We start from the raw sequence: 54,419 nt of genomic DNA, 5'->3' as shown, positions 1-54,419 counted from the left end.
AATGCATCCAAGAACATCTCAGGACGTATCTAAAATGCCCTGAAAGCCCCGCCAGCCGGGGCTTTTTTGTTTCAGGTCGTCTCGCATCGTCTTTTGACACCTAAGGTTTTTTTTGGGGGCTAAAGCAGGGAAATTCCCCGCCTAAGCCAGAAAGTCCCCCAAAATGGCCTGACAGATACAGCATGCAAGAACGCCAAATACCCTGAGGGCGAGGCCCGAGAGCGCCTACCCGGACTCTGGCGGTTTGTACCTTGTGGTGCCCACCGGTGGCAAGTATGGTGTTCTATTGAAGAACAGCAAGGCACGGGGCGGGACCAGGCAGCTGATCTGTGCGTCCTGTTTCCTTAAAGGTGAAAGGGTGGTGGTTGCATGAATAAATTTGATAGCCTCTTGGCTGATTCGGCGATTGGGAGTTCTTTCTATGTCAGCCCCCATATATTAGGAATGGATGGTGAAGGCTTTCATAAGCTTGTTGAGACTTGGATTGCAGCTGGCGGAGGAGATGGTTTTACTGTTTCCGACGCTGGCAAAGAAAGTGCGAGCGGTGGCCATCAATATGTCATCGTCAAGATCACCCGAACCAAATGAGCTTGGAAAGAAGTGGCACGGACACATCACGAATGTCGCTAAATACGTCGACGATCAACGCGCAAAAGCTATAAAGGCCTTGAGGGATTCAGCCGTTGGTACCGGGGCCAAGTGAAGCCAGCTTTGCTTGTATTGGGTCTTCCGTTGCCGCCACCTGCAGCACCCACTTTGCCCACTCAGCTAATGCTGAAGCAGGACTGTGCCCAGCGAGTCGGAGGATTTCGGCAACATATTCTCGAATCTCCTGAGCATGCTGCCACTTAGCGGCTTCAGCCAGAAGCCGCTCACCTTCTTTTGCCCTATCGTGACGCCGCTCAAACTGTGAAAGCGCAATCGCGTGTTCGCTAGCCTAATTTGGCCTCCCCCGACCTGGAGAACCTGAAAGCACATGTGTTGGCCTTTGTCTGCGCCTTCAGCTTTGCCAAACATCTCGTGGCGTTGAGATGGAAAACGCCCTACCAGATCAATGTTGATCCGTGTCGAAGTAAGAGCCTAGTAACTTCACTTTTGCTCCCTGCCGCTGAAGTTCAGCGAGCACATTCGCCACCTTCTCCTCCAAACGACTACCAACGATATCTATATAGAAGTTGTAGTCCCAAGCCCCCGACTTGACAGGCCGCGACTCAAACCTGGACATCGAGACACCATGTCGAGCGAAAGGCTCAACCACACGGAAAAGAGCGCCCACCTCATTCGGCACCGACACAATAATTGATGTCTTACCCCCGACCCCGAGAGCTTCTGATGCGTTGTCTTTGCGACTTAAAACAAAAAAACGGGTGCGATTACTCGGATCGTCCTGAACGGCATGAAAGGCAGCCAATAGTCCGTATTCCTCAGCCGATCTCAGACCGCCAATCGCAGCAGAGGTTGGGTCCTGGGCAGCAAGCCTTGCTCCTTCCGCATTACTTGACACCGCTTCTCGTATCAAGTGTGGCGCATTCGTGGACAACCATCCATGACACTGCGCAAGTGCCTGTGCGTGTGCGCGAACATGAGTAACACCATGGAGCTGTCCAGATTGCGTTAAAAGATCATGTCGCAGTAACAGCGACAATTCGCCGCATATTTGAAGCTCTGTTTTATACAAAAGATCAAGGGTCCTTGGAACGGCTCCCTCCGTGCTGTTCTCAACAGCTACGACACTGTGGCTAGCCAATCCCGATTCGCACGCTTCGAATATGGCATCCAGCGAAGGTAGCAGCAGGCGTTTGTTACTCGATCCGAAATACAGGATCGCAGCATCTTCACTATAGGTGCCTACAGGCCCCAGGCAAGCGATCAAATTTGCTGCGGCAATTCGCATTTGCCCATGGTAGATGTCCGTTCCCAATGAAACGGCTCTGAGCCGGCCAACGGGTGCGAGCTTGTTGATATCGGATACGTTAATGTTCATGGGGATGGCAGGGGATTCAGCACAGGCTTTCCTGGGTGAATGAATCTCTTAAAAGAGTGGTTTGCGCAGCCAGAATTCCAGCGTCAACGCCTACCGCGGTGAAAGTGGTTCCAAGTTCAATGCATTTCTTGGCCAGGGCTTTGTCGCCCGTCAGAATGCCGGCGGGTTTACCGTGCTTCCTGATGGTGGCAATGGCGGTTTCGATGACTGAAACCACATCAGGGTGTCCGGGCTGTCCCAAAAGTCCCATGCTGGCCGCGAGATCGCCCGGCCCGATGAATACCCCGTCAACACCCTTGACACTGGCGATTGATTCCAGTTGGCTGATGGCTTCGAGTGTTTCGACCTGAACCAGCAAGCACAGTTGCTCGCGGCACTCGGCCGCGTAGTTCCTGACGCGCCCAAATCGGGTAGCCCGGGTCAAAGCCGACACACCCCGGATGCCGCCGGATGGGTATTCAATACTGCGCACGCCCGCTTCAGCTTCTTCAGCGTTCTGGATATAGGGCAGCAGCAAGGTCTGCGCACCAATGTCCAGGTACCGCTTTATCAGTACCGGATCATTCCATGCAGGCCGGACAACGGCAGACACCGGATAAGGTGCGACCGCTTGCAGCTGTGCCAGCACGCCGACAACATCGCTTGGCGAATGCTCCGTATCGATCAGCAGCCAGTCGAACCCGGAGCCTGCAAGCAACTCAATGGCGTAGGGACTGGACAATGTGCACCAAAGCCCGAGCTGTTGCTTACCCTGAAGCAGGGCTTGTTTGAAGTGATTTATTGGCAGTTGCATGACGCGCGACTGCTCAGGAAAATGAGAGGCCGATGGAGCCCAGGGGGCCGAAGTCTGCATGGATGGTGTCACCAGCCTCAACCGCGGTTGGCCGGGTAAATGATCCGGCCAAAAGGATGTGCCCCGCCTCCAGCGTGATGCCGTGTACTGCGAGTTTGTTGGCAAGCCACACAATCCCCATTGCGGGGTGACCCATGACTGCCGCCGAAACGCCGGACTCCTCAATGACACCATTCTTGGACAGCGTGGCGCCTATCCAGCGAAGGTCCACATCCATGGGCCGGACGACCCGGCCACCCGTCACCATGGCAGCTGCCGCGGCATTATCTGCGATGGTGTCGCAAATTTCGCGTGGAACTTCGGTGCGGTAATCAATGATTTCCAGTGCCGGCGTGACATATGCCGTTGCATCGAGAACGTCATAAACGGTGAGGTTCTTGCCGCTGAGCGGTTTGCCCAAAACGAAGGCCAACTCGACCTCCAGCCTCGGCATATGGAATCGTGAAGCGGGAATCTTTGCGCCGTCCGGATAAAGCATGTCATCGAGCAACACACCGTAGTCGGGCTCCGTCATCTTGGATGCCCTCTGCATGGCCTTGGACGTCAGTCCAATTTTGTGGCCGACAACGCGCGCGCCCGCTTTCACACGGGCCGCTGTCCAAAGTTGCTGAATGGCATATGAATCTTCAATCTCCATCTCCGGCCAGGTCTTGCTGACCTGCTGGATGGGCTGACGGTCTTTTTCGGCTTGCAGTAACGCATTTGCGGCGTCCTGACGTTGTTTGGCATTGATCATTGTCTGGCTTTATATGCGTGCGACGAGGCGTCACGACGCCCCGGAGAAAAAAGAGAATTTCAAACTTCCGTTGCAAAGGCGAATTGAAACCACACGCCCTTGCCCGCTTGGTGGCTGCATCGCTCGCTGCTCGAGCAGGACGTCGTCAACATCGTGGCCGACTCTGCCGGCATTGAAGTGAACCGGCACGCCAGGCGCGCCAACACCCACCGGCTCGACGGGGACAAGCTGCTCCCGATGCTGCGGTCGGTGCTGCACGAGCCATCGGCCGGGGATGAAGACGCGCGGCGCGCACAGCCTCAGCTGCCGGGATCGGTGTTCAGAGGGATCGGTCCTTAATGCCGGCCTTGGCGTAAAGCTCGTTCACGTGTTTTTTGACGCTTTCCGGCGTCGTGTCGTCGACTGGCATGTGCGCCCAGCCCACCTTCTCGCGGGCGTACTGGCCTATCTCTTCGTCTTGGGCGCTAGTCGCACCGCTGATGCCGTAGGCGCCAACCATGTCGTTGCCCTTGAACACCGGCGTACAGCCGCCCGAGGCGACTACCTGACCGTTGGTGAAGGCCGATGCGTTTGCCAACATCTGCGGATTGCGCTCCTTGAACCATTGTTGAATGACCAAGCCGTCGCTAAAACGCGGGCTCATCGAGCGGAAAGCCGCAGCGGTGAACGCCTTGGCACGGGCAATATCCGGGGTGATGAAGCCTGCATCGTCCATGCGCTCCAACGCGATCAGGTGCCCCTCGGGCCCAACGATGGCGACGGAAATAGGCACACCCATATCGACAGCTTTCTCGGTTACCGCCGCAATGAATTCGCGGCACTCGGTGGCGTGTAGTTTGGACATTTCTGTATTCCTTTTGAAAAAAAAGCTTGTCTTACTCGGGCTTGATGTCTGCCTGTTTAATGAACTTCGACCACCGCGCCACCTCGTTCTGCAGGAAGCGGGACAGCTCTTCATCGCTGGTTTTGAGCGTGTCGATTGCCTGCGCCTTGTAGATCGCCTGGACCTCGCTTGAATCGAGCGCCGCGTGGGCCGTGGCGCGCAGCTTGCTGATGACACTGGATGGTGTCTGGGCCGGGGCCACCAGTCCCATCCACACAGAGGTGTTAAAACCCTTCAGCCCCAGTTCGTCGAGCGTGTAGAGTTCTGGCGCGCTTGACGTCCTGGTAAGGGTGGTGACGGCCAGCGCTACCAACTTGTTCGCCCGGACGTGCGGCAGCACGGTCGAAGCCGGTGAGAACATGAGCTGCACCTGGCCGCCAAGCAGGTCTGTCACCGCAGGCGTGCTCCCCCTATACGGGACGTGGACCATCTTGACGTTGGCCATGAGCGCGAACTGTTCACCCGACAGATGAGGGGAGGTTCCGACGCCGGATGATGCATAGGTCAGGGAGCCGGGCTTGGCCTTTGCGAGCGCAATGAGCTCGGCAACGCTCGTGACCTTCAGCGAGGGATGAACCACCAGGACATTGGGAACGTTCCCGATCAGCGTGATCGGCTTGAACTCTTTCAATGGGTCAACCGCATTGGCGCCCGGGAACGCGCCGTTGATGATGTTGGCGATCGTGATCGCGAAGAGGGTGTAGCCATCGGGCTTGGCCGTGGCCACTGCCTTGGCGGCGATGTTGCTGCCCCCGCCAGACTTGTTGTCCACGATGAAGGGCTGGCCCAGGCGCCTGGACATCTGCTCTACCAAGGTGCGCACCGCCGCGTCAGTTGCTGTACCTGGAGGAAAACCCACCAGCACCTTCACGGGCGCGCTCGGATAGGCAGACTGCGCTGCGGCCCATGGCGGCAAGGTGCCGACAGCAAGCGCCGGCACGGAGGCGAGAAGTTCACGGCGTTTCATGTCTCTGGTCTTTCTGTTATAGGTACAGATCGGGTCTTTACCGCCCTGCACTGGTAGTGATTAGAAGATCAAAAGGGCTATATTTCAAACGAGACTTTCTAATCAAATGATAGGCTCCGCTCATGAATGTCACTCTTCGCCAGATCCAAGCCTTCGTCCTGGTCGCCCGGCTTGGCAGCTTCACCCGGGCCGCGCAGGCGATGCACCTCACGCAATCGGCTCTCAGCTTGCTTGTGCGCGAATTCGAAGGAGCTATCGAGAGCCGGCTGTTCGACCGGACTACCCGAGCCGTCACCCTGACGGTGGTGGGAAGCGACCTCTTCCCTCGGGCGGAGCGTATCCTCGCTGACCTTGACTCGGCGATTTCAGGTGTGGACAAGCTCATGGCGAGGGAGCGCGGGCGCGTGGTGGTGGCTGCTCCACTGCTTCTGTCCAGCACCTATCTTCCGCCGCTGCTTGCGGCCTTCTTTGCGAAGTACCCGGGCATTGAGGTCGTTCTCCAGGACACGCTGCCCAGCCAGGTTCTGCCGCTGGTGCGTGGCGGTGCGGCCGACGTTGGTATCGGCACATTCGCGTCGGATGAAGTCGACGTCAGGCGTACCTTGCTCTTCTCGGAAGCCATGGTGGCCGCATTCCCCGCTGGGCATGCGTTCAGCCGCCTGCAGCAGTTGACCTGGGCGGACGTCGCGCAGGAGCCGGTGCTCGCATTGAGCCGTGGCAGCGTGTTCCGCGATCTCACCGAAGCCGGCTTCGCGGCTGCCGGGCTGATACTGAAGCCCGCGAGGGAGGCTAACTATGCGGGCTCCCTCATCGGAATGGTCGACGCAGGGCTCGGCGTCGCCATCCTCCCCGGCTACGCAGTGAAGCTGACAGACCCGGCGCGGATCGGCTGGCACCGTGTGGAGAACCCGCTGATCGACCGGGAGGTTTCACTCGTGCAACGAGCAGGCGTTTCGCTCTCCCCGGCGGCACAAGGTTTCGTCGACTTCATGGTGGCGCCGCAGGCATCACAGCATCCGAAATCCAGAAGGCGGCGCCCGGCAGCGTCTTGATCAGATCTTGGTCTTCGCGCATGCACGTCGCCGAAAAATGACCAAAGAAAAAGCACTCTCCGGAGTGCTTTTTTTATTTCTTCCTCTGCCAAATTCAAATGCGCCGGTCAGCTCTTCATTTTCCAGAACGATACCTATCTTGAATCTTGCATGCACTAACTATGCATTAGACAACATGCATTGAGGTTTCTAACATCGCGCAGTCAGTCCACTACTTTGCTTTGCATCTGAGGCCAAAAATGAAACGCCACATCCTTTGCCTACTCTCTGTCTTGTGCGCTTGCATCACCACAGTCGCTCGTCCAGCCGAGAACACGCAAGTCGTCAAGGTAGCACTCGTGTCGCGGACTCTTTTCAATATGCCGGCGTGGGTCGCAGAGCGAAAAGGGCTTTTGAAGATTGATGGCTATGAATTTACTCTGCAGCTCACCCCGAACGCAGAGGACTTGAACTCAAAGCTTCGTTCTGGTGATTACCAGCTTTCAATTTCCCCGCCGGAATCTGTCATTGTTGACTCGTCGAAGGCGCAAAGCAGTGTGCGTATCGTGGGGGGCAACGCTGGAAAGCTGCCTCACTTCATCATCGCAAAGCCGCAGATCCGAACGATGGCCCAGCTTCAGGGCGCTCACTTCGGCGTCTACTCCAATGAAGAAGGAACTACCTACCTCTTGGCGGACATCGCCAGGGCGGCTGGCGTACCGGAAAGTTCGTTCAAAGTAACGGCTGTAGGTGGCGCGCCTGCGCGGTGGGACTTGCTGAAAGCCGGGAAGATCGATGCGGCGCTTCAGCCGTTTCCGCTGAGCTATCAAGCTGAGGCGGCCGGATTCACCAACCTTGGACCGTTGCTTCAGATTGTGCCGGATTGGCAGTTCACCACAGTCAACGCGAATTACCCCTGGGCAAAACAGAATCAGCGGGCAGTGTCGGCATTCTTGCGCGCGATGCGCGATGCCCAGGCCTACATGGTTAGCCATCCCGACGAGGCAGCTCAGATTGCAGCTCAAGAGTTGCGTACAGATTTGGCACTCGCAAAAAGGGCGCTCGCAGAAACCGAGAAGTACCAGATTCTCGACGTCAGCTTGTCAGTTCCTGGGCTAACCCGAGTGTTCCAGGCGCTGAAGGATGCGCGGCAGATCGAGGCGACTCGCAAATTCGATATGCGCGAGTTCGTCGACACGTCTTTCCTTGAGGCGACGCGGCCGTAGTTTTCGAAGTCTTTACCCGTCAGCCTTGCCCGCAGCAGCTATGGGCGGATTCATAAACATAAATAGGAGCCAACATTGAAAAACAATTTTCTATTGACGGGAGTCTTGGCGTGGCTTGTCGCCCTGGTCAGCTTTAGTGCGAACGCCGGCGATACGATCAAGCTCATCGCTTCGGCTACGGCCGGTGGCCCCCAGGATCGGATTGCCCGGACCGTGCTGCCGGGCCTTAGCGCAGCTCTTGGGAAGCCGGTCATTGTGGATTATCGCGGTGGTGCAGGTGGAACCATTGCATCCAACTTTGTTGCCAAGGCGCCGGCAGATGGCGAGACATTGCTAATTACGACGTTCAGCTACGTACTCACGGCAGGTTCGATGTCAAATCTCCCTTATGACCCCCGAAAAGATCTTGAGCCGATTTATTACTTTGGGGAGGCCCAGACCATGCTTGCAGCGCGTCCCTCGCTTCGAGTGAACAATTTGCGAGAGCTCGCAGCGAAAGCCAAGGACGGAAAACTCAGCTATGGTTCAAATGGTGTGGCCGGCACAATGCACCTCGGCGCGGAAATATTCACGCGTGCTGCGCAGGTTTCCATGACCAACATTCCATACCGGGGCGCGGCTCCAGCCCTTATGGACCTGCTCGCTGGAAATGTTGATATTGTCAATGCTGACGTCACACTACTTCAGCCCTATGTGAAGGATGGTCGCCTCCAGGGACTCGCCATCTTCGACACAAAACGCTCTCCGCTGCTGCCAAACGTACCTACCTCAGCTGAGCAAGGCATGCCAGATTTGCAAATGACGACGTGGGTTGGCGTCATGGCTCCCAAAGGCCTTGCTCCTGAGGTGAAGCAAAGGCTCGTGAAGGCCTTTGACGAGGTTGTCAAACAAGCTGATGTTTCAAAGCAATTGGCCAACATCGGCTATGTCAGTCCACGGGATGACGTTGGATTCAAGGCGAAGTTGGATCGTGATTTCGACTTCTGGATTCCCTGGCTGAAAAAATCAGGAATACGGGCAGAGTGAGTGCGTGTACTTCGCTGATGCTTGTGCTGAAACTTTGAGGTAAAAAATGAAACTTGCATACGTCGCAAAACATGGTCGACGCTTCGTTGTCGTGCGGAAGGGAAACCAGTACGTAGATCTGTCGTTGACTGCCATGGGCTGGAATGGTGGATTGACGGAACTTCTGGCGCTTGGCGAGAAGGGCCTGACGGCGGCGAAACATGCCGTTGACGCGGCGCCAGAGGCTGCGTTCGTGGATCCTGAGTCCGTCACGTACCTGCGCCTGAATGAACCAACCTGCATCACCTGTGTAGGCAGCAACTATGCGGAACACATCCGGGAGAGGGGGCGGCCGTTTCCAAAAGAGCCCAGTTGCTTCATCAAGACGTTGTCTGCGTTCTCCGCCCACCAGCAGGCGTTGGAGCGCCCGGCGAACTCAGTTGAGTTGGACTACGAGGTTGAGCTCGCGGTAGTTATCGGTCGCGAAGGCCGATATGTGTCCATCGAAGACGCGTTGAATTATGTCGCGGGATACACGATCATGAACGAAGGATCGGTGCGCGACTTCCAGGGTCGTTACAACAACGTATCGCTCGGTAAAAACTTTCCGAAAAGCGGTGCGTTAGGCCCTGAGCTGGTTACGGCAGACGAACTGCCGGCTGGTGCGGAGGGCCTGCGCATTGGTACGCGCGTCAACGGTGTGACTGTGCAGGACTCAACGACCACTGACCTGGTTTTTGACGTACCCATGCTGATTTCTCTTGTGTCTCACACGGTGGGGCTCCAACCAGGCGACATTATTGCGACGGGTACTCCATCGGGGGTCGGTGCTGCACGAGTACCACCCTTGTGGCTGAAAGCTGGTGACCAGATCGAAATGTATATTGAAGGTGTCGGAACGCTTTCGAATTATGTCGTTGATGCGCCCGAGCCTGTTATCGGCCATCAATATGATCGGGCTGTTTATGCGCCAAAAGTTGCGGAGTGACAACTTATGACGCAAACCCAGCCGGCTCTTTCGACTGAAGTTTCAACTGAGACTGGTCACAACTTGACGGTCATCAGCACCTTGTCTGTCAGGGAAGCGCTTATCGAACTCGTCCCAAAGTTCGAAGAAGACACTGGATACACGGTCGAGATTAGCTATGGAGGAGGATCCGTCCTCTCCAGGCAGCTGTTCAGTGGTACCGAAGCGGATCTGTTCATTGGTCCTGAAGAGTTCTCTGAGCAACTGGCATCAAGAGGCGTATTGATGCAGAGCGGTCGAACAAACTTTGCTCGCTCCAGCAGCGGCATGGGTGTTTCGGTTGATTCTCCCAAGCCTGACATCAGTTCTGGCGAAAAATTTGTCAGGTTATTGCGGGCGGCCCGGTCGGTTTGCTACAGCGCCGGGGTGAGTGGGATTCATTTCGAGAAAGCCCTGGGGCGATACGGCATTGCAGACGCAGTTGCCGCCAAGCGCGTAACGCCTGGTACCGGTGAACTTGTGGGAGATGTTGTTGCGCGCGGAGCGGCCGAAGTGGGAATTCAACAGCTCAGTGAATTGTTGCCTGTTCGCGGCATCCACGTGCTTGGTCTTCCTCCAGAGTTTCAGCACGCCCTGATGTACGGGGGCACTGAGTTTTCAAAGACAAAACAATCAGGCCTTGCACAGGCCTTTCTCCGATTCCTTTGCTCCGACGCTGCGCTCGCCGTACTGCGGACCAGGGGTTTGGAGCCAGTTTGAGTTTGCGTTTGCGTTTGCGTTTGAGTAGTCAATAGGATTAGACATGCCTTTTACAACGATCAATGGAATCAAAGTCAACTACCTGATTAAAGGCAATGGGCCACCCTTGCTCCTCTTCGCGCCTGGCGGTTTCAACTCCGTCATAGGGAAGTGGACTGCGCAGGAAGGTCGAAATGCCTGGAAGGAAATGGACGGACTGGAAACTCTTGCCAGGTATTTCACTCTCATCGCCTACGACCGACGCGAAGCGGGGCTGTCCGGTGGGCGTGTTGAGCCCCTTACTTGGGATCTGTATGTTGAAGAGGCGAAGGGGTTACTCGATTTCGCCGGTGTCAAGTCGGCATATGTGATGGGTGGCTGTATGGGCGCATCACTTGTCGGTGCGTTCGCGGCGCAATATCCGGGTGTTTGCAAGGGATTGCTCCTGCATTGGCCTGTCGGCGGCTACCGATGGATGAAGCGTGGCCATGCGTTGATGAACAGGCACATCGACTTTGTGCTTTCTGAAGGTCTTTCGGCGGTGCCAAAACGCGCAGCGGAGCAGGGAAATTTCTGGGCTGATCCCGAGAGCGGCCCATGGGCTGCCCCTCTTTCCAGAGATTCTGATTTTTCGGCGTCATTTATCCGGCAGGACGTTGACCACTATGTCGAAATCATCGAACGCACCAGGGACGCACTTTTCCCCGATTGCATGCCTTCAGGTGCGACTGCGGATCAGCTGACGGGCATCAATGTTCCTGCGCTGGTCATGTCGGGAAAGGATCATGACCACACCGCGTCATCGGCATGGACGATCCACGAGCTCATGCCGAATTCGGAGTTGTGGGATGTGTTACCCCCGAATCAGACCGGATCAAACACTCTGGATCAGATTTTGCGTTTCACGCAAGGACTTGAGGAGACCTCGGGAGCAGCCTGAGATCGTTTGAATAGCCGAATTAAACCCACTGAAAGGAGACCCATGAAACTACTAAAAATTGCGATCACGGCCCTGGCCGCTGTCTCTGCACTGTCTGCCCATTCACAAACCCTGATAGGTACGCGAACGCTGTCACTGAATGCAGCTCAGGAGCTGGCAACTGCAGCACTCGAGTACTGTCGCAAAGATGGTTTTCGGGTGACTGTTACCGTTCTTGACGGTGCCGGCAGAACTGCGGTGGTTTTGCACGATGACGGAGCTGCCCTGCATACCATTGAACACAGCTTGCGCAAGGCCCATACTGCGTTTGTTTCTCGACAGCCGTCTGGCGAGTATGGAAAGCGTGTTCTAACGAATCCCGCCGGCGCCAGTATTCTTCAACTCGAGAACATGACGTTGGCAGAAGGTGGGATGCCTGTTCTGGCGGGTCGCGACCTGGTCGGTGCTGTTGGCATTTCTGGCGCGCCAGGCGGGGACAAGGATGCTGCCTGTGGACAAGCCGGGATCGAGAAGATCGGGCGCGCGTTGGCAGGTACCTGAGCGGTCTCGCTGCAGCGACTCTTGGACTGCTCCCTGTACGATAGGCAAACCTGACCTATCTCGCTTAGTACCCTCTTACCAGGTCCACAACATTCTGCAATCTTGTGCCATCCGCATATCGGCGTAAGTTGTCGAGGAAGCGTCGAGAGACCCGATCGGCCATACGGTTTTGAGAGCGCCCCGAAAGGTGCATGGACACGTGGGCATTCTTGAGTGTCCAAAGTTCATGCGTTGGGGGTAGAGGCTCGGGCGTGGTCACGTCCAGGAATGCTCCGCCCAAGACACCTTCCCGCAAGGCGATAACAAGAGCCTCCTGATCGATGACATTTCCTCGGGCGACGTTGATGAGCACCGCTGTTGGTTTCATGGAGGCCAACTCGTCCGCACTGATCATTTTTAAAGTTTCGGGCGTTGAGGGAACCGCGAGGATGACCCAGTCGAACTCACCAAGGCGCTTGCGCCATTCGTCAGGGCCAAGCGTATCCGACTCCCCACCACCCGACCTGCGGACCACTGAAACGTCGACGTCTAGTGCCGAGAGCTTTCGCGCGACCAATTGGCCAATCGCGCCATAGCCGATAACCAATGCACGGGTGCCTGCAAGCTCGATCACGCCAGGTGCCTTCGTGAGCCATTCGTGACGTTCTTGAGCGTGTACCACGTCGCGGTACCCCTTTGCGATGGTGAGCATCCCCATGACCACGTACTCGGAGATCGTGATTGCATTGAGTCCGGCGCCATTCGTTACGATGACATTTCTGGTCTGAAGCGTCTGTACTGGAAGCTGGTCCAAACCGACGTACTGGGTGTTAAACCAACGCAGTGAAGTTGCAGCCTGGATAAGCTCCGACATGTCGGCTCTGCTTGGCAAATCCAGCCACCCGATTTCAGAATCCCGGCAAGCTAAAAACCCTTCATCGCGCGACGAAAACCAATTTGGCTCCAACCAGTCCGGTAAGTTGCCCTCAAGTTCCTTCCGAAATTGGGTTGGAAGCACCGCTTTGACTTTTTTCATTCTGGTTTGATGTTGTTTGACTTCACAATGGCATGCCAGCGCTTTTCATCTGCCTCAATCATGCGCGTGGCTTCTTCCGGGGAGCCGCCAATGAGCTGGATGTCTGACTTGGCCAGTAAGGCTCGAATGTCCTCCTGGCGAGCAATCTCTGACAGGAATCGACTCAGCTGCTCGATGACTGGTTGGGGCGTCTTTGCTCCCGCAGCAAAAATCAGCCACACGTTCGCCTCGAAGTCCGAAACACCTGCTTCCGCCATCGTAGGCAGTTCAGGTGCTACCAGCGACCGGCGCGATCCGGTGTATGCAAGTCCTCTGACACGTCCCTGCTGAATAAAGGGGAGGATCACAGATGGCGTGAAGAACACCATTTGAATCTGACCGCTCAGAACATCAGCAATTGCCGCACTACCGCCTTTGTATGGAACATGCACCGAGCTGATTCCGCTCCGGACGTTAAAAAGTTCACCCGCCATGTGCGGTACGGTTCCGATGCCTGGGGATGAAAAGTTCAGACCAGAGGAGCTTTGCCTTGAGTACCGGATAAGCCCGGCGACGTCGCTGGCAGGAACAGAGGGATGGACCGCAAGAATGAGGCCAGTAGTGGCAAACGCTGAGACGGGCTGCAGATCTCGCGTGATTCGATACGACAACTTGGGCTGAATGACTGGATTGATGACCAGCGCTGGATCTGCCAGTACTAGCGTGTAGCCGTCCGCCGGCGCCTGTTTGACCAGATCCATGGCGACGGCGCCGGCCGCGCCAGGCCGGTTGTCAACGACGACAGCTTGTCGCGTTTTATCGGCTAATCTGGAACTGACCGCGCGTGCGACGATGTCGACGATGCCGCCTGGCGCATACGGAACGATGATCCGGATGGGTTTGTTCGGGAATGACTGTGCTGATGATGCAGCGGAAAATGCAATGGCTCCCACAGCACAGAGACATGCGAGAACAGTGGAACGGGTCGTATCCATCGCCCGTTAGCCCCTGTAGGATGGGTCGAGGGCGTCGGCGGCTCGCAAATAGGCTGCCCACTCCTCTTTCTCAACCTTTCGCTGAATGTGTTCATACTGCTGCGCTGTGTGCTCGCAGACTTCGTGGGACGGTATGTTGATTTCACTGCCGCCTTGCTGGAGCATCATTTGAATTTCGCACGATTCAACCAGATAGCGCATTAGCGTCAACGACTCCGATGCGGTTTCCCCTGCAGTAAGAAGACCGTGATTTCTCATGATCAGTGTCTTGTTTCGCGGTCCCAAATCTCTTGAGACACGAGTTGCTTCATCAATATCATTGGCAATACCCTCGAAGTCGTGATACGAAACCCGGTTGTAAAAGACCATCGACCGCTGGTAGAAGGGAAGCAACACCTGTTTTTGTGCAGACATCGCGACCCCCGCATTGGTATGCACGTGCAGCGTGTAATTGATATCCGGCCGGGAGTTAAGTACGGCGGTGTGAATTGTGAAGCCGGCAGCGTTCACATCGGATGACTCGTCCATCGGTGATCCGTCAAGGCGCAACTTCAAAAGATTCGATGCCCGGACTTCTGTGAACAGTAGTGAATGGGGCTTGACGAGAAAGCATTCTTCACCAGGTACGCGTGCCGCGATGTGATTGAAGATATGACTGTCCCAGCCATACTTTACGGCGAGCCGGTAGAGGGCCGCGAGATTGACGCGCGTGGCAGCTTCGCTTGTGCTGATGGCCTTGCTGGTGGGCGCTTGCTGCAGGGTTTCCATTGACTTCGGTGCTCCATTGGTGTTTGGAGCGGCCAGTCTAGGATTTTGTCTTTAGTCCGTCCAATGCATATTGGGGAGGATCACAATTCAATTTTGGTATTGATTCTTCGATGGCCATCGAAGCGGGAATCTCAGCGAGGTTGCCCCAGGTTTGAAGGTGTTAGTTTTTCCACTTTGACAGGATTGGTGCGCTCCACGTCCAGGAAATTCTTCAAGATAGAAGACTCGTCGCCACGGCGCCACGCAAGAAAGAATTCGCTGCTCGCGCGGGTTCCTGTGAGTTTTCGGTACGCCACGTTCAGGATGTGCAGTCTGTGCATCGATTGGGGGACGATGGAGACTCCCGCGCCGGAGGCGACCAGGCCAATGACGGTGGACATGGGATGCGCCTCGAGGGCGATTCGTGGCGTGAACCCGGCAACCTCACACATGCGCATGAGGTGCTCGTAGATGGCGGGCGCCTCATGTCGGTTGAATGACACGAAGTTCTCATTCTCGAGTTCTCGCAGATTTACGGTTGGTTTGGCAGACAGCGGATGGTAAGCAGGCAGCGCTGCAATAAAGGGCTCTTTGAACAGACTCAGTGTTCTCAGGTGAGGGTTGCTGATGGACTGGCGAATAAACCCAACATCAAGGTCGCCTGACAGCAGCATATCTACCTGCTTGGCAACGGTCAGCTGTAGCAACGTGACATCGACCCCCGGGTAAAGCTGGCGAAACCGCCCGACCAGCGCCGGGACGGAGGTGTAAATCGTTGAGCCAACAAATCCAATTTTCAGGGTGCCGGTTTCACCTCGCGCGGCACGCCTGGCAGTCTCCGGTGCAGCAGCAGCTAGCCGAAGAATTCGCCTGGCTTCTGGCAGCAGGCCGAGACCACCTGCCGTAAGCGTCACGGCCTGAGGCGAGCGATCCAATAGCCGCACGTTCAGTTCAGATTCGAGACGTGCAATCTGACGGCTCAGCGGCGGCTGAGAGATGTGCATCCGAAGGGCGGCGCGGCTGAAGTTGAGTTCCTCGGCGACGGCCACAAAGCACGCGAGTTGACGTAGATCCATATCAATACCAATTTTGAATCATGGTGCGTCCAATTATGCATTGGACGGTCGGGTGCGGCATACCTATTATCGAGGCCTGCATCATCAAACGCAGCCACACACGACCATCAAAACGTGATCTCAACATGATGGAAACCCTATGACTACAAAAAAACTCACCGGAAAAATTTCTGCCGACCGAATCCGCCTGATGGAGGTTCCGAGACCTGAAGCCGACCTGATTGAGGGCTTCCGTTCTCTGGGTGACGCCAGCGGCATCCTCTCCGACATCATGGATGAACTCGGCATCACTGGCGTTGCTTCGGCTACCAGATTCGCTCCGACCATCAAAGGCGCCCGAATGGTTGGCCCCGCCTTGACCGTCCGAAACATCGCGTTGCGTCAGCACCCCTATGAAGCGGCTCGTGCGAAAGTCAACAAAATGGCCGAGTTCGAGGCGCATAACCTGGCCCTGCCGGGCGATGTCGTGGTGATCGATGGCGTCGCGGGTGTTTCCAACATGGGGGGCATCTCCGCGCAGACCGGCAAGCGCCAAGGGGAAGTCGGCGCAATCGTCAGCGGTGGCGTCCGTGACGTTGCGCACTCCAGAAGCGTCGACTACCCGGTCTGGGCTACTGAAGTGACCCCGGTGACCGGCAAATGGCGTATCGAGACCGTGGAAATCAACGGTGATATCAACATCGACGGCATCCGCGTCTCTCCAGGTGACATCGTTCTGGCGGACGAAACAGGTGTGTGCTTCGTTCCACGGGAAAGAGCGCGGGAAGTTCTCGAGCTGGCCCGCAAAAAGCATGCTGCCGAAGAGCGCAAATGCCGCCTTATCGATGAAGGCATGCCCGTGGCTGACCTGCCCAGTAACGCTTGAAAGCTACAGCCATGAGAATCGCTGTACTCGACGATTATGCGGATACCGTTCGCAAACTTGACGCATTCCAGCTGTTGAATGGTCACGAAGTAACTGTCTACACGGATTACGTCGGTGATGTAGAAACGCTGGCGCAATGCCTGCAGGACATTGAAGCCCTTGTACTGCTAAGGGAGAGAACAGTCGTTGGGGAAGAACTGCTCCAGCGCCTCCCCAAGCTCAAGATCATCAGCCAAAACGGGCATGTTCCGCACATCGATCTGAAAGCCTGCACTCGCCATGGCGTGCTGGTGAGTGCGACGCTGACAGACAAACCGTCTTACGCGGCTGCGGAGCTGACCTGGGGCTTGATGATCGCGGCGATGCGTCATATACCCTTTGAGGTAGAGGCCCTCAAGAAAGGTCAATGGCAATCGACTATTGGCCTGGGCCTCAGGGGGCGAACGCTCGGCATCCTTGGATACGGACGTATTGGCAAGGTCCTTGCGCGATACGCGGTGGCTTTTGAGATGAAGGTCCTGGTCTGGGGTCGGGGCGGCAGCCTCCAGTCAGCGAAAGATGACGGCCTGCAAGTGGCATCCAGCCGAACCGATTTCTTCCAGCGCGCTGACGTTCTCTCGTTGCATGTCCGGCTCAATGCCGAAACAAGGGGGAGCGTCACAGCAGAAGACCTCGCGCAGATGAAGCCCACCGCGCTGCTTGTGAACACCAGTCGCGCTGAGCTCATTGCCCCGGGCGTCCTGGCTACCGCGCTCAAGAGTGGACGTCCAGGTATGGCCGCTATCGATGTCTTCGAGAAGGAGCCCGTGTTTGGCGCGAACGACCCTCTTTTGACGCTTCCGAATGCAATATGTACGCCGCACATTGGTTACGTCGAGAAGGATAACCACGAGTTCGCCTACGGAAACGCATTCCGACAAATATTGGCGTATATCGAGGGGGTTCCTATTGCTGTGCACAACCCCGAGGTCGAACGCGCCGCGTCGGTCTAATCCCATTAATCCCACTCGCATTAAAGACATGAAAATTTCGAAATTTCTTGCGATCGCCACGATGGTCGTCTTCGGTGTGATTGCTGGTCAAGCAAGTGCTCAGGGGGCCTTTCCCAACAAGGTCATCAAGATCGTTGTCCCGTTTACTCCCGGTGGTAGCCCTGACCTGCTTGCGCGAACGGTCGGGCAAAAGCTGCAGGAGATGTGGGGTCAACCGGTCGTTGTTGAGAACCTCGCCGGTGCGGGTGGAGCCATCGGCGCGCAGGCGGTTGCGCATGCCCCAGCCGATGGATACACCTGGCTGGTCGCTCCCAACAGCGTTCTCGTCTTTTCGCCGCTGCTGCAGAAGCTATCGTATGACCCTGTGAAAAGCTTCACTCCCCTGGGTCTTGCCATCTCAGTGCAAAACCTGCTTGTCGTTCACCAATCGCTCCAAGTCAAGAACGTTCAAGAGCTGGTTGCCATGGCCAAGGCGCAACCGGGTCGTCTGACCTATGCATCAGCGGGCATGGGGTCGCCACAGAACTTCTCCACGGAGTTGTTGAAGAGCATGGCGGGTCTGGACATTGTCCATGTGCCCTACAAAGGCGCGCAGGCAGCACTACCTGACGTTCTCGGTGGACTCGTACCCATATTCATTGGTCAAGCCAATTCACTGCTCCCGCACATTGAGTCTGGAAAGCTACGCCTTCTGGCGGGAACTGGTATCAAGCGGTATGCGGCGCTGCCTAACGTGCCAACTGTCGCAGAAACCATACCTGGGTTTTCGGTCGACATCTGGTCAGGCTTCGTGATGCCGGCCAACACACCCAAGCCAATTGTGGATAAGGCAAACGCCGCAATCCGGCGAATCTTGGCTATGCCTGACGTGCAAGCCATATTCGCCAAGCAGGGCGTTGAAGTGAACTCGAGTTCTCCGGAGCAAATGGCGAGTGTGCTTCGCGCCGACCTTGCTCGCTGGGGAAAAGTCGTCAAAGATGCAAATATCAAGGCAGAGTGAACTTCTGTCCGGAATAAAGAAAAGGTAATCCATGGAACTGAATCTTCGCGACAAAATAGTCGTCATCACTGGTGGAAGCAAAGGCATAGGACTCGCGTGCGCGCGTGCCTTCGGCCTTGAAGGCGCACGTGTCGCTATTGTTTCGCGCAGTGAAGAAAACCTGGCGGCAGCTGTCGCCACGCTGGCTAAAAATGGCGTCCAGGTGCGCCCAGTTGTCGCCGACCTCGCAGACCCTCAAAGTGCGCTCGCTGCCGTGGCGGAAATTGAAACAATCCTCGGTCCCGTTGACGTGCTGATCAATTCTGCAGGGGGGGCAAAGCGAGTCATCCCCTCGGAGCTCAACGCACAGGCCTGGCGCGCAGCAATGGATGCAAAATATTTCACTTACATCCACGCAATGGATGCTGTGATGAAGTCGATGGTTAGTCGAAAGAAGGGCGCAATCGTCAACATTATTGGCACAGGCGGCAAGGTCGCCAGCGCCATGCATCTGCCCGGCGGAGCTGCTAATGCAGCGCTCATGCTCGTATCTGCAGGACTGGCCAATGCGTGGGGTAGTCACGGGATCCGTGTCAACGCCATCAATCCTGGTGCCACCTACACAGACCGGGTCCAGATGTCTCTGGAAGCGGAATCTCGTCTCACAGGAAAGTCCCAGGAGGACCTGCTCAAGGCCAATGAAGCGCGCATTCCGTTGGGACGATATGCGCGTCCTGAAGAAATCGCAAATACGGCACTCTTTCTTGCGTCTGACTGCGCAAGCTATGTTACGGGCGCACTGGTCACGATGGATGGAGCGTTGACGCCAATGGTTGTTTGAGGCAGTTCACCAGACTTGGCTGATCGGATCACCACTTTTAATGAACATGCGGAAGGCAAGACCCAAAGTGGGTAGTCAAAAAAGAAAAAGCCAGACCGGGTCTCGAGCTGGTCCTCCTGGGGCGTTGGTAGTTCTCAGCACGCTGTCGGCCAAGGAGGCGCTCATCGAAATCATCCCGCGATTCTTGAGTGAAACCGGCTTGACCGTAAATATCACCTATGTCGGCGCATCGATCCTGTCTCAAAGGGAGATGACTGGCCTGGAAGCAGACATCTTCATAGGCCCAGAAGAGTTGTCGGACCGGCTTATTGAATCAAACACATTAACCAGTCAATCACGATCGAATTTTGCAACGTCACGCAGTGGTGCTGCCTTTGCATTGCACTCACCCAGACCAGATATTGGTACCGCGAAGAAACTGATTGAAGTCCTGCTGGATCTGCCAACGATCTCATATAGCGCAGGCTCCAGCGGTATCCACTTTGTGAAGGTGCTCGAACGATACGGAGTCGCAGAACCCATCCTTGCAAAACGAATTGCACCTGCTCCGGGTGAACCGGTCGCCTCGATTGTCGCCAGAGGCGATGCAGCCATAGGGATTCAACAAATTAGTGAGCTGCTGCCGATACCGGGAATTCAGGTTCTTGACCTTCCACCGGAGTTTGAAAAAACCATGACTTACAGCGCAGCCATGTTTTCCAGATCGAAGCGCAAGCAAGGTTTACAAGCGCTGATTGATTTTCTGCATACCAGCGAGTCCAGGAAGACTCTTGGAGAAAAGGGTTTGCATCCCGTTTAATGTTTTTTGTCGTTCCCAGTCAACCGGTTAAGGCGACGGCGTGGTGATGACAAGCGCCCAATAAATATTTTCATATTGAAGTAAAGCAAACTCCCACATGGCCAAACTATTGATTTCCGAATGCCGAAAGTTTATGCAAATTGTCTCGGAGCGCGCAGCCGAACTTGGAGTAGATGTAGCTGTTGCAGTTGTCGGCCCTGAAGGGCACCTGATCGCACTCGAACGCATGGACAAGGCCGGGTTTATCACGCCAGACGCTGCGCGCGCCAAGGCGTTCACTGTTGCCGCATTTAGGTCCATGAGTCCACGTTTTGCTGACGGGCGAGTGATTCAAAAATGGTTCAAAGAGCGAAATCCACAAATGCTGGTCAACGCATCCGTCTTCACCAACGGTCAAGTATTCGCCTCTGGTGGGTCAGCGCCAGTCTTTATCGGAGACGAGTTGGTGGGTGCGTACGGCATCAGCGGCTCTACTGGTGATACCGACGAAGAACTGGGGTCTTACGCGCGCGATGCGCTCGGATGGCGTCATGCGCCCGAAAATGACACGACGCCAGAACATGTGAAGCAACATGTGAACGACATCTACACGCAAGTTGGCTTGAGCGATCGTGCGTTATAGACTCCTGCAATGAAATCGGCGTGGACCTTGATCAGCAAAGCCTTCAAGCGCCGCAAGGTCATCCCGAATCTCTCTTGTTCGCCTGCAACGCTGCTCCTGGAGCAAGTGCTCGATTGCGCCATGTGCGGCGGTAAGTTCCAACCGCGATGGCGAGCGCGACGACGATCAGAATTGCCGCGACTGCGAACGTGATCTGCATACCTCTGGTAACAGCCTCGGGACGCGCCGTTGTGATGTCGGTCGTTGCCGATGCGAGTGCGAACACCGCACCCATCACGGACGCACCGGTGATGAGCCCGAGATTGCGCGACAGGCTGAGCATGCCGGAAATGACGCCTCGCTGGTCCGAGCGGACATCCGTCATGACGGCGGTGTTGTTGGCCGTCATGAACAGCGCATAGCCGACGGTGATGACGACCATGGGAGCGATATAGCCAGCGATACCGGGGATGCCGGGCGTTGCCGGCACGATGGATAGCGCGAAGGAGCCGGCCGCTACGGCGATGAGCCCAACGATGGTCATGCGTTGTGCGCCAAAACGGTCCGCCATGCGACCAGCTGGCACACCGGACAGCGCGGCGGCAAGCGGGCCAACTGACAAGACGAGTCCGACAAGCGCCGCGTTGAGCCCGAGCGCGCGGGAGAGATAGAACGGCCCGACCACCAGCGTTGCCATCATCACCGTCGAGACGAGCGCGCTCATGGCGAGGCTTGCACTTAAGCCTGGATCGCGGAATATTGCCAATCGGATCAAAGGGGATGCGGCTCTCGCCTCGGCGCGCACGAAGAGCCCGACGCCCAGGGCAGCCGCCAACAGCAGCGCCATGTTGAGCGGACCAAAACTGCCGCGCCCGTCTTGATGACGAATGGTCATGGCGAGTGCATAAGCCGCGAGCGTCAGAGCCAGCAGCAGCGTGCCCACATGGTCGAAACCGACGCTGCCAGTCTTCGGCCCCCGGCGATCAGCGGGCAGGTAGCGATGCGCGAGAAGAAAAGTCAGGATACCCAGCGGTACGTTGACGAGGAAGATGGCCTGCCAGCCGAGTCCGGCGATCAGAACGCCGCCAAGCGATGGTCCGAGAGCGGTGCCAATCGCGGACATCGTTCCGAGCAGGCCCATGGCGCTGCCGGTCTTTGCCTTGGTAACCGTCTCACCGATAAACGCCATGGTGAGGGCCATCATGACGGCTGCTCCGAGGCCCTGTGCCGCCCGGGCGGCAATCAGCAGCCAGAGCGTGGGCGCGATGCCGCACAGGACCGAGGCCACCGTAAACAGGAAGATGCCGGCCAGCAGCAGCCGCCTCCGGCCGATGATGTCACCGAGCCGTCCGACGCTGACGATCAGGGTGGTGATGGCGAGGAGATACGCGAGGACGACCCACTGGACTTCCTGGAAGGAGGCGTTGAACGCCTGTGCCAAGGTCGGCAAGCCCACATTGGCGATGCTGGTGCCGAGCGAGGACAGCAACATGGACAGCGAAAGGCTGGCGAGCGCCCACTGAACTGAAGGTGTCCGCTCCGAATTTTCACTTTTGCTTTCACTTCCGGCGACTGCCTCATCCCGTTCTGCAATGATTGACTTCAACATGAACTCCGCTTTTTGCTCCGTTTACTGGCGACTCCGAAATGGAGCTGATATGCAAGCGTAGTTCTTTGCCTGACATAGCGGAAGGCGCACCATTTACACTTTATTCGTGCGTTTGACGCCATGTCACGGTCAAACTGCGCTATGGTCGATGCATGGCGACACCCGATTTCAACTTGCTGGTCACGCTCGATGTGCTGCTCGCGGAAGGCAGCGTTGCGCGCGCGGCCCGGCGCTTGCGGCTCAGCCCATCGGCGATGAGCCGGGCGCTGGCCCGGTTGCGCGAGACCACGGGCGATCCGCTGCTGGTCAGGGCTGGGCGCGGCCTCGTTCCCACGCCCCGGGCGATAGCACTGCGCGAGCAGGTCGGCCAGCTCGTGCAGGACGCGGAAGCGGTTCTGCGCCCCGTGGAGAGGCTCAAGCTCAAAAAGCTGGTCCGAACCTTCACGCTGCGGACCCGCGAAGGCTTTGTGGAGAACTTCGGGCCGGACCTCATTGCCCGCGTCGGCCAGGAAGCGCCCGGCGTGCGGCTGTGCTTCGTGCAGAAGCTCGACAAAGACAGCACGCCGCTTCGCGACGGGACCGTCGATCTGGAAACCGGCGTGGTGGGCAGGGCGACGGCTCCGGAGCTGCGCGTGCAGGCCTTATTCCGGGACCGCTTTATTGGCGTCGTGCGAGCGGGGCACCCGCTGAGCCAGGGCGAGATCACGCCGGCCCGTTATGCGGCCGGCAGGCACATCGGTGTCTCGCGGCGGGGTCTTGGCGCGGAGCCGGTGGATGAAGCCTTGGCGCCGCTCGGGCTGCAAAGGGAGATCGCCACCATCGTCGGTGGTTTTGCGGCCGCGCTGGCGCTCGCCCGGGCCTCCGACCTGATCGCCACCGTTCCCGAACGACACACCGGAAACCTGCGCGCCGGAATGCACAGTTTTCCTCTTCCGGTCGCCACGCCGGAGATCACGGTGTCATTGCTCTGGCACCCGCGGCTGGATGCCGATCCGGCGCACCGTTGGCTGCGCGGGTGTGTTCGGGACGTCTGCGCGGACATCCGCTGAATGGAAAGGTATGGAAGTGCGGAGAACCCGCTTGCACCCACTCGGCCATGAAGCCGACTACCCCTGACTACCCATCCGCATGCATGTTGAAGATGAGGCTCCGCAACCACTGATTGGCGGGGTCTTTGTGGTACTTGGCATGCCAGAACAGATTGATGGCAATCTGCGGAAGCTTGATGGGGTGTGCGACGTATTTCAGGTTGAAAGGTGTTGCCATCCGTTCTGCGAGGCGTTCCGGCACGGTGGCCACAAGTTCTGTTGACTGAAGAATGTGACCCACCGCCACAAAATGCGGTACGGTCAATCTCACCTTCCGCTGTGGTGAATTTTTGTCCAGTATTTCATCGACGATCCCGTGGCCTGTACCTGCCGAAACAATCGCGACATGGTCCGCCGCAAAAAAATCCGACGGCAGGATTTTTTTCTTGTCCAGCGGGTGCCCCTGCCTGAACATGCAGACATATTGCTGAGTGAACAATCGCTGCTGGAAGAAGCCTGCCTTGAGTTGGGGCAGCAGTCCGATGGCCAGATCGACATGGCCTGCCTCCATGGAGTCCTTCAGGTTAACGCTGGTATTGCGTACTGTGCTGATCGACACGGCCGGCGCCACCTTCTGGATCCTTTCCATCAAAAGGGGCAGGAAGTAGATTTCGCCGATGTCGGTCATCCCGATGGAGAAGGTCCGCTTGCTGGTGGCAGGGTCGAATGAGTTCCTGGCGTTGACCGCGCCGTGGATCATGCCCAACGCGTAGCCTATCGATTCGGCCAACTGGTCGGCGAAGGGTGTGGGCTGCATGCCACTGGACGTGCGCAGGAAAAGTTCGTCGCCAAAAAGCTTGCGCAGGCGCGCCAGCGCGTTGCTGACAGCGGGTTGCCCGAGGCCGAGGTTCTCGGCGACTTTCGAGACTTTTCTTTCGGTCAACAACTGGTTGAAGATGACCAGCAAGTTCAGGTCGATGTCCTGGAGTTCCATCTGCGTCTCCGATCTACGTTCTGCACATGATTATTGATTTAAATGATATCAAACATTGATGTCATTGTATTGACTGATTATGCCCCGCGACTGAAGATCACCGCCATAGCAACCACGGTTTCCGCCGTCGTCGCAAAAAGCAATTTCTCCACGAGACAAGACCTGATGGAAATTTTTGTACGCCCCCTCCAGCGCACGCTGAGCGTTACCGCCGGCGTCAATTTGCTGGACGCCCTGCGCGCAAACGACGTGCCGGTGTCGTACAGCTGCATGGCCGGGCGTTGCGGCACCTGCCGCTGCAAGGTTGTCGAGGGGCATGTGCTCGACTCGGGCCGAGAAGCGCAGCGCCCGCTGGTGACTGAAGACCGTTATGTGCTGGCGTGCCAGACCTTTCTGACCGAATCCTGCACTGTCGAAATCCCCGAACCTGACGAGGTCGTGGTACATGCGGCAAAAATCGTCAAAGCCACTGTCGTGGCGGTAGAAGACCAGACCCACGACATCAAGCGAATCCGCCTGAAGGCCGCCAAGCCTCTCGGGTTTTCACCCGGCCAGTACGCGCAGCTTCAGTTCACGCCTGACCACATCCGGCCCTATTCGATGGCTGGCCTGTGTGCGGAGGATGAGCTGGAATTCCATGTGCGCCTGGTCCCCGATGGCCGTGTCACCGGCTACATCGCCAACACGCTGAAGGTTGGCGACGCGGTGCGCGTCAGCGGCCCGCTGGGCTCGGCCTACCTGCGTCGCAAGCATGAGGGGCCGATGCTGTGCGTGGCTGGCGGCACTGGCCTCGCGCCTATCCTGTCCATCATCCGCGGCGTCATTGCCGAAGGTATGCGCAACAGCATCCATCTCTATTTCGGTGTTCGCTCGGAACGCGACATCTATGGCCGCGAATGGCTGGCAGAGCTTCAGCGCCAGCATCCGCAACTGCATGTGCACGTCGTGGTCACGTCTGGCCAGGCGCCCGGGTGCCGCACCGGCCTGGTCACAGAAGCCATCGCCCAGGACTGGTCCAGCCTCGAAGGCGTTCGCGCCTACCTCTGCGGCGCGCCGCCCATGGTTGAGGCCACCACCTTGCTGGTGCGCCAGATGGGCGTGCTCGCCGAACAAATTTATGCCGACGCGTTTTATGCCAGCGGCACTTGACCAATCAACAGGAATCGCCATGAACGCCAGAAATCTAGACCTCGAATCCCAGCTGAGCCGCAAAGCCTATTACGACCGCATTGGCGTCGACAACATGACGCCGCTCTGGGAAGTGCTGGGCGCGCTGGTGCCGCACTCGCCCAAGTCGCCGGCGGTTTCGCATCTGTGGAAGTACGCCGACGTGCGCGACCGTGTGATGGAGGCTGGCACGCTGATCAGCGCGGCCGAGGCTGAGCGCCGCGTGCTCATCCTGGAAAACCCCGCGCTGCGCGGCCAGTCCTGCATCACGCAGTCGCTGTATGCCGGCCTGCAACTCATCATGCCGGGCGAAGTGGCGCCGGCCCACCGCCACACGCAGTCCGCGTTGCGGCTGGTGCTGGACGGAGAGGGCGCCTACACCGCGGTGGATGGCGAACGCACAACGATGCGCCGCGGCGACTTCATCATCACGCCGGCCTGGACCTGGCACGACCACGGCAACCTGGGCGACCAGCCGGTGGTATGGCTCGACGGCCTGGACATTCCCATCGTGCGCTTCCTCGATGCCGGATTTGCGGAGAAAAGCGACAGCGACTACCAGGCCGTCGTCCGGCCGGAAGGCGATGCGCTGGCGCGTTACGGCTCCAATATGGTCCCGGTCGATTTCTACCAGCAGCCGGCCGAGCCGACCAAGGTGTTTGTTTATCCATGGGAGCGCACACTGGCCTCACTGCAAGCCATAGCCGCCGGTACGCCCGATGCGCACTTCGGCCACAAGCAGCGCTACATCAACCCGGCTACCGGCCGCTCGCCGATGCCGACAATCGCGGCATTCTCCCAGCTGATTCCCGCAGGCTTCGAGACGCGGCCTTATCGCTGCACCGACGGCACGGTGTACGTGTGCCTGAGCGGCAGCGCCGAAGCGACTGTCGAAGGCAAGACCGTTCGCCTCGATGAAAACGACGTGCTGGTGGTGCCGTCCTGGCACAGCCACCAGTTCCGCGCCGGTCCCGAGACCGTGCTCTTCAGCTATTCAGACCGACCCGTGCAGCAGGCCCTCGGCCTGTGGCGCGAACACCGCGCCTGAAAACTCTTCAACTCTGCGACAAAACACAATCACATCCATCACATGAACTACGCCATCGAACCCGCCACCATCCCCACGCTCGCCATAGCAGGCATCAGCGAACGTTTCCCCGTCAACCGGATCTTTTGCGTGGGCCGAAACTACGCCGCACATGCGCGCGAGATGGGCAAAGACCCTGATCGCGACCCACCGTTCTTTTTCATGAAGCCGGCCAACGCGGCTGTTGATGCGTCGTCGCCCGTCGGCATTCCCTATCCGCCGAAGACGAAGAACTTCCACCACGAAATTGAACTCGTCGTCGCCATCGGCAAGGGCGGCCGCGACATCGCTGTGGCCGATGCGCTGGACCACGTCTACGGCTACGGCGTCGGCCTGGACATGACACGCCGCGACCTGCAACTCGACGCGCGCGACAAGGGCCGTCCCTGGGAGTTCGGCAAGTCCTTCGCGCTGTCGGCGCCCGTCGGCGCGCTGTCACGCGTGGCCGACAGCGGCCATGTGGTTGAAGGCGCCATCAGCGTCACCGTCAATGGCGACGCGCGTCAGTCGTCGGACATTGCCAAGCTGATCTGGTCGGTTTCGGAATGCATCGCCTACCTGTCCGAATACGAAACGCTGGAGCCCGGCGACATCATCATGACCGGCACCCCCGAGGGCGTGAACGCCGTGGTTGCGGGCGATGTGATGCAGGGCGACATCGCGGGCCTGGCCGGCATCACGGTCGCGGTGAAGGCCTGATACGCAGGCGCGGAAAAACGAAAAACGGACAACGGAAAACGGAAACCAAGGAGACAGCGATGACTGCATCGACCACCGCATCCACCGGAACCTTTCCCATCAAGATCCATTGGGAATCCGAGGGCACCAGCCGGATTCCCTTCATGGCTTACACCGACCCGGACCAGCACAAGAAAGAGCTTGAACGCTTCTTCTACACCAAACACTGGAACTACGTCGGCCTTGATGCCGAGATCCCCAATGCCGGCGACTTCAAGCGCACGGTGGTCGGAGAGCGCTCGGTGATCATGGTGCGCGATGCCGACGGCGGCATCAGTGTGGTGGAGAACGTTTGCGCTCACCGCGGCATGCAGTTCTGCCGAGAACGCCATGGCAACAAAAAAGAGTTTGTCTGCCCGTACCACCAGTGGAGCTACACGCTGAAAGGCGATCTGCAGGGGGTGCCGTTTCGCCGCGGCGTCAAGCAGGACGGCAAGGTCAACGGCGGCATGCCGGCGGACTTCAAGACCACCGACCATGGCCTCAACAAGCTCAAGGTCGCGACGCGCGGCGGCGTGGTGTTTGCCAGTTTCGACCACGACATTGAATCGCTCGAAGACTTCCTGGGACCGGTCATCCTTGCTTATTTCGACCGACTCTTCGACGGCCGCGAGCTGAAGATCCTGGGCTACAACCGCCAGCGTATTCCGGGCAACTGGAAGCTGATGCAGGAGAACATCAAGGACCCGTACCACCCCGGCCTGCTGCACACCTGGTTTGTCACCTTCGGCCTCTGGCGCGCTGACAACAAGTCCGAACTGAAAATGGATGCACGCCACCGCCACGCGGCCATGATTTCCACGCGTGGACAGTCGGGCAAGGCCGATCAGGTCACCCAGGTGTCCAGCTTCAAGGAGAGCATGGAGCTCAACGACCCGCGCTTCCTCGATATCGTGCCCGAGCCCTGGTGGGGCGGCCCGACTGCGGTGATGATGACGCTTTTCCCCAGCGTCATCCTGCAGCAGCAGGTCAACAGCGTGTCGACGCGCCACATCCAGCCCGACGGCCACGGCTCCTTCGATTTCGTGTGGACGCATTTCGGCTTCGCGGACGACACGGAAGAGATGACGCAGCGCCGCTTGCGCCAGGCCAACCTGTTCGGCCCGGCCGGCTTCGTGTCGGCCGACGACGGCGAGGTGATCGAGTTCTCGCAGCAAGGCTTTGAGCAAAAGCCTTACCACCGCACCCTGGCCGAATTGGGCGGACGCACGGTCGAGGACACCGACCACATGGTCACCGAAACACTGATACGCGGCATGTACCAATACTGGCGCGAAGTTATGGAGGCCGACGAATGAACCGCCGGACTGCTCCCGGGGCGCATGCCGCAGCGCATAACACGGAGGTTATCCAATGAGTACTGTCGTCAACATTAATTTCGAAGACTACCTGCAGGTCGCGCAGTTGTATGCCGATTACGCCCGGGCGGTCGATTCGGGCGACTGGGATTTGTGGCCCGAGTTCTTCACCGAAAATTGCACCTACAAGCTGATCCCGCGTGAAAACCACGAACGCGGCTTCCCGCTGGCCACCCTGCTTTTTGAAAGCAAGGGCATGCTGAAAGACCGCGTCTATGGCATCCGCGAGACGCTGTTCCATGACCCCTACTACCAGCGCCACGTCGTCGGCGCGCCGCTGATCCACAAGGCCGGCAACAACCGTTTCGAGGCCGAGGCCAACTACGCGGTCTTTCGTACCAAGCTGTCGCAGGAATCGACCGTCTTCAACGTCGGCCGCTACATCGACGTGATCGAGCGCACGCCGGAAGGTCTGAAGTTCTCGTCGCGCTACTGCGTGTACGACAGCGAAATGATTCCGAATTCCATCATTTACCCGATTTAAACCATGAGCAATTCCAACTGGATTGACGCCACCGAAGAAGACGGTGTGCCCGAAGACGATGTGATCGGCCTGCAGGTCGGCGGCCGGGACATTGCCTTCTACAAGGTTGAAGGCAGTATTTTTGCCACCGACAACATTTGTACCCACGGCCATGCGCGGCTGTGCGACGGCTTTCTTGACGGCTATGAAATTGAATGCCCACTGCATCAAGGCAAGTTCGACGTGCGCAATGGCCGTGGCACCTGTGCGCCGGTCACGGAGGATGTTCGCAGCTACCCCGTGCGCATCGAAGGCGGGCGCGTATTTGTGCAGATGTCTGACTGACCCCGCAGCAGCCCCATCCTTCCCTCACCCTATCTACACAACATGAGACAAGAGAACATGACTACGACACCCACGACTTCCATTCGCCGCACCGCGCTCGCCGCCCTGGCGGGTATGGCACTTGCAGGCGCCAGCCAGCTCGCCGCAGCCGCCACCATCGGCATCATGGCGCCCTTGTCGGGCCCGCAGGCCATCGTGGGTCAGGACCAGGTCGACGGGTTCATGCTGGCAGTCGGGCAACTGGGCGGAAAGCTCGGCGGTCAACCCGCCACCATACTGAAGGAAGACGACCAGCTCAAGCCGGAAATCGGCAGCCAGATCGTGCGCAAGTTCATCGACAAGGACAAGGTCGATGCCATCGTGGGCCTGAGTTTTTCCAACGTGCTGATGGCCAGCCTGCCGCGCATCGTCGAGTCGGGCACCGTGGCCATCGCCACCAATGCCGGCCCGTCACCGTTGGCCGGTGCGGGTTGCAAGGCCAATGTGTTTTCCGCCGCCTGGCAAAACGACGGCGCCGCCGAAGCCATGGGCAAGTTTGCCCAGGACAAGGGCCTGAAAAAGGTCTACCTGATGGCGCCCAACTACCAGGCCGGCAAGGACATGATGACCGGCTTCAAGCGCTACTTCAAGGGCCAGATCGTGGACGAGGTTTACACACAGGTGAACCAGCCCGATTACTCGGCCGAGCTCGCGCAACTGCAGTCAGCCAAGCCCGATGCGGTGTTTGTGTTCTACCCTGGCGGCATGGGCGTCAACTTCATCAAGCAGATGAGCCAGGCCGGCCTGATGGCCAAGGTGCCCCTGTATTCCGTCTTCACTGTTGATGGCACGACCTTGCCGGGCCTGCATGATGCAGCGGTGGGCAGCGTCAGCGGTGCGATGTGGGACGCGGCGCTCGACACGCCGGAGAGCAAGAAATTCGTCGCCGACTTCGAGCGCAAGTACAAACGTACTCCCAGCGAATACGCGGCAACGGCCTACGACGCGGCCAATATTCTGAACATCGCGCTCGGCAAAGCCAAGGCCGGCGATGCCAAGGCGCTTGCCGTCGCAGTCAAGGCGGCCGGCAGTGAGTTCAAGTCGGTGCGCGGCCCGTTCGCGTTCAACAACAACAACCTGCCGGTGCAGAACTACTACGCGTTCGAGACCATCAAGAGCGGCAGCAACGTCGCCGGAAAGCTCGTCGCAACGCCGCTGACCCGGCAGACCGATGCCTACCACGCGCAATGCGCGCTGAAGTGACGCCATGAACAGCACGCTTGTTTTTGCGCAACTGCTCAACGGCCTGCAGTACGGCGTCCTGCTGTTTCTGCTGGCTGCAGGCCTGACGCTGGTCTTCGGCATCATGAGCTTCGTCAACCTGGCGCACGGCTCGCTCTACATGATGGGCGCGTACTTCGCGGCCACGGCCTTCCAGTACACCGGCTCCTTCGGGCTGGCCGTGCTGGCGGCCATGCTGGGCTCGCTGCTGCTGGGCCTGGCGCTGGAGTTCGTCGCCGTCGCGCGCCTGTACCGCCGCGACCACCTCGACCATGTGCTGGCCACCTTCGGCCTGGTGCTGTTCTTCAACGAACTGGTGCGCATCATCTGGGGAGCGCAGCCGGTATTTCTGCAGGTGCCGCAATTCCTCGGCGGCGCCATCGACATCGGCGGCTTCAGCTACCCGGCCTACCGGTTCGCCATCATCATCGTCGGTCTGGCGGTGGCGATAGCTTCCTGGCTGCTGATCAACAAGACCCGCGTGGGCATGCTGATCCGCGCCGGCGCCGTCAACCCTGCGATGGTGGCGGCCCTGGGCGTCAACATTCGCCTGCTCAACGCCATGCTGTTTGCGGTCGGCGCCATGCTCGCGGGCCTGGCCGGCGCGATGGCAGGACCCATCCTGTCGGTGCAGTCCGGCATGGGCGAGTCGGTGCTGATCACCACGCTGGTCGTCATCGTCATCGGCGGCATCGGCTCGGTCACCGGCGCGTTTTATGCGGCGCTCATCGTCGGCATCGTCGACACCATGGGCCGCGTATTTTTGCCCTTCATGCTGCGGCAGGTCACCGAGCGCTCGTTCGCCGATGCCGCCGGCCCGGCGCTGGCCTCCATGCTGGTGTACCTGCTGATGGCGGTGGTGCTGGCGTGGCGGCCGCAAGGTCTTTTTCCGGCGAACAGGTGAAGGTGATGGCGATGACTCCCCTTATTTCACGGCCCAGCGCCTGGGTTCCCCTGCTGGTATTGCTGCTGCTGGCGACCGTTCCCTTGGTGGCGCAGGCCACCGGCCAGCAGTTTTATGTGGCCTTCTTTGCGCGCATCATCATCTACGCGATCGCTGCCTGCGCGCTGAACATCGCGCTGGGTTACGGCGGGCTGGTCAGCTTCGGGCATTCGCTCTTCCTCGGACTGGGGGGCTATGCCGTCGGCCTGGCATCTTTTTATGGGGTCGGCAACGGCTGGGTGCACCTGGCGCTGTGCCTGGGCGTGTGCGGCCTGGTCGCGCTGGTCACGGGCGCCATCAGCCTGCGCACCACCGGCATCGCCTTCATCATGATCACGCTGGCCTTCGCGCAGATGGGTTACTTTCTGTTCGTCAGCCTGAAGAACTACGGCGGCGATGACGGCATGTCCATCGCGCAGACCAGCCGCTTCGGCCCGCTCGATCTGTCGTCCGCGACCAGTGTCTACGTCGTCGCCTTTGTCGTGCTGGTGCTGTCGATCTGGTGGCTCGCCAGGCTGCGCACCGCGCCCTTCGGCATGGTGATCCGCGGCGCCAAACAGAACGCGCGCCGGGTCAATGCCGCCGGCATCCCGGTGCTGCGTTACCAGTTGCTGGCCTATGTGATGTCGGGCATGTTGTGCGGCGTGGCCGGTCTGCTGCTGGCCAACCTCAATGCCTTCGCCTCGCCCAGCACCCTGGCCTGGGCGGTCTCCGGCGAGCTGATCGTCATCGTGGTGATCGGCGGTCTTGGCACGGTGTTCGGCCCCTTGATGGGCGCGCTGGTCTTCCTGGGTCTTGAAGAGGTCCTGAAAGGCTTCACCGATCACTGGATGGTCATCTTCGGCCCGCTCATCGTCATCGTCGCCCTCCTGGGCAAGCGCGGCATCATCGGCCTGCTGCAGCGCTTCGATTCCCGTGGAAAGCAGCCCGCCAAAATCATCTCTACCACTACTACCACGCCCACTACCACGACCACCACCGCAGCGGCTGTGGCGGCGACGGGTGTGGCGAAGGGAGCCCTGTGATGGCCAGCGTACTTCGCACCGACTCCCTCACCAAGCGCTACGGCGCGCTGCTGGTCACCGACGCCGTGTCGCTCGACATCGGCGAGGGCGAGCTCCACGCCATCATCGGCCCCAACGGCGCCGGCAAGACGACGCTGATCAACCAGCTGTCGGGTGAGCTCGCACCGAACAGCGGCAGCGTCTGGTTCAACGGTGCCGATGTGTCCGCGCTGACTATCCACAAACGCGCGGTACGCGGCCTGCTGCGGTCTTATCAGATCACCTCGATTTTTGAGGACTTCAGCGTGCTGGAGAATGCAACGTTTGCGGCGCTCGGCTCGCGCCAGCACGCCTTCAAGTTCTGGGCGCCGATGCTGGCCGGCAAGGAAGCGCGCCAGTTCGCCGAAGAAGCGCTGGAGGCGAGCGGCCTCACGCACCGGCTCCACGTGATGGCCGGCGACCTGGGGTACGGCGAGCGACGCCAGCTGGAGCTCGCGATGAGCCTGGCCGCGGGGCCGAAGTTCCTGCTGCTCGACGAGCCCATGGCCGGCATGAGCGTGCAGGAGTCCGCCGCCGTCGTCGCCCTGCTGCAACGCCTGAAACGCCAGTACACCATCCTGCTGGTCGAGCACGACATGGACGCGGTGTTTGCGCTGGCCGACCGCATCAGCGTGCTGGTCTACGGCAAGATTCTGTTCACCGGAACGCCCGATGAAATCCGCAACCACCCGGAAGTGCGGGCGGTCTACCTCGGCGAAGAAGAGGCCGAAGCATGACGTGCGCGAGGACCCCATCATGAACCCGTTTTTATCCGTCCAAGGCCTGCAGGCTTCCTATGGCCATGCGCAGGCGCTGTTCGATATCTCCTTTGAAGTCGGCGCCGGCGAAGTCGTCACGCTGCTCGGCCGCAACGGCATGGGCCGCTCCACCACCGTCAAGTGCCTGTTCGGCATGCTGCCGGTGGCGGCCGGCAGCGTGCACGTGGCCGGCCATCGCGTCGACCAGTTGCCCTCGCACCGCATCGCGCGCCAGGGCCTGGCGCTGGTGCCCGAGGGCCGGCAGGTTTTCCCCAACCTCTCGGTGGAAGAAAACCTGGTCGCCACCGCCCGCGACGACCAAAAGGGCCGCGGCAAGACCTGGGACCTGGGCCGTGTCTACGCCTTCTTCCCGCGGCTGAAAGAGCGCCGCGGCAACCTGGGGTCGCAGCTGTCGGGGGGCGAGCAGCAGATGCTGGCCATCGGCCGCGCGCTGATGACGAATCCGCGGCTGCTGGTGCTCGATGAGGCCACCGAGGGCCTGGCACCGGTCATCCGCCACGAGATCTGGCGCGCACTGGCCGAGCTCAAGCAGGACGGGCTGTCGCAGATCGTCATCGACAAGAACGTGAAGGCGCTGATGGGTCTGGCTGACCGGCACTTTGTCATTGAAAAGGGATGCGTCGTCTGGCAGGGGACCTCGGACGACCTGCGCGGCCAGCCTGAAATCGTGCACCAATACCTCGGAGTCTGAATGGGCCGTATCCTTCACACCTACTTTCGCAGCTCGGCAGCGTACCGCGTGCGCATCGCGATGAACCTCAAGTGTCTTCAGGCCGAGCATGTGTTCATTCACCTCAACCGCCATGGCGGCGAACAGTTTGGCGACGCGTTTCGCGCCATCAACCCGCAGGCGTTGGTGCCGGTGTTGAGCGAGGAGGGCGTGCAGATCAGTCAGTCACTGGCGATCATGGAATACCTCGACGAGGTTTATCCGCAGGTGCCGCTGCTGCCGCCGTCGCCGGCTGATCGGGCTTTTGTGCGCCAGTTGTCGCTGGGCATTGCCTGCGACATTCACCCGATCAACAACCTGCGGGTGCTGAAGTATCTGACCGGCTCCATGGAGATTTCGGAAGAAAAGAAAAGCGAATGGATCGCACACTGGATCACTTTGGGCCTGGAGGCGATCGAAGCGCAAATTCAGCAGCACGACCGCACCGGCGCTTTCTGTTTTGGCGACACGCCGACAATGGCCGACTGCTGCCTGGTGCCCCAGGTTTTCAGCGCCCAGCGTTTCAATGTTGATTTGTCGGGCTGCCCGACATTGACCGCGATATTCAACACATGCCAGGCACTGCCTGCTTTCGCTGCGGCGGCTCCTGCGCGCCAGCCCGATGCCGAGTGAGGTGCGGCGGCGAGTTCACTACTTCAGCTGCGCCAGCTGCTGGTTCGCCATCGTGATCCATTCCTTGAGGTAGATCTGGTAATGCGCGTCGTCATGTCGCCAGAGACGGTTTAAGCCCATGCCCCGGACGAGGTTCAGGCTCAGGTTCAGCAGCACGCGGGCCCGCTTGGTGGGTACGCCGGCTTTTTTGAATACACCCATCCAGATGTCGTCGCAGGTGACGCGGTAACGCTCCATCACCGGCAGGATCCTGGCCATCAGGTCCGGGTCGGTGCGTGCGACGACGATGCTTTCGAGCGCCGCCAGGAAGGGCCAGTCAAAGTAGACGCTCAGGCAGTCGGTGATGAAGCCTTCAATGGGCTTTTCAGCCGCACCGGCGGTCTGCGCCATGCGCTGTCCCCGCACGATGGCTTCCTCATACACCATGGCCGTCGCCTCGACGACGAGCTCGGCCTTGTTGGCATAGTGGTGCATCAGCGCACCGTTGGATACGCCCGAGGCCTTGGCCACCTCCTTCATCGTCAGGCCGCTGTAGCCATCGCGCAAAAGCACTTGGATGGTGGCGGCCAGCAGCTTCTCCTTGGTGGTGCGGCTGCGGTCCTCCTGGGTGCGACGGACCGCTTTCACGGCCTTCACAGTCGCCGTCTTTTTCGCAGGCTCGAATGCCGGCGATGCGCGTTTGATCTGGGGACTGGCCATCCGGTAAACCTTTTGAGTGTTGATGGGTTCGAAAGCCGTGATTATGGACCCCGTATGCGGGTCAACCCCTAGAAAATTCTTCCGATTAACTTACAAACCGTGCGCTCTGTATGTGAAAATTCAGTCTGAATTTATTCTTTAGCAAAGGAGCCTGGAATGGCCTTCATCAAAAATGCCTGGTACGTGGCCTGCTGGGGCAACGAAGTTAAGTCCGGTGAGATGTTTCACCGAAAACTGCTCAGTGAAATGGTGGTCTTTTACCGCAAGGAAGACGGTACGGCCGTCGCGTTGCAAGACCGTTGCCCGCATCGTTTCATTCCGCTTCACCTCGGGAAAATCGTCGGGGATTCCATCGAATGTGCCTACCACGGCCTTACCTTCGACTGTTCGGGCAAGTGCGTGAAGAACCCGCACGGCGACGGCAAGGTGCCGGCGGCAGCCAAGGTGCGCTCTTATCCGGTCGCCGAAAAGCACGGCATGCTGTGGATCTGGATGGGCAGCCAGGCCGCGGATCCCGTGACCATTCCCGACTACAGCGTGCTCGAGTCCGAAGCTGGCTTTGCCACCAGTCGTGGCTACCTCCACATCGAGGCCAACTACGAACTGATGGGCGAAAACCTGCTTGACCTGAGCCACATCACCTATCTGCATGACGGCTACCTGGGCAGCCCCGAACAGGTTGGCGCCGACCAGGTGCTCAAGGAAGAGGGCGGCAAGATCCACTGCAACCGCTGGATGCCCAACATTTCAGTACCACCCATCTTCGACATGGTGTATCGCCGCGACAGCAAGCCGGTGGACATGTGGACCAACATGACCTGGATTCCGCCAAGCTGCTTTCTGTTGGACTCCGGCGTGCATGAAGTGGGCGGCAAGCGTGAAGACCACGGCTGGTATTACGGCGTGCACATCCTCACACCCGAGTCGGAGAAAACGGTGCACTACCACTTCGCCGCCGCGATGCCGCCGGGCACCCGGATGACGCCCGATGAGGCTGCGAAGTTTTCCGCCCTGCGCCGTCACGCATTTGAGGCCCAGGACAAACCCATCATCAACGCACAACAGGCGGCCATTGGCGACAACGACTTCTGGGAGATGAAGCCGGTGCTGTTGAGTGTGGATGCGGGTCCGGTGCGCATGCGCCGGGCCATCGAACGCATGGTCAAAGTAGACGCCGCCATCGAGACGCCAGCGGTGCCCATCAAGGTGGTTCGAGCTGCACCCGCGAGTGTTTGAAATCACCATTTCACGAATTCATAAACGGAGACAGTGATGAAAAGACAAGTGATTCAATGCCTGGCCGGCGCCGGCCTCATGCTCTCGCTGGTCACCGGCTGGACGCAGACGACGCCGATAAAGATCGGTTTCATGGGGGAGCTGTCAGGCCCCACGGCTGGCGTGGGCCAAGACCAGCTCGATGGCTTCAATTTGCTGCTTGAGCGCAACGGCGGCAAGCTGGGCGGCGTGCCGGTGCAGCTGGTCAAGGAAGACAGCCAGCTCAAGCCGGACGTGGCCAACCAGGCCGCGCGTCGCCTCATTGAAAAAGAAAACGTGCCCATCATCACCGGCGTGTCTTTCTCCAACATCATGATGGCCGTGCACAAGTACGTGACCGACAAGGAAGTCTTTCTGGTTGGGTCGAATGCGGGCCCGTCGCAGATCGCTGGCAGCCAGTGTTCGCCTTACCAGTTCATCACCTCCTGGCAGGGTGACCAGGCGGCGGAGGCCGTGGGCCAGTACGCAAAAGACAAGGGCTATAAAAAAGTCTTTGTGCTGGCGCCCAACTACCAGGCCGGCAAGGACATCGTTGCGGGCTTCAAGCGTTATTACAAGGGGCCGCTGGCAGACGAGGTCTACACCTCGCTGACGCAGATGGATTTTTCGGCCGAGCTGTCGCAGGTCTCTGCAGCCAAGCCTGATGCGGTATTTGCATTCTTCCCCGGTGGTCTGGGCGTGGCGTTTGCCAAGCAGTACGCCCAAGCCGGCATGTCGAAGAACCTGCCTTTGCTGTCGACCTTCATCGCCGACGCGCTGTCGCTGCCGGCCATTGGTGATTCGGCCATCGGGATCGTGAGCGGCGGCTTTTGGGCGCCTGACTTCCAGAACGCCCAGAGCAAACAGTTCGTCGAGGAATTCGAGCGCAAATACAAACGCATACCTTCGAACTACGCAGCGCAGAGCTATGACGCAGCCCAGCTACTGGACTCGGCCATCGGCAAGGTCAAGGGCAATGTCACCGACAAGAAGGCGTTCATGGCCGCGCTGAAAGCGGCCGATTTCAAGTCACTGCGGGGCGACTTCAGGTTTGGCAACAACAACTTTCCCATACAGGGCATGCACATCATGGAAGTAGCCAGGGATGGCAGCGGCCGCCTGAACCTGAAGTCGGTTTCCACGCCGTTCAAGAGCTACCAGGATGCCTACGCGTCCCAATGTCCCCTGAAGTGATGTGCAAGTCATGAGTGCCAATGAGATTGCCGTAAAAGTCGCGAGGAAAGTCCGCGAGGCGCAGGACATCAATTCCTATGAATTGGTGTCCGTCAATGGGCAGGCGCTTCCCGCGTTTGAGGCGGGTGCGCATGTGGACGTGCATCTCCCCAATGGCCTCGTGCGGCAATACTCCCTGTGCGGAATGCCGCACCAGAAAGACCGCTATCGCATCGCGGTGCTCAGGGACCCGAAATCCCGTGGAGGGTCCGAGGCGGTCCATGACCTGGTGCACGAAGGCGATACCCTGCGCATCAGTGCGCCGCGCAATCTCTTCAGACTGGCTGCAGGGGAGCAAGCCAGCATTCTGCTGGCAGGCGGTATCGGCGTGACGCCTTTGCTGGCGATGGCGTATCAGCTGCACGCGCTGGGCAACACCTTTGCGCTGCACTATTTCGCGCGCTCCAGGGACCGCGTGGCATTCCTTGCCGAACTCCAGAACAGCGGCTTTGCCGGAAATGTGGTGTTGCACCTGGATGATGAGGCTGTCGCGGGCGCCAGGCCCTTGCGTTCACGTCTCGAAACCCTGCAGCGCGATGCGCATATTTACACCTGCGGCCCTACCGGTTTCCTGCACCACGTTTTGGAAACGGCCTCCGCGCTGGATTGGCCGGGCGGCCAGGTGCACTATGAGACCTTTTCGCCGCCGCAGCCGACAACCGGCGATTCCTTCGAAGTTCGCATTTCGAGCACCGGACAGTCTGTAGTGGTTGCTGCCGATGAGACGGTGGTCAGTGCGGTTGCACGGCTTGGCATAGAGATACCGGTTTCATGCGAGCAAGGTATTTGCGGAACCTGCCTGACACGCGTGGCAGCGGGCGTTCCGGATCACCATGATCAATACCTGACAAGCGAAGAACACGAGAGAAACGATCAATTCACCCCATGCTGCTCGAGAGCCCGATCGAAAGTACTGGTGCTGGATTTGTAGCCTTTTACATTCAATCCTTGAGCAGGCCGTTTTTTAAATGCCTTGGCAACAGGCAGTACCTGAACAGCAGACAGGGTTCAAAAAACTGGAAATAGAGGCGTCGTTTTCGATGGCTTCATTTCCGGGTTGTTCGTCGAGAGCTCATCGGGTGCCTCCTGGTTGACATAGCGGCTCAAAAAACCGGGCAACGTTTCGCAGTCCGAAGTGACGCGATAGCTCAGGCGGGTCGTCTGGTCGCGGCTTTCCACGAAGCCGCCAGCCTCCAGCGCATCCATGGCGTGCTGGACGGTGCACGGTGTGTGGGTCGGCTTCCAGTGATGCGTGAGCATGTCCAGCGTCCACCAGCCGCCGTCCCTGCGCAGCCGCAGCCACAGTGCGCGCACGTCTTGAGTGATGGGGTCACCCATGGTTGACATCCGGTTGTGCCCTGGAGTGCCCGGTGCGGCTGGCGTCATTTGCGATGTTGTTTTGCAGAGCCTCTATCGCTATGACTGGGAATGGGGAATGCCCTCGTTGAGTGGGCCGAAGTTGCCGACAGTCAACTCGTGCGTGATGCAGGGTGTTTGCTTGCGCTGGCGCGGCATGGTCACCGTGATCTTGCGGGTCTGCTGAAAAGCAAGCGCACGGTCAGCGGGATTCAGGTAGCGTGACGGCCACAGGTCTTCCGGCTTTCTATCGAGCGCTTTCGCCACCAATTGCTCAGCCGCCAACCAGGGGCTGGTCAGTACGCGCTGTATATGGCTGTAGCCGTTCTCAATGGCTATTTTTCGAAGGCTGGAGCCGCGCTTGTGCAGAGCAGCAATGACATCGGCGGGGTGCATATCTTCTTGTATTGGTGTCGATTTATTTGTGCTCATGTCCATTATTTTCAGCACAAACAAAATGAAGTCAACAAGTTTTTGCTCAAGGATTTATTTAACGCTGATATTTTTGTGATTTTTTCCTGACATTCGATCAGTTGTGTTTGCTTTTTTGTGTCTATGGACACAGAATAGTGTTCATGAGCACAAAAGAAACAGCGCCGGTGGAGCCCGATGACGCCGAGCCGTATTCCTTCGAGCCAGCGCCGCCGGTCGGCGTTGAGGAGCCGATCGCCTGGTACCTCCATCACGCTGCTGCGGCAGCGGACAAGGCTGGCCTGAAAACAGTGCGGACCGAAGCCAGGACAGCCTTCATGCGCCAGTTTGGCCAGCGCTGCAGGATGGCGCGGGGGGCAAGGGAGATCAATGACGTGGCGGCCACTGTCGGCGTTCACCGCAACACCATCTGGAACATTGAGCGTGGTGACAGCCTGCCGGACGCGTTCGAGCTTGAAGTGCTCGCCAAGGAATACAACACCACACCGGCGCATTTGCTGGGCGATGAGCGGCCAGGCAAGGCCCGGCTCACCGCCATGGTGCCTAACAGCGTGCATGCAGTGCAGGTGGACGCATTTATTTATGTGCCGTTGTTCGACCTCAAATCTTCGGTCGGCAAGGACGCGTTCAAAGACATCGAGTCGGTGGTTGCAATGCGTCCCTTTGATGCCCGCTTCATCAGGTATGACCTGGGCATTGCCCACAACGACATTGCCATGTCCATGGTGGTGGGTGTTTCCATGGAGCCGTGGTTGCACTCAAAAGACGCCGTCCTCACAGACTTGCAGGACCGCGATGCCCTCACCGAAGGCATTCATGTTGTCAGGCTCGACGGCGCCTTGCTCGTGAAAAAACTGCAGAGGCTGCCCAGGAAAATACTGCGTGTGAGCAGCTATAACCAGGCCTATGAGCCGTTTGACATTCAGGGCCATGAGGATCCCGACCGGGATTTTGCGGTGCTTGGCCGGGTGCGTTGGGCCGGGGTGACCTTTAACTGATGGCTGCGGATGGCGCCGGCACATTTCAACGCCGTCAGCTGCGTGCAACACCGTCTATTCGTCTGGTGGCCGCTCGAGCAGTAAAAGACGGCAATAAAAGACGGTAATAAAAGACCGCAGTAAAAGTGCGACGGTAAACTCGCACCCATGAGCCCCACTGCAGTGAACGGCACCGACAGGAGCGTTCAAACCAAGAGCGTTCCGCAGATCCCGCGCGATGCCTGGGTTGAAATGGAGTTGATCCATACCTTCATGCGGTATGCCCGGCCCGCCTTGCATGCGGCATTGGCCGTGGTGGTCGTTATCGTGATGATCCTGCACGGTCACGTGGAGCCCGTCGGCCTCTGGCTCTGGGCGATGGCGATTGTGGCTGTCACCCTGGTACGCTTTCGCGTCATCAGCATCTACCACAGTCAGTTCAAGGGGGTCAGCGGTGCGCCGCTCCAGGCGTTCATGGCGCGCTACGGCTGGATATGGCCGTTGAGCGCCGTGATCTGGGGAAGCTCCATGTTTGTGTTCTTCCTGAAGGCGCCGGTCTACGACCAGTTTATTTGCATGACCGTTCTGATCGGCATGGCCGGTTTCGCCGTGGGAACTTTCTCAGCCTACCTGCGGTACTTTTCAGGCTATGTCAATGGACTGGTGCTTGCGGTGCTGGCTGCCCTGGTCTACCACCTCGTCCTGGAGCGTGGCATTCCTTCCACTTTCAATACCTATGGGATGGTGGCACTGATCCTGATTTACTGGGCCGTGATCCGCATTTCGGGTAAACGGTTTCATGAAGTGCAGCGGTCCAATCTCGTATTGCAATTTGACAATTCGAAACTGATCGCTTCCCTGACCGAAAAAAGCCGGGCGGCGCTGGAGGCGGTAGACATCAAAAACCGGTTTATCGCCAGTGCTGCCCATGACTTGCGCCAACCAGTCCACGCGCTGGGCCTGTATGCCGACTGGCTGGCTGCGGAACCGCAATTCGTCTCGCAGATCGCGCCCAAAATCGTCCGCTCTACCAAGGCCGTCCAGGATTTGTTCAACTCCCTTTTTGATCTTGCCGGGCTGGATTCAGATCCGTCGAAGGTCAACCTGCAGGAGGTTGACTTGACGGGCCTTATCCAGGACCTGGAGGTGCAATATGCCCCCTTGGCCGTGGAGCGTGGCCTGCGGTTGAGGACCCGGACGGTGCCCGGCAAGGTCAGGTCTGACCCGGTGCTGCTCAAGCGGCTGGTGGGCAACCTGCTGTCGAACGCCTTGCGCAACACCCATCAGGGCGGCGTGTTGCTGGCTGTGCGGCAAAGACGCGGTGTGCGCTGCATTGAGATCTGGGACACCGGCGTGGGCATAGCCCAAACCCACCAGCAGGCGATTTTTCAGGAGTTTTACCGGATTCCCCGGCAGGGCACGGAAGATGGCTTCGGCCTGGGGCTGGCCATCGTCTCCCGTCTGAGCTACGTGCTCAACCACCCGGTGGGCATGTCATCCCGGGCCGGCCGGGGAAGTGTGTTCTGGGTAGAGCTGACGAGTCCTGGCGATGACGCCGGAGGCGCGAGCCCGGCGGCTACAGCAGGCCCTGGGTTCGCGCAAGATGACTGGCCTGCGAGCGGCTCTTGACGTTGAGGCGCCGGAACAGGCGCCACAGATGCACTTTGACGGTGTGCTCGCTGATTTGAAGCTCTTCTGCAATATCACGGTTGCTCATGCCCTTGTCGAGCATGACCAGCAGTTGCTTCTGGCGCTTGGACAGCTTTTCGGTGGGAGCGGCGGATGCGGGCTCCAGTTCTTCGTTCAGGAAGATGCGCAAGACATTGGAGATTTCGGTGGCGCCTGCGGATTTTTGAATATAGGCGTCGGCACCGGCTTCGATCGAGAGGTCTTCATAGTCCTGGGCAGGCGCAGCCGAGAGCACCACCAGCGGAACATCCGGAAACTGCCGTTTGAGTTCGCGCACCCCGGACACGCCATTGGTGTCGGGCAGCTTGAGATCCAGGCAGATCAATTCCGGCACGCCATGCTGTTCTACGGCGGGCATGACAGCGGCCAGCCGGTCCAGCTCGGTCACGGTGGCCTTGCTGCTCAAACGGCGTATCAGCATGACAACGGCTTCCCGCATCAGGGGATGGTCGTCTATAACAAAAATGCTCATTAATTCAGGGGTGAAGTATCGATTCGGCAGCTGCTGAGCATAACTGGTGAAAGTCAAATTCAGGGCATGGAAAATCCCGAAGTTTCGGTATATTTTCTCGGGTCTGCTTCAAAAAAACAACAGTTCAAGGAGTCCCTGATTTCTCTCGGGTGATTGCGGTCATGCCCGATACCTGTCATCTGGCGGGGCGGTCAGACGCCACGCCTCCCTGGCAGTCCCGACCCCCGGTGCCGCCGGTCCTCAGTGAACGCCAGCCGCAAAAAACTGCAAAGCCGCAGCCACATCACTGGCTGAAATGCCGGGTGCCGCAGCGACCTTGTCCTGCAGCGCGGCCAGCGCGGCGGGACCTTCTTTCTGCAGGGCTGAAATGGTTTGCGCTGCGTCGCGTGGCGAGTCAAAACCCTGGCTTTGCAGCAGCAGGCGGGCATCGGCGTCCAGCAGCTTGAAATAAAACCGGCCGTCTTTTTCGCGGTATTGCTTGAAGGCCGGGGCCGCGGTTTTGGCCGCCTTGTTTTTGGGCGCGGCCACCGCGCCTGAGCCCAGGCTGCGCAGCCCCACGGCCTGGCGCAGCTCGGCCATGAAAGGTTTTGCCACAGCGCGGGCTTTCTCGGCGCCGGCCAGAAGGACGGCTTCGAGGCGGCCGGCATCGTTGATCAGCGTCTGGTACTGCTCGCGCATGGGCGCCACTTCGCGGTCTATGCGCTCGAAGAGCATCTGTTTGGCATCGCCCCACGCAATGCCGTCGGCATAAGCATGGCGCAGCGCGGCCGTCTCTTCCACGCTGGCGAAAGCCTGGTAAATCTGGAACAGCGCGGAGCCTTCGACTTCCTTGGGCTCGCCCGGCGCGCGCGAGTCGGTCACGATGCCGCTGATGGCCTTGCGCAGCTGCTCGCGCGGCGTGAACAGAGGAATGGTGTTGTCGTAGCTCTTGCTCATCTTGCGCCCGTCCAGGCCGGGCAGCAGCGCCACGGATTCTTCAATCACCGCTTCCGGCAACACCAGGTGCTCGCCATACAGATGGTTGAAGCGCTGCGCCATGTCGCGCGCCATTTCAATGTGCTGGATCTGGTCGCGCCCGACCGGCACCTTGTGCGTCTTGAACATCAGGATATCGGCGCCCATGAGCACCGGGTACATGAACAGGCCGGCCGTGACATCGGCATCCGGATCACTGCCGGCGGCCATGTTCTTGTCGACCGAGGCCTTATAGGCATGGGCGCGGTTCAGCACGCCCTTGCCGGTGACGCAGGTCAGCAGCCACGTGAGTTCGGGAATTTCCGGGATGTCGGACTGGCGGTAAAACGTCACGCGCTCGGGGTCCAGTCCGGCGGCCAGCCAGCTGGCGGCTATTTCCAGCGTGGAGCGCTGGATGCGCGCGGGCTCGTCGCATTTGATCAGTGCGTGGTAGTCGGCAAGAAAGTAAAAACTCTGCACGCCGGGCAGGCGGCTGGCGGCCACCGACGGCCGGATCGAGCCCACGAAGTTGCCCAGGTGGGGCGTACCCGTGGTGGTAATGCCGGTCAGGAAGCGCAGCGGCGAGGCGCTGGGGGTGGAACGCACACTGGCGTCAGTTTGTGGGTTGGTCATCATCATCGCACCAGCATGGCCAGGGGCATCAACACGGTTTCCAGAAAGGTGTAGGTCAGCGCCATTAGCGGGCGCATCCAGAGATTGCTGATCACGCCGGCAATCACCAGCGCCATCACCACAAAAAAGCCCCAGGGCTCGATGCGCGAAACCAGCAACGCCTGTTTGTAGGGCAGCAGACCGACCAGAATGCGGCCACCGTCCAGCGGCGGCAGCGGAAACAGGTTGAAGACAAACATCACCACATTGACCAGCACGCCCGCCTGGCACATCCTGATGAAAAACGGTTCGGTCATGTTGGCGCCGCGCAGCAGATACAGCAAGATGCCCCACAGCAGGGCCTGAAGGAGATTGGCGCCGGGGCCGGCCAACGCCACCCAGACCATGTCGCGCTTGGGGTTGCGCAGTTTGCCGAACTCCACCGGCACCGGTTTGGCGTAGCCGAACAAAAATGCGCCCGATGTGGCCAGGTACAGCACCAGGGGCATCACGATGGTGCCCAGCGGGTCGATGTGCTTGAGCGGGTTGAGTGTGACGCGGCCCTGCGCCCAGGCGGTGTTGTCACCGAAGTGGCGGGCCACGTAGCCGTGCGCCGCCTCATGCACCGTGATGGCAAACAGCACGGGGAGCGCATAAATGGCGATGGTTTGAATGAGGTTGGCGATATCCATCCCCGGATTGTCTCAGACGCGCTTACAGGCCCAGCGCCGCTAGGTCGCCACGGCCCTTGCGGACCACCACCGGTTCGCCGCCCTCGCCCATGGGCGTCAGGTCGATCACGGTGGTGGGCGCCTGGTGGCAGGCGCCCGCGTCGATCACGGCGGCCAGTTCATGCTCCAGCTGGTCGCGGATCTCGCGCGCATCGTTGAGCGGTTCGTGGGGCGGGCTGCCGGGTCCGGGAAGGATCAGCGTGGTGGCCAGCAACGGCGCGCCGTGCAGCTCCAGCAAGGCCTGCAGCGTCTTGTGCCCAGGCACGCGCAGGCCAATGGTTTTGCGGGACGGGTGGCTCAGACGCCGTGGCACTTCCTTGCTGGCCTCCAGGATGAAGGTGTAGGGCCCGGGCGTGGCCGCCTTGAGCAGGCGGAACTGCTTGTTGTCGACCCGCGCATAGTTGGCCAGCTCGCTCAGGTCGCGGCACAGCAGCGTGAGGTGGTGCTTGTCATCCACCCCGCGAATACGGCGCAGGCTGTCGGCCGCGGCCTTGTCGTCCAGATGGCAGACCAGCGCGTAGCTGGAGTCGGTCGGTACGGCTGCGACGCCCCCGCGCGCAAGCAGGTTCACCGCCTGTTTGAGCAGCCGTATTTGGGGATTGTCGGGATGAACTTCGAAAAACTGGGCCATGGCGGTGTTTCAGGATTCAGGGGGGGCAACGGGCACCCGGGTCTCGCGCACAGACAGCCACGCGCCGGCTGCACCGCATACCGCAATCAGCGCTATGCCGAGTATCGACCAGCGATCGGGTACATGTGAAAACGCCAGCCAGCCGCCGATCATGGCAAAGCCGATCTGGGTGTAGAGAAAGGGTGTCAGGGTCGACGCCGGTGCCCGGCCATAGGCCAGGATCATCATGAAATGCCCAACGGTGCCCATGACCCCCATGAGCATCAGGCCGGCCCACAGCGTCCAGGAGTCCAGCCACGTCCAGGCAAACGGCAGCGCCAGCGATGCGATCAGTGTGCCCACCCAGCCGGTATAAAAATGCATGGTGACGGGGTCTTCAGTGCGGGCGAGGCGGCTGGTCAGGATCTGGAACCAGGCGTGGCAGGCCACCAGCGCCAGCGGCAGCAGCATCGTCCAGTCAAAGGTGTCGTCGCCCGGGCGGATGATGATCAGGGTGCCCATGAAGCCGCCGACCACCAGCGCCCAGCGCAGCACCGAGACCCGCTCGCCCAGCGTCAGCGAGGCGAGCAGGGTGATGATGAGCGGCGAGATCATCACGATGGCCGTGAATTCGCCTACTGGCATGTACTTGAGGCTGAAGAACGCCAGCATGCTCGAGGTCAGCAGCAGCACGCCACGCAGGCATTGAAAGCGGGGGTGAGCCGTGCGCAGCAGCGAGCGGCCGCGCGTCGGCAGCACGGCCGCCGTGGTGGCAACCGCCTGGAAGGCATAGCGGAACCACAGGGCCATCAGCACCGGCACACTCGCGCTGATGAATTTGGTGGTGGTGTCCAGCAGGGCAAAGCAGGCCATCGCCGCCACCTGGAGCGCGATGCCGGTCAGAGCGTGGGGAGCGGTTCTTGCGGGGCCGGCCATTACTGGATCCGGTCCGCCAGCAGGTCCCATACCGGGGTGAGTTCACCCGGCAAAAAGGGCAAGGTGCCCAGGTCGGTGTGGCTCTCGTCGGGGCTGTGAAAGTCGCTGCCGCGCGAGGCCGCCAGGCCGAATTCCCTGGCGGTTTCGGCGTATTTCAGGTATTCCTGCGGGGTGTGGCTGCCCGTGACGACTTCAACCCCTTGCCCCCCATGCGTCTTGAATTCGGTGAAGAGCGCGTACTCTTCATTGGGTGTGAACTTGTAGCGGCCCGGATGGGCGATAACCGCCACGCCCTGGGCCTTCGTGATCCAGCCCACAGCGTCACGCAGATTGGCCCAGCGATGGGGCACATAACCGGGTTTGCCTTCGGTGAGGTATTTGCGAAAGACGTCGGCTGTTTCGCGGCACACGCCGGACTCCACCAGAAAGCGGGCAAAGTGCGTGCGCGAAATCAGCTCGGGGTTGCCGACAAACTTCAGGGCCCCTTCGTAAGCCCCTTTGATGCCTACCTTGGCCAGGCCGTCAGACATTTCCATGGCGCGCTGCTCACGCCCGCCCCGCGTGTTGCGCAGACCTTGCTGCAAGTCTGCATCGTCGGCATCAAAACCCAGGCCCACAATGTGCACGGTCTCGCCGGCAAAGGTGACCGATATTTCCGTGCCGGTGAGGTAATACAGCCCCTGCGCACTGGCGGCGGCCGCGGCACGCTGCTGGCCGCCAATCTCGTCATGGTCTGTCAGGGCCCACAACTCCACGCCGTTGGTTTTGGCGCGCTCTGCCAGGGCCTCCGGGGTCAAGGTGCCGTCGGATACGACGGAATGGCAATGCAGATCGGCATTGAGGATGTTTTTGAACGTCACAATCCCATTTTAGGCGCTATGACCTGCGGCTGCAGCGAATACGGCTGACCGGGCGCGGGTGGGGCCCAGTTTTTGCTATTGGAGAGGGAGAGGCCATTGCCTGCCATGGCTGCTCAATTTGACCCTTGCCTTTGATTTGACCTTTGATCTCACCGGGGAATTGCCCATGATCACCCTTCACCACCTGAACAATTCCCGTTCACAGCGCATCGTCTGGCTGCTTGAAGAGCTGGGCCTGGCCTATGACATTCAGCGTTACGAGCGCGATCCCCAAACCATGCTGGCGCCGGCTTCGCTGCGCGCTGTGCACCCGCTGGGCAAGTCGCCCGTCATCACCGACGGCGGCCTGACGCTGGCGGAGTCGGGGGCCATCATCGACTACCTCATCGAGCGTCATGGTGCGGGGCGCCTGGCCCCCGCTGCCGGTACGCCGGCGCGTCTGCGCTACAGCTACTGGCTGCATTACGCCGAGGGCTCGGCCATGCCGCCGCTCTTGCTCAAGCTGGTGTTCGACAGGATTGAGACCGCGCCCATGCCGTTTTTGGTCAAGCCGATCGCCCGGGCGATTGCCGGCAAGGTCAAGGCATCCTTCATCGAGCCGCAGATCAGGCAGCATCTGGATTATCTGGAAGCCTCATTGGGCGAGAGCGGCTGGTTTGCCGGTGACGAATTCAGCGGCGCCGACATTCAGATGAGTTTCCCGCTGGAAGCCGCTGCCGCGCGGGGCGGGTTGAACGCAAGCCGGCCCCGGTTGATGGATTTTCTCCAGCGCATTCATGCCAGGCCGGCTTACCAGCGTGCCCTGGAGCGTGGCGGAGACTATGCCATCATCAGCTAGCCATCGCCAGTTGGCTATCGCAGCTCGCCAGGCTGAGCTCAGCGAAAACCGAAATACGACAGGATGACGCCGATGATCACGACGAGGCCTACGATGTAAATGATGGTGTTCATGATGTCCTTTGGGTGGTTGACGCGCCGATGCAGCGTAGCTATACGCCAATCATTGCCGCCGCCCCTGCGCCGGACTGTAGGCGGCTCCACCCAAGCACCGTCGGACAGGGCCCTCTACACGCAGGCAGACAACCAGCGCGGTGTTGCCGTCTCGCCCGCAAGCCCCCGCGACACACCCTGCAAAACCACGCTAAAGCTCGGCGCCTTCTACCAAAAAGCGCACGCGCTTGACGCCCTGCCACTCATCGGCATCCAGCCTGAACGCGATCGTCACGCGCGCGGGCAGTGCCGTGGTGTGACCGAACCAGATACCGTCCACCGGTTGGCCCTGATGCTTCAGTTTCAGGGCCAGGTGTTTTTCACCCACCAGCCGTTGTGACACCACTTCGACTTCCTCGCTGAAGGTGGGGGCCGCAAACCCCTGTCCCCAGACTTCCCGGTGCAAGGTGTCCACCACATCGGTACGGCGGTACTCGGCCGGCAGCGGACCGTCGGTGTCCAGGCGCCGCGTCAGCGTGGCGGCATCCAGCCACTCGTGGGCGACTTGTTGCAGCGCTTGTTCGAACTGCTCAAAGCGCTCTTCGGCAATGGTGCAGCCGGCCGCCATGGCGTGGCCACCAAAGCGCAACAGCACGCCCGGGTGGCGTTTGGCGACCAGGTCCAGCGCGTCGCGCAGATGAAAGCCGGCAATCGAGCGGCCTGAACCCTTGAGCTCGTGCTCCTTGCCCGGTGCCTGGCTGGCGGCAAAGACAAAGGTCGGGCGGTGCAGTTTGTCCTTGATGCGCGAGGCCACGATGCCGACCACGCCTTCGTGAAACTCGGGGTCAAAAATCGCGATGGCCGGCGGCGGTTCTTCATCCTCATCAATCATGGCGTCAGCCGCCAGCTGGGCCTGCTCGCGCATGCCCGCCTCGATGTCCCGGCGTTCGCGGTTGATGCCGTCCAGCATGCGGGCCAGCTCGCCGGCCCGCGCCGCGTCATCCGTGAGCAGGCATTCAATGCCCAGCGTCATGTCGGCGAGGCGGCCAGCCGCATTGATGCGCGGGCCGAGTGCAAAGCCGAAATCGAAGGTGGTGGCCAGCGCTGCGTGGCGGCCGGCTGCGGTGAACAGGCCTGCCAGGCCGGCCGGCAGCGCGCCCGCACGAATGCGCTTGAGTCCCTGCGCCACCAGGCGGCGGTTGTTGGCGTCCAGCCTGACCACATCGGCCACCGTGCCGAGTGCGACCAGCGGCAGCAGTGTGTCCAGCTTCGGTTGAGGAATGGCCCCCACGCTTGCCACTTCGTGTGCTGTGCTGCCCCCCGAGGGGGCTGTCCCCCCTAGGGGCGGCCCGGCGGCGGGACGGCCGAACACGCCACGCTCGCGCAGTTCGGCGCGCAGCGCCAGCAGCACATAAAACATCACGCCCACACCGGCCATCGATTTGCTTTCAAAGCTGCAATCGGGCTGGTTCGGGTTGACGATCACGTCGGCGGCGGGCAGCACCACCTGGCCGTCATGCAGCGCCGGCAGGTGGTGGTCGGTCACCAGTACCTGCATGCCCAGCGCCTTGGCCCGTGCCACGCCCTCCAGGCTGGCAATGCCGTTGTCCACAGTGACCAGCACATCCGCGCCGGTGGCCTTCACCCGCTCGGCTATCGGCGGCGTGAGGCCGTAGCCGTCAATCACCCGGTCGGGCACCAGGTAGCTCACGTTCTGTGCGCCCAGCAGGCGCAGGCCGCGCAGGGCCACGGCGCAGGCGGTGGCGCCGTCGCAGTCATAGTCGGCCACCACGCAGATTTTCTTCCCGGCGGCCATGGCATCGGCCAGCAACTGCGCGGCTTCGCGGTTGCCGCGCAGCGAGGCCGGCGGCAGCAATTTACCCAGCCCGTCGTCGAGTTCGTCCATCGAGTGAACACCCCGCGCCGCATAGAGCTGAGCCAGCAAGGGGTGAACGCCGCCCTGCTGCAGCGCCCAGACGCTGCGCGGCGGCACGTCGCGTACCTGTATTTTCATGGCGTGATTCTTACTGTCATTCTTGCTGTCATTCCTAGAGCTGCCTGATTGGAACTGCCTGATTAGAGCTGTTTGATCAGAGTTGTTTGAGTACTTCTTCCACCGGTGGGGTGGGGGTTAAAAGGCTTGAAACTCTGGCAAACAGGCCGGGGCGGCTGCTTTCATAGGTTTGGGCGCTGCGCTCACCGCACAAGGTCAGGCGCACGGACTCGCCCATGCGCTGGCGTTTCAGCAGGCCGGCGATTTCACCCGCGTCCAGTGCGGCCCAGGCTTGTGCATAAGCGGCCCAGTCATCATGAAAGGCGGCCTGGGCCAGGCCGCGCGGCACGCTGACCTGCCCATTCACCCCGGGCGCCGGCAAGGACGGCAATGCGCCGGTACCACTGAGCCAGAAGGAGTTGACCGGCAACTGGCGTCGCGTGGCCCGCTCGTCATTCAAAGGGTGCGTGTAAAGCAGCATCTGCATTTCATTTTGCAGGCGGCGCATGATTTTGGCCGCTGCGCTTTTCACATCGTGTGCCTCCTGCGTGCGGTGGCTGGTGCTGCCGGCGTCGGGCAACCACGCATCCACGTTGCGGCCCAGCACCCGGTCCAGCGAGGCCGTGGGCAGGGTGCGAAACAGCTCGCCCTCGGCCAGCCAGCGCTCGGGTGACAGGTAATGCAGCGTAATGCCGTCGGTTTCAAAGTAGGGTTGCATGGCCGCCAGCAGGGCGCGCGATTCGTCTTCGCGCAGGGCCAGCGCGGCCGGGTCGGTCAGCGTGGCGTGTTCGCGCCCCATGGCCCAGTGGCAGGGCGTGATCCAGGCCCAGGCTTTGTTGCCCGCGTCATGCCGCTGCCCGGCTGCATCCCTGGCCGCCCAGGGAATCAGGCCATCCGGCGTGCCGGGCTGAACCAGGCCCAGCGCCCGGCCCAGAGCGCGTTCATGCGGCGGCGACAGCGAATAGGGCTCGCCCGTATCCATGTGTGTCTGTTTCATGCCGCGCAGCAGCTCGCCGAGATGACGCGTGCTGTCGCGTGGCAACGCCTGCATGGCCGGCAGCCATGCCTCCGTGCTGCAGGCTGCAAATGGAATCAGCAGGTGAGGGGGCGGGGAAGCTGGCGGGGATGAGGACGGGGCTGGCATGGGGCTATTGTCCGGGATGCCACAATTGAACCTGGTAACGGTAGCTGGACGCGCCCGTCCTCGGGTGTGCAGCGTGTTCGTTCAACGATATCGGTCGTGAAGGCAAGAAATGTCAATTTACAAATGTTCGTTCAGATCAGTCACAAGCGGTCAGCTGCGGTTGCCAGGTTAAGAATGCAAATCCCCTACGAGTTGATTCTGGGCTGGCGCTACACCCGGGCTGGCCGGGCCACGCGGCGCAACGGCTTTATCTCTTTTATTTCGGGCGTGTCCATGCTGGGCATCGCGCTGGGTGTGGCTGCGCTGATCATCGTGTTGAGCGTGATGAACGGCTTCCAGAAGGAAGTGCGCGACCGCATGCTTGGCGTGATTTCGCACATCGAGGTGTTCGCGCCCAATGGCACTGCCTTGCCCGACCCGCAGAAAACCCTGGCCGAGATCAAGGCCAACCCGCAGGTCGCAGGCGCTGCCACTTTTATTGCCGCGCAGGCCCTGCTCGCGCGCGGCGAAGACATGAAAGGCACGCTGGTGCGCGGCATCGATCCGGCGCTGGAAGGGCAGGTCACCGACCTGGCTGCGCAATTGAAGGACACCGCCTTTCCCAAGCTGGTCAGCGGCGGTTTTGGCGTGGTGCTGGGCGGCGAACTGGCGCGGTCCATGGGGGTGCGCGAAGGCGACACCGTCACCCTGATTGCGCCCAGCGGCCAGGTCACGCCGGCGGGCGTGGTGCCGCGCCTCAAGCAAATGACGGTGGTGGGCACCTTTGATTCAGGCCACTTTGAATACGACTCCGCGCTCGTCATGCTGCACCAGGACGATGCCGCCAGGATTTTCAGGCTGGAGGGCCCTACCGGCATCCGCATCAAGCTGAAAGATTTGCACCAGGCGCGCGAGGTGGCGCTGGAACTGTCCAGAAGCCTGACCGGGGACCTGCTGATTCGCGACTGGACACGGCAGAACAAGACCTGGTTTGCGGCGGTGCAGCTCGAAAAACGCATGATGTTCATCATCCTGACGCTGATCGTGGCGGTGGCGGCCTTCAACCTGGTCAGCACGCTGGTGATGACGGTGACCGACAAGCGCGCCGACATCGCCATCCTGCGCACCCTGGGCGCCAGCCCCCAGAGCATCATGAAGATCTTCATGGTGCAAGGCGCCCTGGTCGGCGTGATCGGCACCTTCTCGGGCCTGCTGCTGGGCCTGGGCATCGCCCTCAATATCGATGTCATCGTGCCGGCGCTGGAGCGGCTGCTCAATGCGAGCTTCCTGCCCCGCGACATCTACCTGATCAGCCGCATGCCCAGCGAGCCGCAGTACGCCGACATCATGCCGATTGCTGTCATCTCGCTGGTGCTGGCATTTCTGGCGACCATTTACCCCAGCTGGCGCGCCAGCCAGGTGAACCCGGCCGAGGCCCTGCGTTATGAATAAAGACAACATGGATTCACTCCGCGAGGCTTCGCTCCCCAAGGCTTCGCTCCCCGGGGCTTCACTCCCTCTCCCCCTGGGAGAGGGCGGGGGTGAGGGCTCCCCGCTCCAAAACAAAGTCGTGCTGAAAGCCCAAGGCCTCACCAAACGCTTCCACGAAGGCCCCATTGACCTGACCGTGCTGCGCGGCGTAGACCTGCAGGTGCACGCCGGCGAAACGTTGGCCATCGTCGGCGCTTCGGGTTCGGGCAAAAGCACCTTGCTGCATTTGATGGGCGGGCTGGATGCGCCCACCGGCGGGCAGGTCGAGCTGATGGGCCAAACCCTGTCAACGCTGTCAGCGGCCGAGCAGGGACGCTTGCGCAACCAGCACCTGGGCTTTGTCTACCAGTTCCACCATCTGCTGCCCGAGTTCAGCGCCCTCGACAACGTCGCCATGCCCTTATGGATCAGGCGCCAAACCCCAGCGGAATCTGCGCAAACCGCTACCAACATGCTGGCAAGCGTGGGCCTGAAGGACCGCATCCATCATCGCCCGTCCGAGCTCTCAGGCGGCGAGCGCCAGCGCGTGGCGATTGCGCGCGCACTGGTCACGCAGCCCGCCTGCGTGCTGGCAGACGAGCCAACCGGCAACCTCGACAGGTCTACGGCCGATGGTGTGTTTGAACTGATGCTGCAACTGGCGCGCGACTTCGGCACCGCGTTTGTACTGGTGACGCATGATGAAACGCTGGCAACGCGGTGCGGCCGGCGCTTTGGGCTGGTGTCGGGGCGGTTGTCGGAGTGGGATCCCAACTAGTACTGACCTGCTGACCGTCAGTCTCTCAGTCTGTCAACCTGCCGCAGGTCGGGTTATGTAGCCGGTGGATCGCGCCGCGCTGGCCTGTTTTTCGGCGCCGTGCCGTCGTAACGGCTGTCCATGCGCCGACGCATGGGAGTTTCCTTAAACGGAATGGCACTTACTTTGGCTCATAGGCATGACCATGCCTCTGGACGTGTCGGCGAGCCTGGTCGCGGGGCACCTTCAACCAGGGGTAGGGTTTGGGCCTTCGTTTTCGCATTCGCGGCTCGATGCGTCCGGGTCGATGGCCGACCCTGCATTGTGCGATCAACGTGAATAGCCGCCCGCAATCCTTCGTGGCCGAGAGGCCTCGCGAGACCCACTCTGTCCACAGTTGCACCGTGTGCTTGTTG

General features: G+C 59.9%; 58 protein-coding genes and 1 pseudogene. 36 read left to right on the top strand and 23 right to left on the bottom strand.

Going from position 1 to position 54,419, the window contains the following annotated elements:
• Positions 1 to 369 precede the first annotated feature (369 nt).
• Positions 370 to 588, top strand: coding sequence for a hypothetical protein (locus tag AC1DUR_RS15525; protein ID WP_477719869.1), 219 nt, complete (start codon positions 370 to 372; stop codon positions 586 to 588).
• 463 nt (positions 589 to 1,051) lie between these two features.
• Here AC1DUR_RS15525 and pheA read toward each other — a convergent pair whose 3' ends face one another.
• Genes pheA through hpaH form a run of 3 tightly spaced genes read right to left on the bottom strand, consistent with a single transcriptional unit; the run spans position 1,052 to position 3,573 of the window.
• Positions 1,052 to 1,984 (bottom strand): prephenate dehydratase, encoded by a 933-nt coding sequence (gene pheA / locus AC1DUR_RS15520; RefSeq protein ID WP_477719868.1) that lies wholly within the window; start codon positions 1,982 to 1,984, stop codon positions 1,052 to 1,054.
• A gap of 16 nt (positions 1,985 to 2,000) precedes the next feature.
• Complete coding sequence (locus AC1DUR_RS15515; protein ID WP_477719867.1) at positions 2,001 to 2,777, bottom strand: aldolase/citrate lyase family protein; 777 nt, start codon at positions 2,775 to 2,777, stop codon at positions 2,001 to 2,003.
• A gap of 13 nt (positions 2,778 to 2,790) precedes the next feature.
• On the bottom strand, positions 2,791 to 3,573 hold the full coding sequence (gene hpaH, locus AC1DUR_RS15510) for a 2-oxo-hept-4-ene-1,7-dioate hydratase (protein ID WP_477719866.1): 783 nt from the start codon (positions 3,571 to 3,573) through the stop codon (positions 2,791 to 2,793).
• Between the two features lie 99 nt (positions 3,574 to 3,672).
• Here hpaH and AC1DUR_RS15505 point away from each other — a divergent pair, with 99 nt between their 5' ends.
• Positions 3,673 to 3,912: a hypothetical protein gene (locus AC1DUR_RS15505; RefSeq protein ID WP_477719865.1), complete on the top strand. Its 240-nt coding sequence runs from the start codon at positions 3,673 to 3,675 to the stop codon at positions 3,910 to 3,912.
• Here AC1DUR_RS15505 and AC1DUR_RS15500 read toward each other — a convergent pair.
• Positions 3,893 to 4,417 (bottom strand): GlcG/HbpS family heme-binding protein, encoded by a 525-nt coding sequence (locus AC1DUR_RS15500; protein ID WP_477719864.1) that lies wholly within the window; start codon positions 4,415 to 4,417, stop codon positions 3,893 to 3,895. The two genes, AC1DUR_RS15505 and AC1DUR_RS15500, sit on opposite strands and share 20 nt — an antisense overlap.
• A 31-nt stretch (positions 4,418 to 4,448) precedes the next feature.
• Complete coding sequence (locus tag AC1DUR_RS15495) at positions 4,449 to 5,423, bottom strand: tripartite tricarboxylate transporter substrate binding protein (protein WP_477719863.1); 975 nt, start codon at positions 5,421 to 5,423, stop codon at positions 4,449 to 4,451.
• Positions 5,424 to 5,545: 122 nt separating this feature from the next.
• Between AC1DUR_RS15495 and AC1DUR_RS15490 the strand changes: the two genes are divergently transcribed.
• The 7 genes from AC1DUR_RS15490 to AC1DUR_RS15460 all read left to right on the top strand — a co-directional run bounded on the left by AC1DUR_RS15490 (position 5,546) and on the right by AC1DUR_RS15460 (position 11,870).
• Positions 5,546 to 6,475: a LysR family transcriptional regulator gene (locus tag AC1DUR_RS15490; protein WP_477719862.1), complete on the top strand. Its 930-nt coding sequence runs from the start codon at positions 5,546 to 5,548 to the stop codon at positions 6,473 to 6,475.
• Between the two features lie 239 nt (positions 6,476 to 6,714).
• On the top strand, positions 6,715 to 7,680 hold the full coding sequence (locus AC1DUR_RS15485) for an ABC transporter substrate-binding protein (protein WP_477719861.1): 966 nt from the start codon (positions 6,715 to 6,717) through the stop codon (positions 7,678 to 7,680).
• A gap of 75 nt (positions 7,681 to 7,755) precedes the next feature.
• Positions 7,756 to 8,706, top strand: a complete 951-nt coding sequence (locus AC1DUR_RS15480) for a Bug family tripartite tricarboxylate transporter substrate binding protein (protein WP_477719860.1) — start codon at positions 7,756 to 7,758, stop codon at positions 8,704 to 8,706.
• A gap of 46 nt (positions 8,707 to 8,752) precedes the next feature.
• On the top strand, positions 8,753 to 9,673 hold the full coding sequence (locus AC1DUR_RS15475) for a fumarylacetoacetate hydrolase family protein (RefSeq protein WP_477719859.1): 921 nt from the start codon (positions 8,753 to 8,755) through the stop codon (positions 9,671 to 9,673).
• Positions 9,674 to 9,679: 6 nt separating this feature from the next.
• Positions 9,680 to 10,411, top strand: a complete 732-nt coding sequence (locus AC1DUR_RS15470; protein ID WP_477719858.1) for a molybdate ABC transporter substrate-binding protein — start codon at positions 9,680 to 9,682, stop codon at positions 10,409 to 10,411.
• Positions 10,412 to 10,454: 43 nt separating this feature from the next.
• The gene (locus AC1DUR_RS15465; RefSeq protein WP_477719857.1) at positions 10,455 to 11,330 is read left to right on the top strand and encodes an alpha/beta fold hydrolase; all 876 of its coding nucleotides are present in this window, start codon (positions 10,455 to 10,457) and stop codon (positions 11,328 to 11,330) included.
• A 42-nt stretch (positions 11,331 to 11,372) separates the two neighbouring features.
• Positions 11,373 to 11,870 carry a GlcG/HbpS family heme-binding protein gene (locus AC1DUR_RS15460; RefSeq protein WP_477719856.1) on the top strand — a complete coding sequence of 166 codons (498 nt, stop codon included), beginning with the start codon at positions 11,373 to 11,375 and terminating at the stop codon, positions 11,868 to 11,870.
• 64 nt (positions 11,871 to 11,934) lie between these two features.
• Here the strand turns inward: AC1DUR_RS15460 and AC1DUR_RS15455 are convergent, their stop codons facing one another.
• The 4 genes from AC1DUR_RS15455 to AC1DUR_RS15440 form a co-directional block, all read right to left on the bottom strand.
• Positions 11,935 to 12,885, bottom strand: a complete 951-nt coding sequence (locus tag AC1DUR_RS15455; RefSeq protein ID WP_477721743.1) for a D-2-hydroxyacid dehydrogenase — start codon at positions 12,883 to 12,885, stop codon at positions 11,935 to 11,937.
• Positions 12,882 to 13,859, bottom strand: coding sequence for a tripartite tricarboxylate transporter substrate binding protein (locus AC1DUR_RS15450; protein ID WP_477721742.1), 978 nt, complete (start codon positions 13,857 to 13,859; stop codon positions 12,882 to 12,884). The genes AC1DUR_RS15455 and AC1DUR_RS15450 overlap by 4 nt, the downstream gene beginning before the upstream one ends.
• Positions 13,860 to 13,865: 6 nt before the next feature.
• Entirely contained in the window at positions 13,866 to 14,627 is a 762-nt protein-coding gene (locus tag AC1DUR_RS15445; protein WP_477721741.1) for a class II aldolase/adducin family protein, read from the bottom strand.
• Positions 14,628 to 14,758: 131 nt separating this feature from the next.
• Positions 14,759 to 15,682: a LysR family transcriptional regulator gene (locus AC1DUR_RS15440; RefSeq protein WP_477721740.1), complete on the bottom strand. Its 924-nt coding sequence runs from the start codon at positions 15,680 to 15,682 to the stop codon at positions 14,759 to 14,761.
• A gap of 139 nt (positions 15,683 to 15,821) precedes the next feature.
• Here AC1DUR_RS15440 and AC1DUR_RS15435 point away from each other — a divergent pair, with 139 nt between their 5' ends.
• The 6 genes from AC1DUR_RS15435 (at position 15,822) to AC1DUR_RS15410 (ending at position 20,780) form a co-directional block, all read left to right on the top strand.
• A complete protein-coding gene (locus AC1DUR_RS15435) occupies positions 15,822 to 16,547 on the top strand; it encodes an RraA family protein (RefSeq protein ID WP_477721739.1) in 726 nt (241 codons plus the stop codon).
• An 11-nt stretch (positions 16,548 to 16,558) separates the two neighbouring features.
• Entirely contained in the window at positions 16,559 to 17,539 is a 981-nt protein-coding gene (locus AC1DUR_RS15430) for a D-2-hydroxyacid dehydrogenase family protein (RefSeq protein ID WP_477721738.1), read from the top strand.
• A gap of 28 nt (positions 17,540 to 17,567) precedes the next feature.
• Entirely contained in the window at positions 17,568 to 18,539 is a 972-nt protein-coding gene (locus AC1DUR_RS15425; protein WP_477721737.1) for a Bug family tripartite tricarboxylate transporter substrate binding protein, read from the top strand.
• 31 nt (positions 18,540 to 18,570) lie between these two features.
• On the top strand, positions 18,571 to 19,359 hold the full coding sequence (locus tag AC1DUR_RS15420; RefSeq protein WP_477721736.1) for an SDR family oxidoreductase: 789 nt from the start codon (positions 18,571 to 18,573) through the stop codon (positions 19,357 to 19,359).
• 40 nt (positions 19,360 to 19,399) lie between these two features.
• Positions 19,400 to 20,158 (top strand): substrate-binding domain-containing protein, encoded by a 759-nt coding sequence (locus tag AC1DUR_RS15415; protein ID WP_477721735.1) that lies wholly within the window; start codon positions 19,400 to 19,402, stop codon positions 20,156 to 20,158.
• Positions 20,159 to 20,255: 97 nt separating this feature from the next.
• Positions 20,256 to 20,780, top strand: coding sequence for a GlcG/HbpS family heme-binding protein (locus AC1DUR_RS15410; protein ID WP_477721734.1), 525 nt, complete (start codon positions 20,256 to 20,258; stop codon positions 20,778 to 20,780).
• 58 nt (positions 20,781 to 20,838) lie between these two features.
• On the opposite strand, the gene AC1DUR_RS15405 is transcribed toward AC1DUR_RS15410, so the two are convergent.
• Positions 20,839 to 22,368 (bottom strand): MFS transporter, encoded by a 1,530-nt coding sequence (locus tag AC1DUR_RS15405; RefSeq protein ID WP_477721733.1) that lies wholly within the window; start codon positions 22,366 to 22,368, stop codon positions 20,839 to 20,841.
• A 152-nt stretch (positions 22,369 to 22,520) separates the two neighbouring features.
• Here AC1DUR_RS15405 and AC1DUR_RS15400 point away from each other — a divergent pair, with 152 nt between their 5' ends.
• Positions 22,521 to 23,417 carry a LysR family transcriptional regulator gene (locus tag AC1DUR_RS15400; RefSeq protein WP_477721732.1) on the top strand — a complete coding sequence of 299 codons (897 nt, stop codon included), beginning with the start codon at positions 22,521 to 22,523 and terminating at the stop codon, positions 23,415 to 23,417.
• Positions 23,418 to 23,484: 67 nt separating this feature from the next.
• On the opposite strand, the gene AC1DUR_RS15395 is transcribed toward AC1DUR_RS15400, so the two are convergent.
• Entirely contained in the window at positions 23,485 to 24,390 is a 906-nt protein-coding gene (locus AC1DUR_RS15395) for a LysR family transcriptional regulator (RefSeq protein WP_477721731.1), read from the bottom strand.
• A 165-nt stretch (positions 24,391 to 24,555) separates the two neighbouring features.
• Between AC1DUR_RS15395 and AC1DUR_RS15390 the strand changes: the two genes are divergently transcribed.
• From AC1DUR_RS15390 to maiA, 12 genes are read left to right on the top strand one after another with little or no spacing between them, the layout of a single operon-like run.
• Positions 24,556 to 25,539: a 2Fe-2S iron-sulfur cluster-binding protein gene (locus AC1DUR_RS15390; protein ID WP_477721730.1), complete on the top strand. Its 984-nt coding sequence runs from the start codon at positions 24,556 to 24,558 to the stop codon at positions 25,537 to 25,539.
• 19 nt (positions 25,540 to 25,558) lie between these two features.
• Positions 25,559 to 26,605, top strand: a complete 1,047-nt coding sequence (gene gtdA, locus AC1DUR_RS15385; protein ID WP_477721729.1) for a gentisate 1,2-dioxygenase — start codon at positions 25,559 to 25,561, stop codon at positions 26,603 to 26,605.
• Positions 26,606 to 26,647: 42 nt separating this feature from the next.
• A complete protein-coding gene (locus AC1DUR_RS15380; RefSeq protein WP_477721728.1) occupies positions 26,648 to 27,343 on the top strand; it encodes a fumarylacetoacetate hydrolase family protein in 696 nt (231 codons plus the stop codon).
• A gap of 59 nt (positions 27,344 to 27,402) precedes the next feature.
• The gene (locus tag AC1DUR_RS15375; RefSeq protein WP_477721727.1) at positions 27,403 to 28,680 is read left to right on the top strand and encodes an aromatic ring-hydroxylating dioxygenase subunit alpha; all 1,278 of its coding nucleotides are present in this window, start codon (positions 27,403 to 27,405) and stop codon (positions 28,678 to 28,680) included.
• Positions 28,681 to 28,735: 55 nt separating this feature from the next.
• On the top strand, positions 28,736 to 29,224 hold the full coding sequence (locus AC1DUR_RS15370) for an aromatic-ring-hydroxylating dioxygenase subunit beta (RefSeq protein WP_477721726.1): 489 nt from the start codon (positions 28,736 to 28,738) through the stop codon (positions 29,222 to 29,224).
• A gap of 3 nt (positions 29,225 to 29,227) precedes the next feature.
• Positions 29,228 to 29,548, top strand: a complete 321-nt coding sequence (locus AC1DUR_RS15365; RefSeq protein ID WP_477719837.1) for a non-heme iron oxygenase ferredoxin subunit — start codon at positions 29,228 to 29,230, stop codon at positions 29,546 to 29,548.
• Positions 29,549 to 29,605: 57 nt separating this feature from the next.
• Positions 29,606 to 30,790: an ABC transporter substrate-binding protein gene (locus tag AC1DUR_RS15360; RefSeq protein WP_477719836.1), complete on the top strand. Its 1,185-nt coding sequence runs from the start codon at positions 29,606 to 29,608 to the stop codon at positions 30,788 to 30,790.
• A gap of 4 nt (positions 30,791 to 30,794) precedes the next feature.
• Entirely contained in the window at positions 30,795 to 31,712 is a 918-nt protein-coding gene (locus AC1DUR_RS15355; protein WP_477719835.1) for a branched-chain amino acid ABC transporter permease, read from the top strand.
• An 11-nt stretch (positions 31,713 to 31,723) separates the two neighbouring features.
• A complete protein-coding gene (locus AC1DUR_RS15350) occupies positions 31,724 to 32,776 on the top strand; it encodes a branched-chain amino acid ABC transporter permease (protein WP_477719834.1) in 1,053 nt (350 codons plus the stop codon).
• Positions 32,776 to 33,531, top strand: coding sequence for an ABC transporter ATP-binding protein (locus AC1DUR_RS15345; protein WP_477719833.1), 756 nt, complete (start codon positions 32,776 to 32,778; stop codon positions 33,529 to 33,531). The genes AC1DUR_RS15350 and AC1DUR_RS15345 overlap by 1 nt, the downstream gene beginning before the upstream one ends.
• A 19-nt stretch (positions 33,532 to 33,550) precedes the next feature.
• Positions 33,551 to 34,264: an ABC transporter ATP-binding protein gene (locus tag AC1DUR_RS15340; protein ID WP_477719832.1), complete on the top strand. Its 714-nt coding sequence runs from the start codon at positions 33,551 to 33,553 to the stop codon at positions 34,262 to 34,264.
• Entirely contained in the window at positions 34,265 to 34,915 is a 651-nt protein-coding gene (gene maiA, locus AC1DUR_RS15335) for a maleylacetoacetate isomerase (protein WP_477719831.1), read from the top strand.
• Between the two features lie 18 nt (positions 34,916 to 34,933).
• On the opposite strand, the gene AC1DUR_RS15330 is transcribed toward maiA, so the two are convergent.
• Positions 34,934 to 35,614 carry a TetR/AcrR family transcriptional regulator gene (locus tag AC1DUR_RS15330; protein ID WP_477719830.1) on the bottom strand — a complete coding sequence of 227 codons (681 nt, stop codon included), beginning with the start codon at positions 35,612 to 35,614 and terminating at the stop codon, positions 34,934 to 34,936.
• A 156-nt stretch (positions 35,615 to 35,770) separates the two neighbouring features.
• Here AC1DUR_RS15330 and AC1DUR_RS15325 point away from each other — a divergent pair, with 156 nt between their 5' ends.
• Genes AC1DUR_RS15325 through AC1DUR_RS15315 form a run of 3 tightly spaced genes read left to right on the top strand, consistent with a single transcriptional unit; the run spans position 35,771 to position 39,032 of the window.
• On the top strand, positions 35,771 to 36,850 hold the full coding sequence (locus AC1DUR_RS15325; RefSeq protein ID WP_477719829.1) for a Rieske 2Fe-2S domain-containing protein: 1,080 nt from the start codon (positions 35,771 to 35,773) through the stop codon (positions 36,848 to 36,850).
• A gap of 36 nt (positions 36,851 to 36,886) precedes the next feature.
• Positions 36,887 to 38,062, top strand: a complete 1,176-nt coding sequence (locus AC1DUR_RS15320; protein ID WP_477719828.1) for an ABC transporter substrate-binding protein — start codon at positions 36,887 to 36,889, stop codon at positions 38,060 to 38,062.
• 10 nt (positions 38,063 to 38,072) lie between these two features.
• Entirely contained in the window at positions 38,073 to 39,032 is a 960-nt protein-coding gene (locus AC1DUR_RS15315; RefSeq protein WP_477719827.1) for a PDR/VanB family oxidoreductase, read from the top strand.
• Between the two features lie 77 nt (positions 39,033 to 39,109).
• On the opposite strand, the gene AC1DUR_RS15310 is transcribed toward AC1DUR_RS15315, so the two are convergent.
• Together AC1DUR_RS15310 and AC1DUR_RS15305 are read right to left on the bottom strand one after the other, a co-directional pair.
• Positions 39,110 to 39,439 carry a hypothetical protein gene (locus AC1DUR_RS15310; protein WP_477719826.1) on the bottom strand — a complete coding sequence of 110 codons (330 nt, stop codon included), beginning with the start codon at positions 39,437 to 39,439 and terminating at the stop codon, positions 39,110 to 39,112.
• A 78-nt stretch (positions 39,440 to 39,517) separates the two neighbouring features.
• Positions 39,518 to 39,895 (bottom strand): helix-turn-helix domain-containing protein, encoded by a 378-nt coding sequence (locus AC1DUR_RS15305; RefSeq protein WP_477719825.1) that lies wholly within the window; start codon positions 39,893 to 39,895, stop codon positions 39,518 to 39,520.
• Between the two features lie 137 nt (positions 39,896 to 40,032).
• Here AC1DUR_RS15305 and AC1DUR_RS15300 point away from each other — a divergent pair, with 137 nt between their 5' ends.
• Both AC1DUR_RS15300 and AC1DUR_RS15295 read left to right on the top strand, forming a co-directional pair.
• Complete coding sequence (locus AC1DUR_RS15300; RefSeq protein WP_477719824.1) at positions 40,033 to 40,887, top strand: XRE family transcriptional regulator; 855 nt, start codon at positions 40,033 to 40,035, stop codon at positions 40,885 to 40,887.
• 147 nt (positions 40,888 to 41,034) lie between these two features.
• Positions 41,035 to 42,495, top strand: coding sequence for a sensor histidine kinase (locus AC1DUR_RS15295; protein WP_477719823.1), 1,461 nt, complete (start codon positions 41,035 to 41,037; stop codon positions 42,493 to 42,495).
• Here the strand turns inward: AC1DUR_RS15295 and AC1DUR_RS15290 are convergent.
• From AC1DUR_RS15290 to AC1DUR_RS15265, 6 genes are all read right to left on the bottom strand, one after another.
• Positions 42,443 to 43,027, bottom strand: a complete 585-nt coding sequence (locus AC1DUR_RS15290; protein ID WP_477719822.1) for a LuxR C-terminal-related transcriptional regulator — start codon at positions 43,025 to 43,027, stop codon at positions 42,443 to 42,445. The genes AC1DUR_RS15295 and AC1DUR_RS15290 overlap by 53 nt on opposite strands.
• A 240-nt stretch (positions 43,028 to 43,267) precedes the next feature.
• On the bottom strand, positions 43,268 to 44,617 hold the full coding sequence (locus tag AC1DUR_RS15285) for a tryptophan--tRNA ligase (protein ID WP_477719945.1): 1,350 nt from the start codon (positions 44,615 to 44,617) through the stop codon (positions 43,268 to 43,270).
• A complete protein-coding gene (locus AC1DUR_RS15280) occupies positions 44,617 to 45,285 on the bottom strand; it encodes a site-2 protease family protein (protein WP_477719821.1) in 669 nt (222 codons plus the stop codon). The genes AC1DUR_RS15285 and AC1DUR_RS15280 overlap by 1 nt, the downstream gene beginning before the upstream one ends.
• A gap of 22 nt (positions 45,286 to 45,307) precedes the next feature.
• Positions 45,308 to 45,955, bottom strand: a complete 648-nt coding sequence (locus AC1DUR_RS15275; RefSeq protein ID WP_477719820.1) for an L-threonylcarbamoyladenylate synthase — start codon at positions 45,953 to 45,955, stop codon at positions 45,308 to 45,310.
• A 9-nt stretch (positions 45,956 to 45,964) separates the two neighbouring features.
• Entirely contained in the window at positions 45,965 to 46,870 is a 906-nt protein-coding gene (locus AC1DUR_RS15270; RefSeq protein ID WP_477719819.1) for a DMT family transporter, read from the bottom strand.
• Complete coding sequence (locus AC1DUR_RS15265; protein ID WP_477719818.1) at positions 46,870 to 47,730, bottom strand: 3',5'-nucleoside bisphosphate phosphatase; 861 nt, start codon at positions 47,728 to 47,730, stop codon at positions 46,870 to 46,872. Before AC1DUR_RS15265 ends, AC1DUR_RS15270 begins: the two co-directional genes overlap by 1 nt.
• Before the next feature lie 166 nt (positions 47,731 to 47,896).
• Between AC1DUR_RS15265 and AC1DUR_RS15260 the strand changes: the two genes are divergently transcribed.
• The gene (locus tag AC1DUR_RS15260) at positions 47,897 to 48,568 is read left to right on the top strand and encodes a glutathione S-transferase (RefSeq protein ID WP_477719817.1); all 672 of its coding nucleotides are present in this window, start codon (positions 47,897 to 47,899) and stop codon (positions 48,566 to 48,568) included.
• Positions 48,569 to 48,871: 303 nt separating this feature from the next.
• Here the strand turns inward: AC1DUR_RS15260 and recJ are convergent, their stop codons facing one another.
• Both recJ and AC1DUR_RS15250 read right to left on the bottom strand, forming a co-directional pair.
• On the bottom strand, positions 48,872 to 50,674 hold the full coding sequence (gene recJ / locus AC1DUR_RS15255; RefSeq protein ID WP_477719816.1) for a single-stranded-DNA-specific exonuclease RecJ: 1,803 nt from the start codon (positions 50,672 to 50,674) through the stop codon (positions 48,872 to 48,874).
• Positions 50,675 to 50,750: 76 nt separating this feature from the next.
• Positions 50,751 to 51,797 carry a hypothetical protein gene (locus AC1DUR_RS15250; RefSeq protein WP_477719815.1) on the bottom strand — a complete coding sequence of 349 codons (1,047 nt, stop codon included), beginning with the start codon at positions 51,795 to 51,797 and terminating at the stop codon, positions 50,751 to 50,753.
• 174 nt (positions 51,798 to 51,971) lie between these two features.
• On the opposite strand from AC1DUR_RS15250, the gene AC1DUR_RS15245 reads away from it, so the two are divergent.
• Positions 51,972 to 53,228, top strand: coding sequence for a lipoprotein-releasing ABC transporter permease subunit (locus tag AC1DUR_RS15245; protein ID WP_477719814.1), 1,257 nt, complete (start codon positions 51,972 to 51,974; stop codon positions 53,226 to 53,228).
• 118 nt (positions 53,229 to 53,346) lie between these two features.
• Positions 53,347 to 54,024, top strand: a complete 678-nt coding sequence (gene lolD, locus AC1DUR_RS15240) for a lipoprotein-releasing ABC transporter ATP-binding protein LolD (RefSeq protein ID WP_477719813.1) — start codon at positions 53,347 to 53,349, stop codon at positions 54,022 to 54,024.
• Between the two features lie 160 nt (positions 54,025 to 54,184).
• Here lolD and AC1DUR_RS15235 read toward each other — a convergent pair.
• Positions 54,185 to 54,419: pseudogene (locus tag AC1DUR_RS15235) on the bottom strand (IS4 family transposase); the annotation flags it as partial.

The sequence above is a fragment of the Polaromonas sp. P4_F4 genome (assembly GCF_056401355.1).
This window is presented reverse-complemented; position numbering and strand designations above follow the sequence as displayed.

Excerpts from the sequence above, each read along its gene's own strand:
- AC1DUR_RS15525 (WP_477719869.1), top strand. The coding sequence starts at position 370 with ATGAATAAATTTGATAGCCTCTTGGCTGATTCGGCGATTGGGAGTTCT.
- pheA (WP_477719868.1), bottom strand. The coding sequence starts at position 1,984 with ATGAACATTAACGTATCCGATATCAACAAGCTCGCACCCGTTGGCCGG.
- AC1DUR_RS15515 (WP_477719867.1), bottom strand. The coding sequence starts at position 2,777 with ATGCAACTGCCAATAAATCACTTCAAACAAGCCCTGCTTCAGGGTAAG.
- hpaH (WP_477719866.1), bottom strand. The coding sequence starts at position 3,573 with ATGATCAATGCCAAACAACGTCAGGACGCCGCAAATGCGTTACTGCAA.
- AC1DUR_RS15500 (WP_477719864.1), bottom strand. The coding sequence starts at position 4,417 with ATGTCCAAACTACACGCCACCGAGTGCCGCGAATTCATTGCGGCGGTA.
- AC1DUR_RS15495 (WP_477719863.1), bottom strand. The coding sequence starts at position 5,423 with ATGAAACGCCGTGAACTTCTCGCCTCCGTGCCGGCGCTTGCTGTCGGC.
- AC1DUR_RS15490 (WP_477719862.1), top strand. The coding sequence starts at position 5,546 with ATGAATGTCACTCTTCGCCAGATCCAAGCCTTCGTCCTGGTCGCCCGG.
- AC1DUR_RS15485 (WP_477719861.1), top strand. The coding sequence starts at position 6,715 with ATGAAACGCCACATCCTTTGCCTACTCTCTGTCTTGTGCGCTTGCATC.
- AC1DUR_RS15475 (WP_477719859.1), top strand. The coding sequence starts at position 8,753 with ATGAAACTTGCATACGTCGCAAAACATGGTCGACGCTTCGTTGTCGTG.
- AC1DUR_RS15470 (WP_477719858.1), top strand. The coding sequence starts at position 9,680 with ATGACGCAAACCCAGCCGGCTCTTTCGACTGAAGTTTCAACTGAGACT.
- AC1DUR_RS15465 (WP_477719857.1), top strand. The coding sequence starts at position 10,455 with ATGCCTTTTACAACGATCAATGGAATCAAAGTCAACTACCTGATTAAA.
- AC1DUR_RS15460 (WP_477719856.1), top strand. The coding sequence starts at position 11,373 with ATGAAACTACTAAAAATTGCGATCACGGCCCTGGCCGCTGTCTCTGCA.
- AC1DUR_RS15455 (WP_477721743.1), bottom strand. The coding sequence starts at position 12,885 with ATGAAAAAAGTCAAAGCGGTGCTTCCAACCCAATTTCGGAAGGAACTT.
- AC1DUR_RS15450 (WP_477721742.1), bottom strand. The coding sequence starts at position 13,859 with ATGGATACGACCCGTTCCACTGTTCTCGCATGTCTCTGTGCTGTGGGA.
- AC1DUR_RS15445 (WP_477721741.1), bottom strand. The coding sequence starts at position 14,627 with ATGGAAACCCTGCAGCAAGCGCCCACCAGCAAGGCCATCAGCACAAGC.
- AC1DUR_RS15440 (WP_477721740.1), bottom strand. The coding sequence starts at position 15,682 with ATGGATCTACGTCAACTCGCGTGCTTTGTGGCCGTCGCCGAGGAACTC.
- AC1DUR_RS15435 (WP_477721739.1), top strand. The coding sequence starts at position 15,822 with ATGACTACAAAAAAACTCACCGGAAAAATTTCTGCCGACCGAATCCGC.
- AC1DUR_RS15430 (WP_477721738.1), top strand. The coding sequence starts at position 16,559 with ATGAGAATCGCTGTACTCGACGATTATGCGGATACCGTTCGCAAACTT.
- AC1DUR_RS15425 (WP_477721737.1), top strand. The coding sequence starts at position 17,568 with ATGAAAATTTCGAAATTTCTTGCGATCGCCACGATGGTCGTCTTCGGT.
- AC1DUR_RS15420 (WP_477721736.1), top strand. The coding sequence starts at position 18,571 with ATGGAACTGAATCTTCGCGACAAAATAGTCGTCATCACTGGTGGAAGC.
- AC1DUR_RS15415 (WP_477721735.1), top strand. The coding sequence starts at position 19,400 with ATGAACATGCGGAAGGCAAGACCCAAAGTGGGTAGTCAAAAAAGAAAA.
- AC1DUR_RS15410 (WP_477721734.1), top strand. The coding sequence starts at position 20,256 with ATGGCCAAACTATTGATTTCCGAATGCCGAAAGTTTATGCAAATTGTC.
- AC1DUR_RS15405 (WP_477721733.1), bottom strand. The coding sequence starts at position 22,368 with ATGTTGAAGTCAATCATTGCAGAACGGGATGAGGCAGTCGCCGGAAGT.
- AC1DUR_RS15400 (WP_477721732.1), top strand. The coding sequence starts at position 22,521 with ATGGCGACACCCGATTTCAACTTGCTGGTCACGCTCGATGTGCTGCTC.
- AC1DUR_RS15395 (WP_477721731.1), bottom strand. The coding sequence starts at position 24,390 with ATGGAACTCCAGGACATCGACCTGAACTTGCTGGTCATCTTCAACCAG.
- AC1DUR_RS15390 (WP_477721730.1), top strand. The coding sequence starts at position 24,556 with ATGGAAATTTTTGTACGCCCCCTCCAGCGCACGCTGAGCGTTACCGCC.
- gtdA (WP_477721729.1), top strand. The coding sequence starts at position 25,559 with ATGAACGCCAGAAATCTAGACCTCGAATCCCAGCTGAGCCGCAAAGCC.
- AC1DUR_RS15380 (WP_477721728.1), top strand. The coding sequence starts at position 26,648 with ATGAACTACGCCATCGAACCCGCCACCATCCCCACGCTCGCCATAGCA.
- AC1DUR_RS15375 (WP_477721727.1), top strand. The coding sequence starts at position 27,403 with ATGACTGCATCGACCACCGCATCCACCGGAACCTTTCCCATCAAGATC.
- AC1DUR_RS15370 (WP_477721726.1), top strand. The coding sequence starts at position 28,736 with ATGAGTACTGTCGTCAACATTAATTTCGAAGACTACCTGCAGGTCGCG.
- AC1DUR_RS15365 (WP_477719837.1), top strand. The coding sequence starts at position 29,228 with ATGAGCAATTCCAACTGGATTGACGCCACCGAAGAAGACGGTGTGCCC.
- AC1DUR_RS15360 (WP_477719836.1), top strand. The coding sequence starts at position 29,606 with ATGACTACGACACCCACGACTTCCATTCGCCGCACCGCGCTCGCCGCC.
- AC1DUR_RS15355 (WP_477719835.1), top strand. The coding sequence starts at position 30,795 with ATGAACAGCACGCTTGTTTTTGCGCAACTGCTCAACGGCCTGCAGTAC.
- AC1DUR_RS15350 (WP_477719834.1), top strand. The coding sequence starts at position 31,724 with ATGACTCCCCTTATTTCACGGCCCAGCGCCTGGGTTCCCCTGCTGGTA.
- AC1DUR_RS15345 (WP_477719833.1), top strand. The coding sequence starts at position 32,776 with ATGGCCAGCGTACTTCGCACCGACTCCCTCACCAAGCGCTACGGCGCG.
- AC1DUR_RS15340 (WP_477719832.1), top strand. The coding sequence starts at position 33,551 with ATGAACCCGTTTTTATCCGTCCAAGGCCTGCAGGCTTCCTATGGCCAT.
- maiA (WP_477719831.1), top strand. The coding sequence starts at position 34,265 with ATGGGCCGTATCCTTCACACCTACTTTCGCAGCTCGGCAGCGTACCGC.
- AC1DUR_RS15330 (WP_477719830.1), bottom strand. The coding sequence starts at position 35,614 with ATGGCCAGTCCCCAGATCAAACGCGCATCGCCGGCATTCGAGCCTGCG.
- AC1DUR_RS15325 (WP_477719829.1), top strand. The coding sequence starts at position 35,771 with ATGGCCTTCATCAAAAATGCCTGGTACGTGGCCTGCTGGGGCAACGAA.
- AC1DUR_RS15320 (WP_477719828.1), top strand. The coding sequence starts at position 36,887 with ATGAAAAGACAAGTGATTCAATGCCTGGCCGGCGCCGGCCTCATGCTC.
- AC1DUR_RS15315 (WP_477719827.1), top strand. The coding sequence starts at position 38,073 with ATGAGTGCCAATGAGATTGCCGTAAAAGTCGCGAGGAAAGTCCGCGAG.
- AC1DUR_RS15310 (WP_477719826.1), bottom strand. The coding sequence starts at position 39,439 with ATGGGTGACCCCATCACTCAAGACGTGCGCGCACTGTGGCTGCGGCTG.
- AC1DUR_RS15305 (WP_477719825.1), bottom strand. The coding sequence starts at position 39,895 with ATGGACATGAGCACAAATAAATCGACACCAATACAAGAAGATATGCAC.
- AC1DUR_RS15300 (WP_477719824.1), top strand. The coding sequence starts at position 40,033 with ATGAGCACAAAAGAAACAGCGCCGGTGGAGCCCGATGACGCCGAGCCG.
- AC1DUR_RS15295 (WP_477719823.1), top strand. The coding sequence starts at position 41,035 with ATGAGCCCCACTGCAGTGAACGGCACCGACAGGAGCGTTCAAACCAAG.
- AC1DUR_RS15290 (WP_477719822.1), bottom strand. The coding sequence starts at position 43,027 with ATGAGCATTTTTGTTATAGACGACCATCCCCTGATGCGGGAAGCCGTT.
- AC1DUR_RS15285 (WP_477719945.1), bottom strand. The coding sequence starts at position 44,617 with ATGATGACCAACCCACAAACTGACGCCAGTGTGCGTTCCACCCCCAGC.
- AC1DUR_RS15280 (WP_477719821.1), bottom strand. The coding sequence starts at position 45,285 with ATGGATATCGCCAACCTCATTCAAACCATCGCCATTTATGCGCTCCCC.
- AC1DUR_RS15275 (WP_477719820.1), bottom strand. The coding sequence starts at position 45,955 with ATGGCCCAGTTTTTCGAAGTTCATCCCGACAATCCCCAAATACGGCTG.
- AC1DUR_RS15270 (WP_477719819.1), bottom strand. The coding sequence starts at position 46,870 with ATGGCCGGCCCCGCAAGAACCGCTCCCCACGCTCTGACCGGCATCGCG.
- AC1DUR_RS15260 (WP_477719817.1), top strand. The coding sequence starts at position 47,897 with ATGATCACCCTTCACCACCTGAACAATTCCCGTTCACAGCGCATCGTC.
- recJ (WP_477719816.1), bottom strand. The coding sequence starts at position 50,674 with ATGAAAATACAGGTACGCGACGTGCCGCCGCGCAGCGTCTGGGCGCTG.
- AC1DUR_RS15250 (WP_477719815.1), bottom strand. The coding sequence starts at position 51,797 with ATGCCAGCCCCGTCCTCATCCCCGCCAGCTTCCCCGCCCCCTCACCTG.
- AC1DUR_RS15245 (WP_477719814.1), top strand. The coding sequence starts at position 51,972 with ATGCAAATCCCCTACGAGTTGATTCTGGGCTGGCGCTACACCCGGGCT.